This is a genomic window from Arenibacter lacus, assembly GCF_008711145.1.
GTDB lineage: Bacteria > Bacteroidota > Bacteroidia > Flavobacteriales > Flavobacteriaceae > Arenibacter > Arenibacter amylolyticus.
The window spans coordinates 1-57,671 of the sequence record NZ_VVIN01000002.1 but is presented as its reverse complement, the minus strand read 5'-3'; the positions used below and the strand labels follow the sequence as shown (position 1 = coordinate 57,671).

Below are 57,671 nucleotides of genomic sequence, written 5' to 3'. Positions count from 1 at the left end.
CCACTTCTGGTTAGGTCCCCCGCATAATACACCTGGTCCCCTACCTTAAACTTGGATACCTTATCACCGACTTCTTCTACCGTACCAACAGCATCCCAGCCAATAATCTTGGGAGTATCTAAGACCGTATCCTTGGCAGCACTCTGCCTAATCTTAAAGTCGACCGGGTTCACAGAGATAGCAGCTATTTTCACCAATAGATCGTGTCCTTTTGGCTTAGGCTTTTCTATTTCGAACTCTATAAAACTATTTGGATCGGATATGGGTAACGATTGTTTAAATCCTATTGCCTTCATTTATCAGTTGTTTAATTGTTAACCATTACAACTCCAAAAAAAAATGGAGCTGTTTAGGTAGTTGAGCTATTAAGTGTTTCGGGATACATTAAATTACTACAGTTATAGGAATTAGCAAAATGTTGGGTCCATTAAATCCATTGTTTTATTCCTTGAATTAAAAAACGTTTAAATCTTTACTTCCTTAAAGGCTGGCAATAACCTAATTACTAGATATTTAATCAATTAAATGGTTATGTAGGTGATTTACAGAAATGGGGAAAGCAGGCGTACGATTCGCTCCCATAAATGGACATACTTTGGCCGTTGCAACCAGTTAAGGGCATTTATCTCCATGGAATGTTTTAAATCTTCCATAAAAGCATCTTGCATTTTAGTTGCAAAATGATCGCTGTAAAGCATGGCGTTCACTTCAAAATTAAGGTCGAAGCTTCTATAATCCATATTTGCCGAACCCACAATTGCCAATTCCCCATCTATCACCATAGTTTTTGCATGGACAAATCCTTTGTTGTACTGGTATATCCGTACCCCATGTTGCAATAACTCGGTATAATAAGACCTAGCGGCTGTATTCACCATTTTGGAGTCCGAAATACCAGGGACCAATATTTTTACCACTACCCCACTTTTTGCAGCTATAATAAGTGCATCCATTAAACTCTCTCCAGGAATGAAATAGGGACTGGTAATTAATATTTGCTCTTTTGCAGCCCCAATTGCCTGAATTAAGGAGTAATAAATAACGGGCAAGGTAGAATCGGGCCCAGATGGTACAATTTGCACCAATTTTTGCGCAATCTCCCCCTCCTCTACTATGGGTGGGAAATATTTGTGCATAAATTCCAACTTGTTTTCACTGCAAAAATTCCAATCACACAGAAATACGTATTGTAAGTATAGTGTAGCATTGCCTTGAATCATCAAATGAGTATCTCGCCAATACAATCCCTTACCTTCTTTAGTGTCGTTTCTGTATTTATCACTGATATTGATCCCCCCTATGAAGGAGGTTTTACCATCTATTACTATGATTTTTCGGTGGTTGCGGTAGTTAAGGCGACTGGCCAAGGCGTACCATTTTATTTTATAGAAGGGGGCTGTCTCTACACCAGCATCGGTTAATCTTCTTAGAAACTGGGTCCCTAGGTTATGACTTCCAAAATCGTCGTACAAGAAACGGACTTCCACCCCCTCTTGTGCTTTTTTAATCAATACCTGTGCTATGGCATTCCCTGTTGCATCGTTCTCATAAATATAATATTCTATGTGAATGTGAGACTGGGCAGCCTCTAAAGCTTTAAGGAGTTGTGGAAATTTCTCCTCTCCATTAAATAAAAGCTTCACTGTATTGTTGCCGGTTAAAGGGCTGTAGCTAGACTTGCGGATAAATTCTACTAGGTTCCGATGCTTATCTGGGATGAGTCCAGAATTCAATATTCCGGAAGAATAGGTGAAAATCCTATTTTTTATCCCTGCACGCCATTTATCGTTCTGTACTATTTTTTTGGTATAGAGCTTTCTTTTCCGATAGTTGACCCCAAACCAGAAATAGAACAATATACCCACAATCGGAATGAGGCCAATGAATAGGATATACGCAAGTGCCTTTGCCCCACTTCGGGTGTCATACAGCACGCGGAGGACCACCAAAAATACTAAGAGTAGGTAGGCAAATTCCACGATTAATATCCAATTCATAAATAGCTTCTAATAGATTTATATAGTTTTGCACTATCGTCACCTGAAACGAACGGAGATCTGTGCATAATACATGGTTTGTATGAGGTCCATTACCCATATTTATCATTTATCTTTCCCTGCCATAGACAAATATTCTAAAGTGAAACCTTGTCTCCTGATAGAATAAATATAGGCATAACCCAACGATTAATAGAGGGTAGCAGCTATATTTAATCGATACCAGTGATTAGGGCAAAGTGTAAACTGCTTTTATCCTTTTTCAATAAATAAATTAAAAGCTTTGAAGTGGATAATGATGGTATTGGGTCATAATTTATTAAATTTATAGGGGTCTCTATAAAATGAAACCCGCTAGTGCTGCACTTCCCCCTCTAAAAGACCCAATTAGTATGAAGCCATATTATTCATATCTACCATTCTCAATACTGGTGAAAAAAGGGAGTTTCCTTTTCCTCTCTATTGTTTTATTGGTGGGCTGTAGAGCTTACAAGAATTCTTATGCGGTTAAAGGAGAGGAAGTGGAGCTGATACTTCTGAAAGCAGAAGATTCCTTGGTAACAGAGGAAAACCAAGGGTTAATGACTCCTATTTTTGGCTTACTTATACCCCAGGTTATTAAGTGGGGAGTTAGCGGTACAAAAACATTGATCCATAAGGAAGCGCAAAAATATACGGCTTCGTATGCCGAAAGTAGATCTGGGAATGACTTTTATATCCCTGGGAGTGGAGAGAATATTTTACTTCCAAAATACAGGGGTTTTGAATTGAGAAGATACGCAAGGATTTCCCACAAAGAGGAAAATACTACCACGTCTGAACTTGCCAGTAATTTTATTTTTCACTTCGATTTAAATCCCGAAAAAACTTTTATGTCCTTAAACCCAACAGAGGTTGCCGTGTATTTTGCGAAAGCCAAATTAAACCAAGGCGATGAAAATTTGGATGTATTGCTCACTGTACGTTTGGTTTCTACCTGGGTAGATGCCGGTCAATCATTCAATAAAAAAGAAATTGCCAGTTTTGAATATCGTTTCTCCAATATGGAGATAGGCAATCCATACGATGAAAACAGTCCTATGCTAGCAAAACACCAAAATAATTGGTTCCCCTTGCTCCCAGTGTCTGTAGACCGCCATAACAAGGTAAGGGATTACGGTTATTTTGACATCCATGTAACCGTTGTGGAGACCGATGATTTTGGAAAAAGACTGGAGAAGTATAGCACAACCATCTCTACCAATAGCGATTTAATTGAGGCGCTACTAAATAGATTGGTAGAGTGAGGTAGATCCTGACGACTACTGCTTTGAAACTTTCTTACTTCCTATAAATTACATTCATCTACAAAATACATGCGGATCTTCCCGTGATTTTTCACCTGGATTTCCCCTCGATAGTCACTTTTACAATCCGATTTTACAAAATCGTAGGTGTTTTGTGAAATATTGATTTTCCCCGGGACGGACATAGATTCCATTCTAGAGGCTACATTTACCGTATCTCCCCAAATATCATAAGAGAATTTTTTGGTCCCTACGATTCCTGCAACAACAGGTCCCGTATGAATCCCTATTCGGATATTAAACCTAGTTTCCGATTCTTGTTGGGCATTTTTGGCATTTATAACAAAATCGCGAATTTCAAAAGCAGCCTGTATCATTCTACAGGCGTGATCCTCGGAGGGAAAAGGGAGTCCGCCTGCACACATATAGGCATCCCCTACGGTTTTTATCTTCTCCAACCCATATTTTTCCATAATCTCATCGAACCTGGTAAAATAAAAATCTATACTTTCTACCAGTTTTTCGGGAGGTAAATTTTCGGCATAATGGGTAAACCCTACGAAATCTGTGAACAATACAGTAACGGATTCAAACTTTTTGGCTTCTACACTTCCATTTAGCTTTAATTCTGCGGCAGTTTCTTCGGGGAGTATATTGAGAAGTAGCTTTTCCGATCGGTCCCTCTCACGCTCTATGATCTGTTTTGTTTTTCTTATATATCTATAACGCCTATAGAGTCCGAAAGCCAAAAGCCCAATTAAAAATAAGGCGATGGCCGTCGCAATAACAATTACCTGTTGGGTTTTTTGACGCTGGTTTAAGAGGTCTACTTCTATTTGCTTTTGAGATACCTCATATTTGGTGCGCATATCGGCCATTTGTTGAACGGCTGTTATGTTCTTTACACTATCCCGGTAAACAATATGTTGTTTGTAATAATCAAAGGCCACACTAGGCATCCCTTTTTTGTCGTATAAATCTGAAAGTTGTAAATAGGCAGCACTTATTTGATCTTTTAGCTCGTATTGTTCAGCAAGTTTTAGGCTATTAAGGGCATAACCCAAGGCAGCATCCCAATCGTTTCGTTCCATGTAGATGTCAGACATATAGGTGAGATAAACACAAATAGGATAGTAATCGCCCAGGGTTTCCAAAAGGGTAATGGCCTCGGAGATTTTCTTTTCCGCAATGATAGGTTCTCCTAATTGGGCGTAGGCCAATCCAATATTCCCTAAGTTATATGCCAAGCCAGTTTTGTAATCCAAGGCTTTAAAAATAGCTCCAGATTCCTTAAAAAATATTAGGGCTGAATCTGGCTTAGCCATATTCACGTTGTATTCATCTCCTAGATTTTCCAAGGCTACGGCATAATTCAAGGAATCTTTCAGTTCCTTCATTATTTCAATGGCATTCTTGTAATTTAAAATGGTGTTGCTGTGATTCCCCATAATGGAATACACATTGGCAATGGCGATATACATCAAGCCCAGTTCTTGGATTAAATTTTCCTTCTTTGCAAGTTCTACCCCCTTGAAGTAACTGGCCAATCCCTCACTAAGATCTCCCTTTAGTCTAAGTGAATTTCCCTTTTCTTTATAAGCAGTAAATATATACCGCGTGCTATCAAGTTCTAAGGCTGTTTTTAGGAGTTCTTCACTATAGAGTAAGGACTTTTCAGGGATAGGGTGATATTTTGCCAAATCGGCTAAAATCTGTAGGCGATCATGAGGGCCATAGTTACCAGAAAGATAGATGGACTCAAGACTATCGGCAATAATTTGATTCTGGCCATAGCTAATGGAAGAACATGCTAGGCATAGGCTAAAGTAGAAAATCCTTAATTTAAGACAAAGCCATAGGTTCCCATAGACGGAGGAAGTACACCAACCAATAGGAGAATTAGACTTACACCCTAATTTTCGGATCAATTTCATAGGTATTACCCTCTAGACTAAATTGAATGATGTATTTATACGTGTTGCCCTTAGTGTTCTTTTTTACCTTCCCTTTCACCTTTTTTCTAGGGTGATCTTGCCCCCTTCTACCGTTAAGCTTTCTACTTCTAAATATATTTCTTCGGTGGGGATTGTCAACATCATCTTCTATGATTATTGCTTCTATATCTATAGCCTCTCCCTCTTTGGTAACACCTTCCCAAGCAATTTCATCCTCTTCATTTACAATAATAGTGAAGGTCTCAGGATCATCTTCATTTTCTGTTTCAGTTTCATCGCTTACTGTAAAGGAATAAGCTTTCTTGTTGTTGCCCTGGTCCAAATACTCCGGATCTACGTGCAGGGTTACAACATGTGTAATTTGTGCATAGGTAATACCTTGGAACATCAGCAATGCCATTACTAATAAAACGAAATAGTTCTTAGAGGTACACATAGTCGGACATATTTATAGATTATTCTCCTTAAAGTAGTATACAAATACTTTGGTAGGTCTAAAATTAGGACGAATCACCCCTTTTAATGTCCGGAAGGGAGTTATTAATTATCCAATGTAACAAATTGGCACAAAACAACTCATTAAGTCTATGAAAAAAATGAGGAAAGGAGAATCTGTAAAACAATTTAATGAAGGGTATTTAGTATCTTGTAGTAGTTCTTGCATAAAGGTGTTGGAGCAATACCCCCTTAATAGATATATAAGCTTTGATTTATGGACCAACCACAGCAACCACCAAAAGAATTACATACAGAAAAACTAATGCCACCCTATAGAAGAGGAAGCCATACGGAAGACTTAGTAGATCATTATTGGGGAAGTATCAATTATGTCTTTGGACTCATTAAAGCCTCGGAAATAAAGGCCGGACTCATTCTCTCTTTTTATGGTATTTTGTTTAATATTATTTATCTAAATCATGCTCACATTTTGTCTACAGCCAAGGAGTATACCTATATCTACCTATTAATGGCAGTATGGACCTGCCTTACCATAGCGTCTATTTATTTTAGTATTCGCTGTTTTATGCCCAAGATTGAGGGGAAATTTGATAAGAATATGTTTTTTTTCGAAGATGTAATTACCAAGTATGGTGGGATAAAAGAATTTTCAAAAACCTTTTATAAGGTTAGTTTGGATGAGGTGGAGCTTTTTGATCAATTGGGACAGCAAATTTATGTTAATTCTAAAATCGCCGATGCAAAATTTAAACTTGTAAATAGAGCTATTCGCTTCTTGGCTTTTAGCCTCCTGTTATTGTTTCTTTTACTAGTTTCCGGAATTTTTATTTCGGTTCTATCTGAATAAGGCTTCCCAAAAAGCCAATCCCCGATTAAAAGGCAAAAAAAAAAGCCTGTCACATTACGTGACAGGCTTTTATAAACATTCAAATATATCTTAGTCGATTACTTTTACGTTTACTGCGTTCAATCCTTTTTTACCTTCCTGAAGATCAAAAGAAACTTCATCGCCTTCGCGAATCTCGTCAATTAATCCAGAGATGTGTACAAAATGATCTTTTTCTACGCCTTCTTCAGTGATAAAACCAAAACCTTTAGTGTCATTGAAGAATTTTACTGTTCCTTTGTTCATTGTAATAATAATTAAATTGTAAATACTTTAAGTATGCAAATGTGGTGACAATAATTTAGAATTCAGTAATTTATTTGATTTATTTCATTTTTTTTTCAAATTTGCCCTATTTTTTAGAGCAGGAATCTCAGCCCTTATCCTTTTTTTTGCTACAAAATATCCTCTGTAAATCTTAGTAGCTACCCCACCTAAAGCCTTCTTTCCCTAAGACTCCCACTGTTTTTAACCTTTAGCCACCGTAGCTAAGATGAAACCTATGAACCCATAAAATAAAAATCCCATTTTTAGAGACCTGTTGTAAGGTAAAGGGTTATTTTTGCCCACTTAATTATCAAGAATCTCCAAAAAGGGATAGCAACCTGCATTAACGAGCAAGGTGCTAAAGGGATAAGCCAAATGGATTTGGAACCAATGTTACCCCTATTTCCATGGCCAACCCGCTTCTTTTTGAAATTCCATTAAACATATCAAATGGCATCCCTAAAACAACCCAGCCCCAATTTTTCAGCCTTAATTCCTCTATTGGTTTTTGTATTTACTTTCTTAGGCGCTGGGATCTACCTAAATGATTTTTACGCTTTACCTTCCCCCATAGCGGTTATTGCCGGAATTATAGTTGCCTTTTTAATTTTTAAACGGTCTATAAATTCTAAAATTGGGACGCTGCTGAAAGGATGTGGAGATGATAAGATACTGACCATGTGCCTTATTTATCTCTTGGCCGGGGCTTTTGCCGCTATCACCGAAGCTACAGGTAGTGTAGATGCCATTGTTAATTTTGGATTACATTATATAGACCTCCAATATATTTATTTTGGAATTTTCATTATAGCCTCCTTTTTATCCATATCCACTGGGACCTCCGTAGGCTCTATAGTCGCTTTGGCGCCAATAGTAGTAGGCTTTGCCGATGCTGGTAATGTTTCCCTCCCAATTATGTGCGGTGCCTTATTGGGGGGCGCCATGTTTGGAGATAACCTATCATTAATTTCCGATACCACTATTGCAGCTACCCAATCTCTTGGCTGTAAGATGAGTGATAAGTTTAAACAGAATATTAAAATTGCCCTACCGGCTGCACTTTTCACTATCCTAATCCTCATTATTCAAGGATTGGGGGTCCAGGACCAAGATGCCGAAGTGGTTTCCCAAAACTATTCCGCTATAAAAATTATGCCTTATTTATTGGTTATTGCCCTATCTGTTTTAGGGGTTAATGTTTTTGTAGTGCTGCTTTTAGGTGTTCTGTCCGGTGGCGCACTAGGAATCCTGTATGGGGATTTCACGCTACTGGAATCGACTAAGATTGCTTATGTTGGATTTACCAATATGACGGAAATATTCTTGTTGTCTCTTCTTTCAGGTGGTTTGGCTGCTTTGGTAGCAAAAAATGGGGGGATTGCCTATATTCTTGAAAAGATAAAGGGCCTAATAAAAGGTAAAGCTTCTGCACAGTATGGCATTGGAGCCTTGGTAGCAAGCGTTAATATGGCGATCGCAAACAATACGGTATCTATTATAATTGTAGGATCTATTGCCAAAAAAATAAACGATGACTACGGGTTAGACAATAAGAAAACTGCTTCTATCTTGGATATTTTCTCTTGTATATCACAAGGACTACTACCTTATGGTGCACAGGTATTGATGATTTTAAGCCTTTCGAAAGGAAGATTGGATTATTTAGAACTCATCTCTAACAGCTGGTACCTTTATATTCTTTTAATTTGGACGCTACTTTTTATCGGTATTAGGCCATTATTCGGCAAAAGACAAGCCCTTGTTAATTAGATACCTTCAATTGGGAGCTGTATTTTATAGTGATTTTATCCTTCGATAATATAAACTATTCTTTCGGACACCAATAGGCTCCCTTCGTCCCAAGCCTCTTGGATTTTAGTTGGATAATGCTTTATATAAGCGCTTCAGTCTATGGGAGGCTATGCCTGTATAATTATGAGAATAAAAAAAGCTAAAAAGACTGTGAGGTCATTATTATCTGAACGTTAAAAAACGATGCGACCATGAAAAACAACAGATTCCACTGGTCTAAAACAGAATTGAAAATTTATATTTTGCTGCTTTGTGCCAATGCAGACGCTAGGGTGTCGGCCGAAGAATTGGAATTTATAAAATCTAAAATTGACGGGGGAACCTTTGATCGCGTGTATGCCGAATTTTTAAATGATGATGAGGACAGTTGTATAGAGAAAATTGAAAATGGTATTGCTGTATTCGATTATTCCTATAAAGAACTAAGCCAAATTAAACAGGAGGTTATGACGGTGTTTAAAACGGATAAGAACTTTCTTTTAAGTGAAGATAGATTGCGTCAGCACCTTGATAATATATTATACTAACACGCACTATAAACACAAGGCGTATAATTTTATCTTATCCTTATTCATTATCTTTAAACAGCTAAAATTTCATCCAAAAATTTAAATACCCATCATACTTGTTTTGAAGAGATATAAGTTTAATCTCCCCCAACAGTTATTCCCCCAGTTTATTTTGCACAATCGCATACTAGTCCCCTTTTACCAAGGCTTCACACGGTACTAATTTCCTGTTAAAGTCGGATTAGAAAAATGAATGTTCATTCAGTTTTGCTACTTTCGCAATACCTTTGGTTTTATATCTCCAATATATGGATGGTAAACCACCTTAATCCAATATGTTATGGTAAAACTTAAAAAAAGTATTGATAAACGGAATGCTTTAATGGAAGCGACTATCAGTTTAGTAAACAACAATGGCTTTCATGCTGCCCCAATGTCCAAAATTGCAAAAATGGCCAATGTGTCCCCAGCTACTATTTACCTATACTTTGAAAACAAGCAAGATTTAGTAAACAAGGTATACTTGGAAGTAAAATCGCAATTTACTTCCTATGCCTTTGAAAACTATGATCCTAAATTACCGGTAGAAGCCGGATTTGAAATTATCTGGAGGCGGATTGCCGATTTCAAGCTAAAGGAAACAGAAGAAGCTTTGTTTTTAGCCCAATGTGACAATACCCCTATGATTTCGGAGGATAGTAGACAAAAAGGATTGGTGCATTTGCAGCCGCTATTAGATTTATGGGAGCGCGGACAAAAGGAAGATATTATTAAACCCATTTCCCCCTACCTACTCTACGCATATACTATAAACCCATTGTCTTTTCTTATGGTGATGCAAAACCGAGGTGCCTTTAAAATAGATGAGGTAGATTTGGAACAAGCGTACCGGGCAGCATGGAACAGTATATCGGTTCCAAATAGATTTAAATGAGTTAAGCTAAAAACTCCTTATTAAGTATAATAATCAGTATTCAATAATAATTGAATTAAAATAGAACATTATGACAAAAACAATACTATTAAACCAGCGCCCTGTGGGCACCCCCACTTTATCGGATTTTAAACTTATAAGCACAGAGGAAGAACTGCAACCCCAGGAGGGAGAAATGATTTTGGAAACCACTTATATATCCGTAGACCCCTATTTACGGGGTAGAATGAGCGATGCCAAATCGTATATCCCTCCTTTTGAATTGGGGAAACCTATCACTTCTGGCGTGGTTGCCAAAGTAGTGGATTCCAAAAACGATCAGTTTAAAGAAGGGGAATTTGTATCTGGGATGTTAGAATGGAAAACGAGTCAAATTTCCACAGGAGAGGGCTTATTAAAAATAGACGGAAATAAGGCTCCCCTTAGTGCTTATTTGGGCATATTGGGTATGACGGGACTTACCGCCTATCTCGGCCTTACACAAATTGGAAAACCAAAAGCGGGAGAAACCTTAGTGGTTTCGGGAGCTGCAGGGGCCGTTGGAAGCGTTGTGGGACAGATTGGAAAAATATTAGGTCTCAAAGTAGTGGGTATAGCAGGTACGGATGAGAAGGTAGCAATGCTGGAATCCGATTTTGGATTTGATGTCGCTATAAATTACAACAGTACCGAAGATATGACTGCCGCGCTGAAAAAAGCCTGTCCCAATGGAATTGATATTTATTTTGACAATGTAGGCGGACCCATATCCGATGCAGTACTCTTTAACATTAACCGATTTGCACGAATGATTATTTGCGGTGCTATTTCCGTATATAATAATACCGAACTACCGAAAAGTATAAGTGTACAGCCCTTCCTAATTAAAAATAGTGCCTTAATGCAAGGGTTTATCGTCTCTAATTACGCTGACAAATTCCCTGAAGCAATAGAACAATTAGCAACATGGCTAGCAGAGGGTAAGTTATCCTATACGGAAACTATTGTAGAGGGATTTGAAAGTACGCCCCAAGCATTTCTAGACCTTTTTAAAGGAAAGAACAAAGGGAAAATGATTGTTAAAGCATAATGATTTTAATAATCGATAAATGAATTACTAATCTAAAAAATTAAGAAGATGAACATATTATTTGTATTAACATCCCATGATAAATTGGGCGACACTGGCAAGAAAACGGGTTTTTGGATCGAGGAATTTGCCAATCCCTACTATACCTTATTGGATAAGGGCGCAACCATAACCTTGGCTACCCCCAAAGGTGGCCCTGCCCCTATTGATCCCAGCAGTGACACTCCAGATGCGCGTACGGAGGATACGGAGCGTTTCAAGAAGGATCCGGAGGCGCAGGAAAAAATTAAAAACACCTATAAATTAGCCGATATAAAAGCGAGTGATTATGACGCCGTTTTTTATCCAGGTGGTCACGGTCCCTTATGGGATTTGGCAACGGATAGTACGTCTGTTCAACTTATTGAAAGTTTTAATAATCAAAAGAAACCTATTGCTTTTGTCTGTCACGCACCAGCCGCACTAAAAGAGGTTACTAGCAGTGAAGGCAGTCCTTTGGTAAAAGGAAAAAAAGTAACGGGATTTACCAATTCTGAGGAAGCTGCGGTTCAACTTAAGGATGTGGTTCCATTTTTGGTAGAGGATATGCTAAAGGAAAAGGGAGGTATCTATTCCAAAGCGGGAGATTGGGAGGCTTATGCGCTTCAAGATGGAAATTTAATTACAGGGCAAAATCCCGCTTCCTCCAAATTAGTGGCAGAAAAGCTACTAGAGGCCTTAAGTAAATAGGTTATTACAATTATATTACGCTATAATGGGTAATTAGCAGGTTTAGCCTCTATTTCACTTGGGAAAAATAGAGGCTAAACCACTACTTATAGTCAAACTCTTCCTTTTTTAACTACCTGAGTAAATTCTGGAACGTAACTCTACAATGCTTATATTAATAAGATCAATTCTTATGGTTTTATGTTTTGATTGACCTTAAACAAGTTAGTGGGATCGTATTTTTGCTTCATTTTTACCAGTCGATCATAGTTGTGTCGGTAGCTAGTTTTTACCCGATCTTGTCCCTCATTCATCATAAAATTTGAATAGGCTCCTCCTGCCGAATACGGATGAAGGGCTTTCCAATAATTTTTACACCAATCTGTGATGAGCTCCCTATTTTCTGGATTAGGGTCTACCCCCACAATAACACCCGCATAGCTAGCATCCCTATAGGCCCAGGCAGTATCCTCTGGCCCAACTCTACTGGCAGCACCTAGTATTGGGTATAAATGCATCTGGGATAAAACGGTCGGAATTTTAGAACCATATTCCAAATGAGCCTCCCGTATTTCCTGCCCTAATTCATTAAAAAAGTCGGCCCTCCAATACCATTCCAGGCCTGGAGGAAGCATGTTATCAAATAAAGTTTGAATAGAAGGATACGGCATTTCTCCAACATGTTGAAATATGGGGTTAAGATCCAAAACCTCTTTAAAGAGCGCGTCAAATTTATCGGGATCCCCAGTATAACACCACACAATTCCACAAAACTGTTTATTGTGTAGGAATTCTGGAAAAGGAGGTCCAGGTATAACCATCGTAGCTATAAATCCATTTAGATCATCCGGAGCACTCCTGATAAATTTATCGTACCACGCCATAATTTCCGCTACCTGTTCTATTGGCCATAGGGTTGGCCCACCAATTACAGTTTTAATGGGATGAGCCTGAAATTTAAAGGAGGTTACCACCCCAAAGTTTCCTCCACCCCCACGGATGGCCCAGAATAAATCTGAGTGTTGATCTTTGTTTGTCGTTACAAAACTACCATCCGCCAAGACCATATCGGCCTCCACTAAATTATCAATGGTAAGTCCAAATTTCTTGGAAAGATGACCTACTCCTCCACCAAGTGTTAGGCCCCCAACGCCAGTGGTAGATATTATTCCTGAGGGAATAGCCAATCCAAAGGCATGGATAGCATGGTCTACCTCGCCCCATAGGTTGCCCCCGCCTACCCGTACCGTATTATTGGAGGTATCCACGCGGACATTTTTGAGACCCGATAAATCTATAACCAGGCCATCATCACATATTCCCAAACCACCTCCATTGTGTCCCCCAGATCTCACGGCAATCAATAAGTTGTTTTCTCGCCCAAAGTTAACGGAGGCTATTACATCGGCTACATCAACACATTTTACTATCATTCCAGGACTTTTATCTATCATCCCGTTATATACCTTTCTGCTACGATGATAATCTTCGTGAGACGGCATAATTACCTCCCCCTTTATTTGCTCCGTAAAGGAGGCTACAATACCCGTATCCATATCTACAACCATTTCCATAATTCAATAATTTAACTGTTCGTTTTTATTATTCTTTTTCTATTAGCATTATTGATGAATTAATGCTTAGTGACCTTTGGAAAAGCATCCAAGGGTTCTTCAAATGCAATAAAAAGCACACATGGATCTTTCCCGAGACATTTTGCGGTATGTAGTTTATTGGCAGGTCCATATGCATAGGTGCCAACTTTCATTATTTTCTCCTTCTCGCCTTCATAGGTAACTTGTAATTCACCTGAAACAAGAATCATTCGCTCTGCAGAACTGTGATAATGTGTGGGAATGTCATAGTTTGGCGGGACTTTGAAGAAAATATCCACATTCTTTTTAGAAGGGTCCCCATGTAATACAGCTATGGTGCAACCTTCTGGCATAAAATCTGGACAGGGTCCCCACTGCAGCTCCTTGTCCTCATGGGTTCTTAACTGCGAGGATTCTTCCCCCATTTTCATTTCATCCTGTCCGTAAACTTCACATCCAATTAAAAAGATGGATAGCAGCAAGACTGTTTTAATTTTTAAAAAATTGATCTTGTAATTCATGACTTGGAATTTAGAGGTTAATACAATAATTAACTAGTTGATTCCCTCCAACTCTACAGTCTTCCAAAAGTATAGATTGGAGGAATTGTGCAACCATTTTATCATTCCCGCTCATAATATTCTACGAGGTGTGGGAAGTGTCGAATCAGTAAAACAAGGGCGGTTGGTTTTTTATTTTATACGAGGGGGAGTATTACATCGTAGCAGTTTTATAACAGCACCACTACAAGTTTCTTTAAAAAGAACACTAGCTGTTTTTGGGTGATAAACACTGCTTTAATGTAAAAATATTGATAATATAAGGCAGGAGCAGCTAATTTTGGTTCAAAAAACAACAAAATGTAAGCAACCTAATATTATGGGTGTCAACAACTAAACGGTGTAATTTTGAATGTAGCTGGAAGGAAGGATGCCAAACCTATCCATAAAACATTTTGAAAAATAGGCTGGACTATTAAAGCCAGTGGTAAAGGCGGTCTCCGAAATATTCTTATTGTTTTTTCTTAACAGCTCCAGTGCCCTTTCCAAGCGGTACTCCTTTATAAAGCTATTGGGCGACTTTCCGCATAGGGCTTGCATTTTCCTATATAATTGGGACTTACTGTATCCTAAGTTCTTACTGAAATTATTGGAACTGAAGCTTGCATTATGCCATTCCTTCTCAGTATAATCCATAATGCGATCCACTAATTTTTCCTCTCCTGTTGTGAGCGTCTTTATATACTTATGGGTTAGTTTTACATTTAAGTTTTCACTTTCGTATAACTCCCCTACCTCCGGAGATAGCACAACTTTATCATGAATAAGAGCGCTAAATCGCTCTGCTAGTTTAATAGTGTCCTCAAAAATACTTTCTTTCTCAGTAACAGGTACTCCCGCATGCAGTCCGATGCTCAATTGGGCATCTTTACCTCCATTAGAGGCCAGTGGCGTAAGCTGAGTGTAAATTCCCTGGGCACAATGCACGGCTTTGCTGACGGAAGAAAAGGAGGCTAGAAAATAATCTGATTTTTGTTTAACTATACGCCCTTTTAATTTAGCTATGGAGGTTAAAATGGACGTAATGTTTGATTGTATCTTTTGTTGAAATTGTTTAGAATGTGCGGAATTGAATTTAACCACGCGTAATCGTATCACCATTATGGTTCTAAAAGCGGGGTCGTTGATGATATTTAACGTGGTGTTTTGAGATTTCTTAGGATCTTCAATCCGCCCCAAAAAAGATTCTACAATGCTTCCGTCCACTTCAATAATTCTATGGGGAACATCACCGTGTGCATGGTTATGCATGTCTTGGATGGCCTTTTTATTGGGTGCTTTTATCAAACAAAAGGCGGTACGTCTTTTCTCATCGCACCAATAGGTCATTCCCTTGCAATTATAAAGGTGTTCGATTTTTAAATCTTCCCTATGCATTTTTGCCACGTGTTCTGCGGTAATGGATTCGGGAATGTCATGACGATCCATGTAAATTGACATAGGCATATTTTTATACAAGTTAGTGATTTTAATTAAATTATAAGACTAATTAGGTGTTTTTGAGTTCCTAAAATCGGATATTCTATTTAAAACAAAAAAATCCCTTTTTAAAAGGGATTCTAGAGAGCCTAACTTGTTTAAATTAGGTTAATTGCTTATGATTATTCTTTAATTTTAAAAATGCCTCCTGAAGCTTTTTAGTGATTTCCCCCACGTTTTCTCCGTGGTAATAAAAATGGTCGTCCAGTTGCCTTATAGATGCTATCTGGGTGGTAGTCCCTGTTAAGAATGCTTCGTCCATTTTCAATAGTTCCTTTTGAGGAACTCCTTCTTCCTGTACTTCCAGACCTAATTGCTGGCAAAGCTCCAGGACTAATTGCCTAGTAATACCATTCAAGATAAATCTATCGGCCGGATGGGTGTAAACCACCCCCTCCTTTACAAAAAAGACATTACAGTGGGAAGCTTCTGTTACCACCCCATTTCTGATAAGTATATTTTCAAAACAGCCTTGTTGCATCGCATGTTCATTGGCCATCACATTGCCTAATAAAGAAGTCATCTTTATATCGCATCTGCCCCATCTAACATCCTCAGAAGTCACTACGGAAGCCTTCATCGTATTAATTTCTGGCAAGATCCTTGGTGTGGCATACATCATTACGGTAGGAGTTATAGCCTTAGGGTAATTATGCTGCCTGGGAGCAACTCCCCTACTCACATGCATGTACAACAAGCAGTCTTTATCCGCTAAATCTGATGCCCTAAGCAAGCGGTTAATTTCCGCTACTAGGTTGCTGGTATCAAAGTCGATTTTTATGGTGCGCAGATTCTCAGCCAAACGCTTAAGATGGGCATCTCTATAAAAAAACTGTCCATTAATCTTTACCATCACCTCATAAATTCCATCCCCGAATAAAAATCCCCTATCAAAAATGGAAATTTTGGCAGATTGGGAATCTAGAATGTCCCCATTTAGGTAAACTTTTTTAGGATATGAATTATTCATAGGATACATACATTTAGGCTGGCACTAAATTAGCGCGATTAATCTATTAATGCCATAAATATATTATAATAAAGCTCTTGTTGGGTACCCTAGATTTATTTAAAAAGTAGGGGGTAGCAATACTGTCTTACATTCCAAAGAAATGAAACGTTATTTTATGGAACTCCCTACAACAGGTATCTGGCAGTATCTCACTTTTAAAGTATAAAAAAGGGACCTTATTCAGGTCCCTTTTACGCACTATGTAAGATTTAAATACCCTCCGTTCCATAGAGACGGAGAGCTGAAAATTATAGGTTTTTTTTCATCCAGCACCTCATGGGCTTGTCCTGAGGTAATAGAAGAACCTATTTTAAAGTAATTATTGTACGCCCCTTGCTTTTAGCATAGGTGTAATTTTAGGCGCTCCACCTCTCCAATCCTCGTACATTTTTTCCAATGGTAAGGTGTTTCCTCTAGAAAGGATCATATCCCTAAATCGCTGTCCATTTTCACGTGTAAGTCCGCCATTGTTCTCAAACCAATCAAAAGCGTCGTGGTGCAGCATTTCCGTCCATAGGTAAGAATAATAACCAGCAGCATAACCACTAGAGAAAATATGAGCGAAATAGGTAGACCTATAACGTGGTGGTACTGCTTTTACCACATCGAGTTTTGTTTTACTCAAGGCCTCTTTTTCAAAGGCATTGGCATCCTCAATTGTGGTATCTGCTGATATGGTGTGCCATTGCATATCCAAATTGGAAGCAGCTAAATTTTCAGTTAGGCTATATCCTTGATTAAAGGTGCCAGATTTTTTAATCTTGTCTATCAACGCTTGCGGAATAGTCTCTCCAGTTTGGTAATGAAGGGCATAATTCTTCAATATTTCTGGATATAAGGCCCAATTCTCATTAAACTGAGACGGGAACTCAACAAAATCCCTAGATACTGATGTCCCAGAAAGTGAAGGATACTGCTGATCTGCAAAAAAGCCGTGAAGGGCATGTCCAAATTCATGGAACATGGTGCTCACTTCATCATAGGTCAAAAGTGCTGGTTCTCCCGCAGCTGGTTTTGGGTAATTACACACGTTGTAGATTACCGGCTTTTTGTTGTACAATTTGGATTGGGTAACAAAATTACTCATCCAAGCCCCTCCCCGCTTACTAGGACGAGAAAAGAAATCTGCATAGAAAAGGCCTAGTGGATCCCCATTCTCTTCAAACAATTCGTAAACCATCACATCTTCATGATAGGTTGGAATATCTGTCCTTTCCTTGAAGGTAATACCGTATAATTTTTCGGCCGCATAGAAAACGCCTTTTTCCAAAACGGTCTTCAACTCAAAATAGGGCTTGATCTGATTTTCGTCCAAGTCATATTTTGCAATCCTCACCATTTCTGCATAGTGGTTCCAATCCCAAGCTTCTAAGGTGAAATCGCCCCCTTTTTGCTTCACCATTTGTTGTATCTCCGCAGCTTCAGCCTTTGCTTTGGCGGTTGCAGCAGGAACCAGACCATTAAAGAATTCCATCACATTTTCAGAATTTTTGGCCATGGTATTCTGCAAGCTCCATTCGGCATAGTTAGCGAAACCAAGCAAAGCCCCTTTTTTAGCGCGTAATTCGGCTATTTCAATAATAAGCGCTTTCGTATCATAGTCTGAACCATCGGCCCTATGCCAAGCAGCAGAAAAAAGCTTTTCCCTACTTTCCCTGTTTTCCATGGCTTGCAATAAGGGCTGCTGAGTAGTGTTTTGAAGAGGAACCTTCCATCCTTCCCCGTCTTCATTTTCTAAACCCTTTAGTTGCGCCTCCGAAAGACCTGCTAAATCGGATTTATCGGTAAAAATCACCGCGCCTGCATTATTGGCCTCTAATAAGGTTTTATTGAATTTTGTGGTTAAAGTGGCCAATCTGGAGTTATAAGATCTTAGGGTTTCTTTTTTATCGGCAGGCAGATTCGCACCGGCAATTTCAAAATCTTCAAAGTAGTTTTCCAATAACTTTAACGACTCTGCATCCAATTTCAAACTTTCCCTGGTTTCGTAAAGGGACTTTACTCTTTGGAAGAGTTTATCGTTTAGGTAAATTGCATCACGTAATTCTGCAAATTTAGGGGCCATCTCTACTTGAACCGCCTGGATGGTGTCATTGGTATGGGCACTTGTGAGGGCGTAGAATACATTTCGCACCCTATTTAAAGTAGCATCACTCTTTTCCAATGCCAATATAGTATTGTCAAAAGTTGCTGCTTCCGGGTTGTTAGCAATTTTTTCCAAGGCCTCCTTTTGCTCTGCTATCCCTTGTAATAATGCAGGCTTAAAGTGGCTGTTTTTAATTTGTGTAAAATCGGGGGCGTAATAAGGTAGGTTAGATTCTACCAACAACGGATTCTCAGAAGGATCTGAGAGCGTCCCCTTGCTTTTGTCTTTAGAGTTGTTACACGCAGTAAACAAGACGGTTAACATTAAAATTGTAGATGCTTTTTTCATTTACTCTTCGTTTTAAATCGTAATTACCAAAGATAGTCAAAATGCAATGATTGGTCATAGTAATATCGAGGATACCAATTTTTAAGGAATCAAAGATCTGCAGTGACTATTACCCTTTCATACTGAACTAAAAATGGATTAGGGAAATCTACTACTATTACAAGATGGTGTACCGCTACAGTGGGAATATTTTTGAATAGCGTTTAGGAAAGGATTATTTATATTTACCCAGACTATATAAAGATTTACCGATCCATTAAAACATAGCTGTATTATTGGCTTGGTAGCTTAATAGTTCAATAAAATAAAAGAATTCCTATCTTTTCTTCTGTCAATGATAAACGGTTAAAATAGGGAATGTAATAGTATATGGAACTAATTGGAACAGCTAAGTTTTATTACTTAAAGCCACTACTTATCACGCTTATATACTTCCTATCTAATGGTGTAAATGCGCAGTTGGTGAACATAGAATCCAAAAGGATGCAAAGTGATTCTGTCCGGTTTGCATTAAAGAGCGATTTATTGTTTAATTATACCGATAATAACGGGGATTATTTATTTCAGATAGGCTCTAACTTAACCACTCAATTTAAAACAAAAGACCTACAAAAAATATTTTTCTTTATTGGAAATTATAAGCTTATTAGAAGTAACGAAAAGGATTTTCAAAACTCCTGGTTCTTTCACCTGCGGTACAATCAGAAACTAACCTCCTTGTTTCGTGTTGAAGCTTTTATCCAAAACCAGAACAATACTAAGCTTACCATAACTTCTAGAAACCTCGTTGGCGCTGGAATCCGATTAAAATTGATTTCTTCAGAAATGACTCGGGTATATTTTGGCAATGCATATATGTATGAAATAGAGAAAATAGCAGATACGGGGCAGCAGTTTTACAACCACCGAAACAGTAGCTACCTTTCTGCAACGCATTCCTTTAAAGAAACTTCTTTAAATCTAACGGAAACCATATACTTTCAGCCATTGTACAACGACTTTGGAAACCATCGAATCCTATTACAGATGAAAGCAGAATTACCCTTGTCCAAAGTTATAAGCCTTTCTGCACTCTATAATTATTTTTACAGTAGTTTTTCTGCGGTAAACGATATTGACCGGTCCTCCAATTTAAGTTTAGGAATTACATTTACCTACTAAATAAGATGTGAATGTTCCCCGTAACAACCAGACAGGGGTGCCAATGTTATGGGGGGTGTTGTCCTATGCCTCCTTGGCCTGCCTTGAGGTTATTGATTTTTAAACTTCCGAAAACGGTTGAGGATAAATCCGGTAAAGATTTAATCTTTAAGGGATTCCATGTCTATAACAAACCGATACTTTACATCGGAATTAATAACTCGTTCATAGGCGGTATTAATATCCTGCATTTTAATAAGCTCAATATCCGATACAATCTGGTGCTCTCCACAAAAATCGAGCATCTCTTGGGTTTCTTTAATTCCACCTATCAAGGATCCCGCTATGCGCTTTCTTCCCATTATAATACCTCCACCGTGAAAAGGTTTTAAGGGCTCTACCGCCCCCACCAATACCATGGTAGCGTCAATTTTTAAGAGGGATATATATGGATCCATCTCATGACCTACCGGGATAGTATTTAAAATAAAGTCGAAACTATTTCTATGAGCATCCATTTCTTCTTGGTCTTTAGATATCAGTACCTTGTGGGCTCCCAGAGCTTTGGCATCCTTGGCTTTATTTGGGGAGGTGGTAATCATAACCACTTCGGCTCCAAGTGCATTTGCAAATTTCACCCCCATATGCCCTAAACCACCCAAACCAACGACTCCCACTTTATCACCTTTTCCCACCTTCCAATGACGGAGGGGAGACCATGTGGTAATACCGGCACACAAAAGGGGCGCGGCCGCGGCGGGGTCAATTTGTTCGGGGATCCGCAACACAAATTGCTCGTCTACCACCACCGATGTGGAGTATCCCCCATAGGTCTGTTGTCCCTTAAGGTGTTTATCTTTACTATTATAAGTAAACGTAGGGCCATTTTCACAGAATTGTTCCAAATGATCCTGACAAGGCGGACAGTGGTGACAAGAATCTACCAAACACCCCACACCAACCAAGTCGCCCTGCTTAAAATTTTTCACATCACTCCCCACTTCTACGATACGTCCAATTATTTCATGTCCCGGCACCACAGGGTAGGTGGTGTTTTTCCACTCATTTCGGGCCGTATGAATATCACTATGGCAAACTCCACAATGGGTAATGTCTATTTTAATATCCTTGTTGCCAACATCCCTTCGCTTAATAGATAGCGGTTTTAAATCTTCAGCGGCAGCGTTGGTTCCATAAGCTTTTATTGTTCCCATCTTCTCTTTTTTTTAGTATAAACCAAGGATTGTGAAAGAGCCTTTTCTACCGTCCTCCCTTATCCTTAATTAGGCCTACTTAAGGTACAAATTATTCGCATAATAACTTATAGGAGAATCAATTAAAAATGACGATTTAAAGATTTACTGCCAATACGAAATTCCCGAAACTACCAGTGTATCTAGTCTATTCCTCCAGATCGTAACGAAGTAGCCTAAGGGCATTTAAAACCACCACAAGGGTAGAACCTTCATGGATTGCTACGGCAACACCAATATTGGCGAATCCGAAAATAGTAGCGGGCACCAATAAAGCGACAACCCCCATACTCATCCATAGATTTTGTTTAATTATTTGTCTAGACTTTCTCCCTAGTCCAATTACAAAGGGAAGGCTTTCTATTTTATCGGACATAAGGGCTACATCTGCTGTTTCTAGGGCCACATCACTACCAGCAGCTCCCATTGCAATCCCCACGGTACTAATAGCCATAGCAGGCGCATCATTTACCCCATCCCCTACCATGGCAACCTTTTTGTTAAGCTTTTTTAGCTCTTCAATGGCTTTAACCTTATCTTCTGGTAGTAAATTGCCTTTGGCGTCGGTTAATCCAATTTGCTTGGCTATGGAAGCGGCTACCCGTTGATGATCTCCAGTCAGCATTATCATTTGCTTAATGCCTATCCTTTTCAAACGTTCTAAAGTTGAGGCTGCAGTTTTTCTGGGGACATCCATTACACTAATTAGACCAATTAAGGTATTCTGGTAACCCACCAGCATCACCGTATTTCCATTTTGCAGCAGCTCATCCATTTGTCCGTGCGTTTTTGCATCTACTGTTATCTGGGCATCCTCCATCATTGGTACATTTCCAATAGAAACCTGACTCCCATTGTATTGAGCTGTTACCCCTTTCCCTTGAATCGCTTGTAGATTGGAGGATTTGTGTTTATTTTCAATCCTGTACTCCCCTTTTATATCCTTGGCGATGGCCCTGGCTAGGGGGTGGTTGCTTAAACTCTCTACATCTAACACCAGTTCTAAAAACTGCTCCTTATTGAAACCGTTTAGAGGTAGTAGATTGGTTACCCTTGGTTTTCCTTCCGTAAGTGTTCCTGTTTTATCAAAGGCAATTATTTTAAGGGTACCCATATCCTCCAAGGCGCGACCACCTTTGATAAGGACTCCTTTTTTAGCCCCTCTGGCAATAGCGCTCAATACAGCACTGGGAGTAGAAATGGCCAATGCACAAGGACTGGAGGCTACCAATACGCTAATGGCCCTGTATAAACTTTCCCTAACCGTTTCATCTATAACCAAATGGGCAAAACACAAGGTGGTTACTAAACTAATGACTGCGGGCACAAACCATTTTTCAAACTTTTTGGTTTGCAGCTGAGTGGGCGACTTCTTAGTTTCTACCTCGCTCACCATTTTAATTAATCTAGAAATGGTGGTGTCCTTACTTAGTTTTAATACCCGTACCTCTATCAGGTTATCCCCATTTAGAGTCCCCGTAAAAACTACATGGGAGGCCTCTATTTTGTCAAAATCGGGTAATTTTCTTTCTGGATCGATAGCAGTTTTGTCTACAGGAATACTTTCTCCGGTAATGGAAGATTGATCTATACTACTACTCCCCTTTACTATAACACCATCTGCCGATATTTGACTATTGGGCTTTACAACTATAATATCGTCTATTTTTAAGTCTTCTACAGCTATTTCCACTGTAGTATTTCCTTTTCTTACTAAAGCGGTTTTTGGAGATAGCTCTCCCAACGCTTCTATAGATTTTGTTGCTTTGTTTAATGCGTGGTGCTCCAAAGCATGCCCCAAACTAAAAAGGAATAGTAGTAATGCCCCTTCGGCCCAACTGTCAATATAAGCAGCTCCCAAGGCGGCAGCTATCATTAGAAAATCAATCTCGAACTCCCCTTTCCTTATTTTAACTACCGCTCCTAGTAAGGTATAGTAACCTCCAAAAAGATAGGCAATTATGTAGCTGCTGAGGGAGGTCCATTCTGGAAGTTGGGTTAGTTTGGATAGAATAATTCCTAAAAAGAAAAATACACCGCTTAAAATAGCAAAATACAATTCAGTTTTTTCTCCAAAAACTCCTCCATGGTGATGTTCGTTGCAGGCGGGGCTTTTAATAATTTGCACTTTTTTCGTTTCCATTTATTAAAATAATTCTACCCCAAAAATACCACTTATGTACGTGCAATGGCAGTGCATTTAATGATTACAATTATCGCAAATACCTTTAACCAACATATTTATGTCTTCAGGGACAAATCCGTCCGGAAGGTGAATGGTTGGAATTCTATGCTCAGTTAAGCAAATGGTTTGGTTGCATTCCGTGCAATGAAAATGTAAATGAAGATCTGCATGTTTTCCTTCATCCCTATCGTGATTACAAAGTGCGTATTTTGGAATACCCGTGCCATCATCTATTTGGTGGACCATACATTTTTCCTCAAATGTTTTAAGGGTGCGGTAGAGGGTGGTTCTATCCGATTTTTCAAAATTATCTTCCACAGCAGAGAGACTCACGGCCGACGTTTGACCGCTCATAAATTGATGGACCAAAATTCGCATAGCCGTTGGCCGAATACCAAATTCTTTTAATTGTCTTTCAGATTCTTTCATACCTTAATATACTGCAAACTTTCAGTTTCCTATAGCAATATATTAAATTGGATAGGTATTGCTTACAGGAAACATTTTTCACAATATTAGGTAGAAAATCTCACTAAGCATAAGGTTTCAGCATTCCCTGAGGGAATAGCAGTACTAATAGGAATAAACACTTTACAAGGGTCATAATAATGGGGTTGATATACCTGTTTTCCATCCCTTAAAAACTCCTTCATCACTACAATGTAGGCTGATTTTAATTAAGCATATCAGCGTAGCTTAATGCCTTACGCTCCCTATTTGGATGGAAAGTCCGCATGCGCCATTATCTCTTCTATTTGAAGCGTATGTCTTTCCGTATGTCCAGACATAAAGAGTATAAGCTGATAGGCATCTATAGTACCAAAGGGAAATTCGGCATATCGGTTTCGAAGGTCTTCTTGCGTTTTCTTAATGAATTTTATGTTATCCTTCCTTTTACTCTTAAATGCTTTTAGCGCTGCTTCATGAGTTCCGTACTTTCCGGACGGTTCAAAGGGCTTTTGGGTCTTAATCTTATTGCTTCTATCAGTGATTATGCCTAACACTGCGTCATCTGATAAATTAACTTCCGAACGTCTGTTTGAATTTGAAGGTTCCTTTAATAGGTTTTCCAACATTTCAAATATGATGCTTTCAGAAAGTGCAATATGTTCCGTGTTTTCAGCTATAGACCAGGAGTTCGGATTCATTTTAAAATTTAATTGCGCCTCACTAAGTCCTCTTACCGTCTTAGTTAAATGCTGAGAGCTCTTGTTCATTTCCTTAATTGCACGGGTCCGTTCTGCCTTTGTTAATGGGGAATCCGCAAGATTAAATCCAACTAACAGCAAGGCAAAAATTGGGATGATAATTTTTTTCATGGTACATAGATTTTAGTTCAAAAAACAAGATATATAATAATCAGGGAGGGAGTGAAAAAAAATGGGAGGGGATGACTTCGTCTGTTCTCCCTTTTACTAAATAGCCTGCTCTTTTAATTACTTGGAGCATTCATGGTGAATTCCAGTTTGCTGAACATGAAAATCATCATGGGGATACAAGTAAATTTACCAAACTTCCTGGTATTGTGCAAGTAAGTCCCTCATTATGACAGGATAAAGAGTATCTAATTATCCCATGATTTTATGTCTACCTTAATAGATAACGTTACTCCCATGTACATCTTCCTTGTACTACCCTTGGTTTCCTTGCGTCTTTAATTTAGCTTTGTCTTTCATTTTATTTCAAAATCCCGATTCTAAACTTCCGATGGTGGTAGATTCCCATGTTCACTTTAAAATACACAAACCTTTTGGCGTCCTTAGTCAGTTTACCTCCAATGACTCCAAGGAGGCCAGAAAAAAGCGATTTCTTGGGGAGTTTTATCCCTTCCCTCCTCTAATTATGCCCATTGGAAGATTAGACGAAAAATCTGAGGGACTCCTTCTCCTTACTACCGATGGGAAACTAAGTGACCAGGTTAATCGTATGGGGGTAGAAAAAGAATACTATGTACAATTAGATGGTGAAATCACTACCAATGCATTGGAAGCGCTACAAAATGGGGTGGAAATTGGGTTTCATGGAAAAAGATATACTACCAAACCAGCAGAAATCTCCTTATTAAATGAGCCTCCTAATCTAGTTGAACCAAACTCCAAACTTAGAATTGGCCGGCACCGGCCCACTTCCTGGATAAGTATAATCCTTACCGAAGGAAAGTTTAGACAGGTGCGTAAGATGACGGCAGCAGTGGGTTTTCCCACAGTGAGGTTAGTAAGGGTGCGAATTGGAAATATTGGATTGTGGGATCTAGAACCTGGCGAAGTGGCTCCCCTAGCAGCAATTACTAACTTAATTTAAATGATGCTCCTATTTAAGAGAGCCCCCGCCTTAGTACCATATCCAAAACAAGCAACTAATGATCCCTTTTATCCCTTGTGAAGGGGACAAATCGTACCGGAGCCAGAATCTCCTTCTTAAGTTTATTAGCTTTTTTAGTGATTTTTATTAAATAAGTTCCGTCCCTATCATCCACAGGTATCACCATACGCCCACCTACTTTTAATTGGGAAATTAAAGGTTCGGGAATTTCTTCGGCACCGGCCGTAACCATTATCCCGTCAAAGGGGCCATTTTCTGGCCATCCGTGATAGCCGTCTCCCCATTTAACGGTAACGTTGTTGTACCCCAAGGAATCTAACCGCTCTTTAGCCGATTGAGCTAGGTCTTGAATAATCTCTATGGTATATACCGAATTTACAATTTCGCCCAATACCGCCGCTTGGTAGCCAGACCCGGTGCCAACCTCCAGTACCTTGTCTGTTGAACCCAACGCTAGTGCTTCGGTCATTAATGCTACAATATACGGTTGGGAAATGGTCTGCTCATTGCCTATGGGAAGGGCATAATCGCTATACGCCTGCTTTGCAATCTTTTTAGGCACAAATTTATGCCTAGGCACTTGTTTCATTGCCTCTAAGGTGGAAGGGTCTTTGATACCCCTCGCTATAAGTTGTCTTTCTACCATGATTTTTCTTTCTAAAGCCCTGTCTTCTTGTGCCACAGAATTAGTTAGCATACAAAAAATGGAGCTCACTACTAAAAGATACGAAATACGCATTTTATATAAAGTTTAGGAAAGTGGCTGTTATACCCTATAAGATACAATATAATTTTCAATAGAAGAAAATGGACCCTATTTAAAGTAACCTCCAAAATTTAATCATAGTACAATGAAGCGTCATCCCCTACTGAAGGGATAGCTTGAAAACACCAAGGATCCGCAAATCTACATAACACACAAAAACACCGACCCCCTATTTAATAGGATTCAACAACCAAAGGTGTTAATTAAATCATAAAAAGGTACCTTTTTATACATAGTACTGTAACAAAAATATTCATCCTTCGTCTTAATCGTGTAAACCATCAAAAAACATACAACATGGAAACGGTATACCCACATTTAAGAAGACCTAAAATATATTTTAAAAGCAAACTTGGTTGGGTTACTGACAGGTGGTACGACCAAAGAAATGGAACCAAAAGAATAAATATTCACATAAACATATAGTAATCATGAGAGCATCCAGTTCAAAAACAGCAACCGAGTCTAAAACCTTTAACTACTTTTCTTCCTTTAGGGATTGTAAAAGAGTGCAATGGGCACAATACAGAAATTTTAATCGTTAAGTAAAATCACTATCCACCTAAAAAAATATAATAATCATGAGAGCATCCAGTTCAAAAACAGCAACCGAGTCTAAAACCTTTAACTACTTTTCCTCCTTTAGGGACTGTAAAAGAGTGCAATGGGCACAATACAGAAATTTTAATCGTTAAGTAAAATCACTATCCACCTAAAAACATCAAAAATCATGAGAGCATCCAGTTCAAAAACAGCAACCGAGTCTAAAACCTTTAACTACTTCTCCTCCTTTAGGGACTGTAAAAGAGTACAATGGGCACAATACAGAAATTTTAATCGTTAATTTTTATGAGTATTTATGTAGTAAAAAGAAATCCTTCAATAAAAAAGGATTGATCCAATTAGGGGCCAATCCTTTTTAAAATTTAAAATAACCTGCATTTACTGAGGTTCTTGCATACTTAACTCTTTAATAGGTGTAAGGGTTATTTTTCGAAATTCGACTTCTGCTCCCTCCGCCTGTACCGCTATCTGTCCACTACTGGCCGTAGCATTATACCCGTGATTTACTAAATCACCATTTAGCCAGACCTTTATTTCATTGTTAAGACACTCTATGGTCATATAGTTCCACTCTCCTAAGGCATTTTCCGAGCCCTCAGTTAAGTTTTTTATCCTTCGCAATTTTCCTTCGGTGATGCCCCAATCTGCCTTAGGTCCCCTTCTTTCCTCCATATTGTCTGTAGTAATATCTTCAACAATGCACCAGAAATCGCCCGCATTTTCATGCATCATTTGCACCTCAATAGATTTAGGGAACATACCATAAAGGGCCCTTGGGGTTGAGGCAAAGACCAATACTCCACAATTTCCTGGTTTCCCCGGAAATCGATATTCTACATTCAACCTAAAATCGGCATACTGCTTGTCCGTAATTAAGTGACCACGAGGTTCACCAAGACTTACCAGTTGTTGATTACGTACTATAAACGGTGTTATCGCCTTTGGATTATTATCCATATCGGGTACGTCTATATGCCAACCAGACAGGTCTTTACCATTAAAAAGTTCAATGGATTTTTGGGCATGGCATACCACTACCGCTAATAAAAAGGAACAAACAAGGGAAGTACGTCTCATATTTTATCTTTAAGAAAATCTTTTAAATTTAATAAATCCATTGCAAAAACCAAGTCATTCCATAAAAGCTAGTGATAAACAGAACCTCCTGGCACCACCTCTATCTTTTTAAAGATATGCTATTAGTAATTACCTCAAATTTGAAAAAACATAGTATAGTTCTGTGGCAATTTGGGTACTTCGTTCCAAATATTTTTCCTCTTGCAGTGAAGTATCGTCAAACAATTTTGGATCTTCATAGGTCAATGAAATCCGATTCTCTGCACCTGTAATTACTGGACAGGCTTCGTTGGCTTCAGAACAGGTCATGACTGCTGTAAATTGGCTAATGGGATTAAAACTATGATCGAAAGCTTTGGAGAACCCTATTATTGGCAGCTGGTTAGGCGCATATTTAATAGCATATATGGGATTAGTACCTTCCGACAATTTATTGATGACAAAGCCGGTGTTCTCCAAGGTGCTTATTACCATGGGAAAAACGGCAGTGGCCTCTGTCCCCCCAGAGTAACATTGGATTTTATTGTATTGGAAGTGGTAGGCCATCACTTGTGCCCAAACCTGTGATAAGTGACTCCTTCTTGAATTGTGGGTGCAGATAAAGTTTAGATTAATGATTTCCGCATGGGGCATTTGAGACTTTAAATGATCTATTAAAGATTGTAGTCTCATTTTTCTATCTTCTGGGATGGACTTTAGGTCCACGCATTCCAAAAATGCTTTAATTTTATTAAATACCATATAGAATTTTATTAGCAACAACCCGATCCAGGAGCACAGGCATTCTGCTGATTGGCACCCAATTCCTCTAACTTAATCTTCTGTTTGGTCTCTGGGACTCCACAATTGTCCTTTGCCAAACAATCTGTTTGCCTATTGGTAAGTATAAAGTGGCTGCCGTTAAATTCTAACCCATACTTCCCTATGGTATCTCCTTGATATTCCACCTCAATCTCATGGTTTTTTAAATTCAAGGTTTTTTCCGATAGCGCGATGATCTGACTCAATTTTTCTGGATGAATTCGATGATCGTAATCATTTGCTTCCCAGAGCTGAAAATTAATAACCTCTTCTTCCCTCACGGTACCCCCGCAATCTATAAAGTGTTTGTGCACTTTTCCAACCTCTGTTACGTGAAAATGGCTGGGTACAAATTGGCCGTTGGGCAGTTGGAAAGCAATAGTATCCAAAGACTGTAAATGCGATTTTATTTCTCTCAGTGTCATAATAATATTTTTTAGTTTTTTAATTTGAATTAAATAAGTCAACCATTACTAACAACAGGTATCGTTAACTGGATTTTGTTTTAGAAAGTCTTGGAACATTACTTTTATCTCCTCCCATTTATCTTGATCTATGCAATAACATATACGGGTTCCTTCTATGGTTCCCTTTATAAGTCCCAGATTTCTCAATTCCTTAAGATGCTGGGAAATGGTAGGCTGGGCTAAGCCAATTTCCTCTACCAAATCACCACAAATACAAGATTCCATTTTAAACATATGCTGTAGAATTGCAATTCTTGCAGGATGTCCAAAAGCCTTGGCTACCAATGCGATGGCATTCTGATGGTCGGTAAATTTCTCTGATTTGGTAAGTCCCATTCCTTTGTATCTCTTTATTGCAATATTACGATAAACGAAAAAAAACCAGCTTATTTCCTGTGTTAAATTTTTCACTATTTACTGATTATTAAAGATTATAATAATTTAACCGTCCTATATTAAAGATGTTTGTACATGGAAACTGAAGTAAAATACGGGGAAGTTTACTGAAAACTTGATACTTAGGAAAGCATTAGCCATTCGGTGAAAATTGAGTATTTTGCACCCACTAAAAATAGAAACAAACGTGAAGGTCTGTATTGCTGAAAAACCTAGTGTAGCTAGAGAGATTGCCCAAGTTTTAGGTGCCAACACCAAACATGATGGGTATTTTGAAGGCAACGGCTATGCGGTAACCTATACCTTTGGACACCTATGTACTTTATTGGAACCCAAGGATTATAAGCCACATTGGAAAAGTTGGGATCTTAATAATTTACCGATGCTCCCAGACAAGTTTAAGACCAAGGTAGCAGATAACCCAGGAATTCAAAAACAATTTAATATTGTAAAGGAGCTTTTTAAAAAGGCAGAGTTGGTAATCAACTGCGGGGATGCTGGGCAAGAGGGAGAGCTCATCCAACGATGGGTTATCAATCAGGCCAATTATACGGGGGAGGTAAAACGACTGTGGATCTCTTCCCTAACTACCGAAGCCATAAAAGAAGGATTCTCCCAACTAAAACCCTCGGAAGATTATGACCAGCTTTACTATGCCGGATTCTCCCGAGCCATTGGGGATTGGTTGTTGGGGATGAATGCAACCCGACTCTATACTGTGAAACATGGGGGATACAAACAAATGCTATCGGTGGGCAGGGTACAGACCCCTACCCTAGCCATGGTAGTAAACAGGTATAAGGAGATTGAAGATTTTAAACCCCAACCCTATTGGGAACTACAAACCTTATACCGGGAAACTACATTTAGTTATGAGGAAGGCCGGTTTCTAAAGAAAGAGGAAGGGGAAGCCGTAGCGGCCAAGGTAAAGGAGCACGATTTTGAGATTGTGTCCATCAAGAAAAAAAAGGGAAAGGAATATGCTCCAAAATTATTCGACCTTACTGGATTACAGGTGTATTGTAATACTAAATTTGGTTTTTCGGCCGATGAAACCCTAAAAATCGTTCAAAAACTATACGAGCAAAAAGCAGTAACCTATCCAAGGGTAGATACCACCTTTCTTCCCAATGATATGTATCCCAAAATAGAGGGGATTCTACGCAATCTAAGCATGTATGAAGAATTATGTACTCCTCTATTAGGTAAGAAGATAAAAAAATCTCCCAAGGTATTTAATGATAAAAAGGTTACAGACCACCATGCCATTATTCCGACTGGGGTGGAAATTAACATGAATCCTGCCCAAAAACAGGTATATGATATTATTGTAAGGCGATTTATTGCTGCATTTTATACGGATTGCGAAGTTTCCAATACCACGGTCATAGGAAAAGTGACCACCATTAATTTTAAGGCTACGGGAAAAGAAATCCTAAAAAAGGGATGGAGAATTGTTTTTGAAACACCCGATGGCAAGGGGAAAAGGGAAGCGGGAGTCTTACCCAGTTTTGTGAAGGGGGAAAAAGGACCCCACGAACCTTCCTTTATGGAGAAAGAGACCAAGCCACCCAAACAATTTACTGAAGCCACTTTATTACGGGCTATGGAAACCGCGGGGAAACAAGTGGATGATGAAGAAATGCGCGAATTAATGAAGGAAAATGGGATTGGCCGGCCCTCTACCAGGGCAAGTATTATTGAGACCCTTTTTAAGCGCAAGTATATAAAACGAAATAAAAAACAGGTATTACCTACCACTACAGGGATTCAACTTATAGATACCATACAGAACGAACTACTTAAATCGGCCGAACTAACAGGTCTATGGGAGAAGCAATTAAAAGATATAGAGAAAGGTGAGTTTAGTGCTGCTGTTTTTATTAAGAATATGAAACGCATGGTAGATCAATTGGTCTACGAAGTGCGGAGTGAAACCAAGCGCGCCAATATCTCCCATACCACTGCTGTTCCAAAATCCGACCAAAAAAAATCGGTAAAAAAGAAAAAAGAGGTACAAGGAACTAGCTGCCCCAAATGTAAGGAGGGCAAACTTCTAAAGGGGAAGTCGGCCTACGGCTGCAGCGCCTATAAATCTGGTTGTGATTTTTTGTTGCCGTTTGCTATTCACGGAAAGACCATCTCCGAAAATCAATTCCTAAGGCTATTAACAAAGGGATGTACCGTAAATCTCAAAGGGTTTAAACACAATAACGAGCAGGAAGTTGAAGGTTTGCTTCGTTTTGATGAAGCGTTTAAGTTGTGTTTAGAACCCAAGGTAGCGCCTAGTCCGAAAAAGGAAGTCCCCCTTTGCCCCAAATGCAAGTCGGGAGAAATTGTAAAAGGGAAATCGGCATACGGCTGTAGTAATTTCCGTGAGGGATGTGATTTTAGATTTTCTTTTGAAGATTTAAAGATCAAGGCCAATGGAAAACAGCTGACCAAAGATTTAGTTCTTAAAATTCTAAAGGAGTCCCAATAATAGTTGGAACTAGGACCATAATAGAAAAGCCCGACTAATTATCTAGTCGGGCTTTTCTATGGTAAGGTAAAATAACCTCTATACTATTTCAACCAATTCTAATTCAAAGGTCAGGTCTTGACCAGCAAGTATGTGGTTAGCGTCTAGTACTACGGTGTTTTCTTTGACATCCGTAATGCGCAAGTGATTTTTGGTCCCGTCTTCACCTTCGGCCATCAGGGCCATCCCAATTTCTGGTTCAATTTCTGGGGGAAGTTGATTGAGCCCAACTTCGTGAAACAATTCATTAATAATATCCCCATAAGCCTCTTCCTTAGGAACACTGATGGTTTTCTTTTCCTTCTCCTTCATATTTAGCAATCCCTTCTCAAATCCCGGAATCAACATTCCTTTTCCTAGGGTGATTTCCAAGGGGTCTCCTTGTAAAGAACTATCGAAAACCTGTCCATTTTTTAATTTGCCGGTGTAATGAACCTTCACCGTGTCGTCTTCTTTTACTCTACTCATAAAATTTAAATCTCCTAATTTTTACGGTTATCATGTGTAACAAAACTATGGGATTTTACATTTTTAAAAGAATAATGGGTAAAAAATTCTAGATAGTTTGCAGAAGCTTAACAATTTACTCCTAATCACTGGCAGAATTTACACTGAGTTTAATAAATAGATTAAACATTAATCCTAATTAAGGTTATGCGTACGATCTAATTTTCGTATCCAATCCATACTATATTTGACGCAGCTAACAACTTATTCTACAATTGCCTGATATACTAGGTTTCTCAATTTGGCGTGATCATCCACCCCATTAGTAGGGATAAGTTGTTTAAAGTACACCACAACCAATTCCTCCACGGGATCTACCCAATAAGTGGATCCATACGCACCGCCCCATTCAAAAGTTCCTACGGAACCCGGTTCTCCACGCATTCCAATATCCTTAGTAATGGAAAACCCAAGGCCAAATCCGGTTCCACTTCTACCAGAATAGGGAATATCTCTAGATACCACGTGATCCGAAATCATTAATTCTACAGTCTTAGGGGATAAGATTTGTTTGCCATTATAGGCTCCGTCGTTGAGCATCATCTGCAAGAATTTAGCATAATCCAAGGAGGTTGAGAGGAGCCCTGCTCCACCAGAAAAACTTTTCCGTGGCCCTTTTACATAATGCCCCTGCCCCACCCCCAGCCCAGGGTTTGGTGCTCGTTCTAAAGCTTTACCACTATGTGCCATATAGGAGGTAGCCAATTTATCTTCCTTGTTTTCAGGTAGGTAAAAATAGGTGTCCGCCATTCCTAAAGGGTCTAAAATACGGTCTTTAAGAAATTGATCTAGGGACTGTCCAGAAACCTTTTCAACAATCACCCCTAGAATATCAGTGCTATATCCATATACAAACCGTTCTCCCGGTTGGGCATCCATGGGTAATTTGGCCATGCGGGCAACCGTTGCTGAAATGGGTTCGTCCCTGTCGGCAAAATACCAGTTTTGGATTTCTGCAGCTTTCCATTGCTCTTTCGCTAAACCATGTCCGTATCCAATCCCCGCAGTATGTGTAAGCAGATCTCTAATAGTAATTTCTCTTTTGGCGGGTACAAGCTCATACCCTCCATTATCGGTTTTCTGTGCCACGGTAGTCGATTTCCATTCAGGTAAATAATTACCAATAGGATCGGCAATTAAAAGTTTTCCCTCCTCCTGAAGAATCATAATGGCCACACTAACGATTGCCTTGGTTTGGGATGCAATTCTAAAAATAGCATCCGTTTTCATTTCCCTATCAGCCTCTATATCGGCATGTCCAAAGGCCTTATGATAAACAATCTTGCCTTTCCTGGCGACCAAGGTAACATTCCCTGCCATTTTCCCATCTTTTACATACTGCTCCATCACCGTGGAAAGTAGGTTTAACCTCTGGGTAGACATCCCTACTTCTTCTGGGAGGGAAGAAGCAAGATTTTGGGTCTGTCCAAAAGACACCCATAGCAGGAATATTAATAATACATTTAAGTTGAATAATTTCTTCATAATGTCTCAATATTTAGCGGTTATTTCAGGTAATCATAAAGTGAGACAAAAGATAAAAGTTATTTGGGAGTATGCACAATAGAAGCCCTAAGAATGTGAAAAATAACCCTTTGCCCCACCAATTCGTTATAAAAGGTATAAGGCAGTTTTCTGAAAGTAAGAAGTGTAGAATACAGTATAAAAAGATGCTGTCATTTAATGAGTTAAAATTCAACGGTAGATTCAACTCAAAGCGTAATAATAAGCCTCTTTATGTTTATTTAAAAAATGTAAAACCTCTATTTAGAGAGCGAGAGAGAGAGAGAGAGAGAGCAGGTATTGCAGAAAGGAAGGCTGGCTAGTTGGCTAAATACTAGAATGACAAACCGTTTAATTTAGTAACCTTCCCAAAAAAAAATCGGAATAACACTAAAACTACATTTTGATGTAATTTATATGCTATTCCGATGGTACTAATATGTTGAAGTATAAATTTCGAAAATTAAATCTTCTTTACTCGGACCGCGTTCATTCCCTTCATCCCTTTTTCTAATTCGAAGGATACCTTGTCGTTTTCCGTTATTTCGTCAATAATACCGCTAATATGGGTAAAGTACTTTTCGTTATTTTCAGAATCGATAATAAATCCGAATCCTTTAGAGTGATCAAAAAAGGACACTTTCCCGTTTCTTACCGGATCAAATTCCTCATCTCCCTCTTCCTTCTTTGGAATCCCTATTTCTATGGTAGAAGCATCAATCTCTACCTTTTCAGATGGATCTGGTGGCGTATCAGTTAAATTGCCATCATGGTCTACATAGGCAAATTGAATTCCTGGATTTTCTTTAGCCTCCGCCTTTCTGGCCAATTTCCTCTTTTGCTTTTCTTCTCTCTTCTTTAAACGCTTTTTTTCTTTTTCGCTTTTATTATACGTTTGTTGCGATTTTGCCATTCCTTGATTTAATTGTTAATATAATATTCCATGAGGGTAGTCGTCTAAAAAACACCAATCGATATTTCGCTTTTCCCATGGCCCTTGTAAAGACCATTCCAAGTAATAATTAGGTTTTATAAACCTACCTCTACTCATGTGACTTTTACAAAGATAAGCTATGTATTTCAATTTATGAAGTTGAATAAATGTATTTTTACTTTATCCAAAATTTCTAAACTAAATTTACTCTAAATTTTCAGCAAAATTGAAATTACCATTCATTTTTATCAAAAATATTCATCGTATGAAGCTCCTCTTATTTTAATAAGTAAATAAGTTTTATATGCCCTCTCCCATGTGCTTTTTACACTTTTCCCGAGAAGCAATTTCACCAAATTAACATCCTAACATATTGATTGTCATCTAAAATTCTTAACTTCTAGCATTAATAACTAAAAACCACCAAGTATGAAAAAGCACTATTTAGTTTTGATTGCATTTGTTATGGGGGCAATTGGCCTAACCAATGCCCAGGTCACTGGAACGGTTACCGAAGAGGGTGGAGGGCCGCTACCAGGTGCATCCATTGTAATTGTTGGTACCACCATAGGTGCAACCACCGATTTTGATGGTAATTTCACCATAGAAGCTGCTATTGGAGACCTTCTTAAGGTTTCTTATATAGGCTATGAAACTAAGGAGGTTAGGGTTAGCCAGTCCGTAATGAATATTACATTAACCTCTGGGGTAGCTCTATCTGAGGTAATTATTGTAGGATCTAGGAATCCCAATAGGACGGCTACAGAAAGTACGGTCCCAGTAGACGTAATCTCTATGAAAGAGCTGAATAATGTGGCACCCCAGGTAAATTTAAATCAGATATTAAATTATGTTGCCCCTTCATTCACCTCCAATACACAAACCATATCCGATGGTACAGACCATATAGACCCTGCCTCCCTAAGAGGCTTGGGCCCGGATCAAGTTTTAGTGCTTATCAATGGCAAAAGAAGACACACCTCTTCCTTAATTAACGTGAACGGTACTTTTGGTCGTGGAAGTGTTGGTACGGATTTAAATGCTATCCCTGCAGCGGCCATTCAGCGTATAGAGGTATTGCGCGATGGAGCAGCAGCACAATATGGTTCTGATGCAATTGCTGGGGTTATCAATATCATCCTGAATAAAAATGTGAACGAACTTACCACCACTGTAACTACTGGGGCTAATTTCACCAAAGAGGCTAATGACCAAACTGGAGGGGTAGATGGCGAAACTACCAATGTGGCCGCCAGCTATGGAATACCATTGGGAGATAATGGTGGTTTTATAACCCTTTCTGGAGATTTTGACGTGCGAAAAGAGTACAGCAGGATGAAAGAATGGGAAGGAGAAATCTTTAACCTGTATAATACGGTAGAACGGGTGGCCAATGCCGATGGCTATGATATTACTAAGTTATTGGACGACGATGTAAACGATGTAATTCAGTATGCAGATCAGGCAGGTATCAATAGAAACGGTGCCACCACCAAAGAAGAATTGAGAACTGTATTGAGTGCCGATGCAACCACTGCCGAACTAGCTGCCAGAGGTTTGCAAAGAAGTGATTTTAATATGAGAGTTGGTCAATCCTCGTTACGAGGGGGCCGTTTATTTGCAAACTTCTCCATGCCTTTAGATAACAATGGTACTGAATTGTACTCATTTGCAGGAATTAGCGCTAGAACCGGAAATTCTGCCGGATTTTACAGGCTGCCCAATCAGAGTAGAACCTTTACCCCTGCCTATATTAACGGGTTTTTACCAGAGATAAACTCACATATTAAAGACCAATCGTTTTCCCTAGGAATAAAAGGAATGATTGGGGACTGGAATGTGGACTTAAGCAACACCTATGGTAAAAATGCCTTTTTATACACCATTGGGAATACCTTTAATGCCTCGCTGCAGAATGCTTCCCCTACCCTGTTTGATGCTGGTGGATTCTCATTCGCACAAAACACCTCCAATTTAGACATCACCCAATTTTTTGACGATGTCATGTCTGGCCTCAATATCGCCTTTGGAGCGGAATACAGGGTAGAAAATTACGACATTATAGCTGGGGAGGAAGCTTCTTACTCGCAATATACCGCCGATGGTCAACGAATTACCCTAGCTTCCCAACAGCCTTCAAAAGATTTCTTTGGAAATTCCAGACCAGGTGGATCCCAGGTATTCCCCGGATTTGCTCCTCAAAACGAATTATCTAGGGAGCGCAGTAGTGTTGCTGGGTATTTTGATGTGGAGGCCGACTTCTCCGAGGCATTTCTTGCTAGTTTTGCGACCCGATATGAGAATTACAGCGATTTTGGCTCCACGATTAATTTTAAATTGGCCGGGAGATATAAAGCTACCGATAACCTAAATATTCGAGGTGCATTAAATACGGGATTCAGAGCCCCCTCCTTACACCAAATTAACTTTAACTCCACCTCCACTATTTTTGACAATGAGGGTAATCCTCAGGAAGTGGGAACCTTTGCCAATGACAGTAGGGCGGCTAAGCTTTTGGGAATTCCTCAGCTAAAGGAGGAAACGTCCCAAAGTATAAGTCTTGGACTAACCGCTAAATTCCCGGATGCCAAGATTACGGTAACCGTAGACGGCTACTTTGTATCTATAGATGACCGCGTGGTTTATACAGGGCAGTTTGCCCCTACGGCCGATGTGGGTACAGGGAGCGGTGGCGTTCCTGCAACCTATTCCGGTGCACAACTGGAATTGTTCAACTTATTGCGACAAGCAAATGCCACTGCAGCTTCTTTCTTTGCCAACGCAATTGATACGGAATCTAAAGGATTGGATATAGTGGTAACCCATGATACCAATTTGGGCGCCAATTGGAAGTTGAAATCCGACCTTGCAGGTACCTTTTCAAAAACTAAACAAGTAGGGCCAATCAATGCTTCCAAAATTTTGAGTGATGCGGGCTTGGTAGGCACCTATTTCCCTGAGGATAGTAGGGTGTATTTAGAGGAAGCGGTTCCCCGAACCAAGTTTAACCTCTCCAACAGCCTTACCTCCGATAAGTTTGTAATCTTCCTAAGGAATGTGTATTTCGGGGAGGTAACGGAAGCAACCACCACGGTGGCCAATCAGCAAGTATTTAGTGAAAAGTTAGTAACTGATCTTTCTGTAGGCTACAAGGCCACAGAATCTATCACCCTAACACTTGGTGCCAATAACCTATTTGATGTATACCCGGACAGGGCCAAAGAAGAGTTTGGCAATAGGAGTGACGGCCGATTTGATTGGTCTAGAAGAGCACAACAATTTGGAATAGGCGGTAGATTCCTATTTGCCAGATTGAATTTTACTCTTAATTAGTTTAAATCAACTCCATAAAAGAAGAGGCCACTTAAATAAGTGGCCTCTTCTCTTTAAATCCTATACTATATTGCAATACGTACTAATACGTATTATAGATTGATTATCCTATGCTAACAAGTTCTAACTCAAAAGTTAAATCTTGACCAGCCAATGGGTGATTAGCATCAATGATGATGTGATCTTCATGCACTTCAGCTACCCTTAATTGGTTTTCCACACCGTCTGGACTAGTAGCTACTAGGCCCATACCTACCTCAGGTTTTACGTCTGCAGGTAATTCCTCTTTCTTTACAGGGTGGAACATATCTTTTCTAACTTCACCATACGCTTCTTCTTTGGGGATAGTGATGGTTTTCTTCTCGTTGGGGGCCATATCTATCAACCCCTTTTCAAATCCTGGGATAAGACTTCCTTGACCCAAGGTGACATTAATGGGTTCCCTTTCCAAAGAACTATCAAAAACTGTCCCGTCGCTCAACTTACCAGTGTAATGTACCTTTACCGTATCGTTCGCTTTTACTTTACTCATAACCAAAAATTGTAATAATAATTCAATTAATAATATGCAAACTTATAGGTTCTTAAATGCCTTGGGCAAAGCTGCGGGGGGAAATATCTAAGAATTTAGAAACCAATACCATTCTAAGATAATTGCTATGGATTTGTTAATTTTTCACCCAAATAGCAATGTATTACATATCGCTTGTTTTTGGAAAAAATTGAAAATCAGTACCTTTTCTCCTATCTACTCATATTCAAGGGATTTGGAATTTAGAATAATCCTAAAAAGATAAACAGCTTTAAATGCGAGTTTTTTATGGATGGCTGATGCAATATCAAGAGAGTTTGCCTAAGAATATTAATTTTTAGAGGAAAACCGACTAAACAGCACTAATTTCTTCTTGGTATTAATAAAATAGACTCCGGTTAATAAAACAAGGGCCGCAATGGCCGACTGTGTAGTTATTTGCTCCTCCAAATACAACCACCCCAAAAGCAGGGCAATGATAGGATTTACATAGGTGGAGGTGGCCACTTTTTCTGGGGAAACGATCTTTAGCAGGTAATTAAAAGCCGTAAAGGCCAGAATACTGCCAAATAGTATTAAGAATCCCAAGGAATATAGCACAGTACTACTCCATTGGGAAGGTAGACTCCATGGCTCACCAATAACTAGACTTCCAATCATTAAAATTATCCCTCCAGAGAACATCTGAAAGCCTGTATTCACAAAGTAATTGGTAGGGAGGTCTGCTCTGGCTACAAATAGACTGGAAAAAGCCCAACTTAACATACACATAAATATCATGGCCATTCCCACTAAGGTATTCTCGTTACTTACTATCTGATTTTGGCTTACAAGAAGGAAAATACCCAATATCCCTAAAGCCACCCCCAAGAGGGACATGGGCATAATTTTTTTACCCTGTAAAATACGCATCAATAACAAGACTACTAAGGGTTGGGCTGCAATCTCCAAGGCTGCCAATCCACTATCTACATATTGCAAGGACCACACTACAAAACCATTACCTACCGATAAAAATAGGAATCCCGCTATAATACAGTTTTTCAACTGCTTTCTAGTTATGGTCAGTGGAATTCCCAATATCTTACATAGCAGAAATATCAGGAGGCCAGCTACGGTAAATCGCACCGAGGCCAGCATAAAAGGGGGTAATTCCTGTACCGCGATTTTATTGAATAAATAGGTGGAACCCCAAATTACATAGATGGCAAAGAATGCCAATATAACCATAAAGGGGTGCTTGGTTTTAGTCATTACAATAATAGATGCTGTTTAAAAGAAGCAGCAAAGGTAACCATAAGAACCTATAACCAAGTCCTTATTCTAAGCTTAGTTTTGGACAATATTACCAACTGCCACCACCGCCACCGCCAAATCCCCCACCGGAAGAACCGCCACCGGAAGAACCCCCTCCCGAACTGGAAGGAATGCTTACCATATTGGATTGCGCCTGAGACATAGAACTGGAAAAGGATTTGGAGAATCCGTGCATACTCATTCCACTTTGGCCAATATACCAATTTGGGGGAGGTAAATTTAAAGCATCAAATTTTTTGGCCCATCTAGAAAACATACCGAATGCCAATGCGTACCCCATGGTGCTTTCAAAATAATGGGGATCCTCTTCCAACAACATCTTTAACTTGTTTTCTTCAGCTACTTTTACAAACCGCTTAAACCCTTTTAATTCGGATAGAAGCCTATTTCCCTTGTCATTTTTCTTAATCATATACTTATTAAGATAAATCAGCACCAAACAAGTGATTATCATAGCCGCCGCTCCCATAAAACCCCATACAAACAATCCAATCGCAGTGAGTGCTAGGGCCAATAATATTAATACCACATAAAGTATGCCCTGCACCTTTTTGGACTCTCCCTCATAAAATGGTTGGGCCTTTTCGTTGAGTAACTCCTTTGCACTGTTCATTTTTGTATAAAAGCTGTTTTTAAGGCTACTTATCAATACTTCATCCTTTTCTTCCTTGGTGGTTGTATCAGTGAACAATCCGTTAAATATTTCTCGTTCATACACAGTGGCATCCGCTGGCAAGGGCTTTAATTTTATTATTTTGGTATCCTTGGATCCAAAAATGCCTTTTTTGGAAATCTCTTCTATCCTAATTAGTCCTTTCATACCCCAATAAGGGAACAGCGCAATTAAATCTGAATAATCTTCCCTATCGTTAATAAGAAATCCTGCCATGGCCGGATCTATATTATCGGGAGGGTAATAGGTAGTTGTAGCAATTACCCGCTCATCTCTGCCAAAGATGCGCCACACCCAAAAAAAGGCTACTATCATCATACCTACTGGAAAGACATAGCCGTAATTGGTCCAAAATGGCCACCACGGCTTATATTCGGCAATGGCTCCAACGGGCATTTTAATCAATACGGTAACGCTTTGTCCAGGATAAGAAATAGATCCCAATTTGCTGCTACCAGAAAATTGGCTATTTGTAAAATAGGTCTGAAAATCAGTACTCACCCCAGTAGTTCCTGTTTTCCCAGAATATAAGAAGGTGTTTTCCTTACTTAAATACACATCTTGGGGAACGTTAATAGTAAAACTGATCTGATTGAAATTGGCGTCCCATCCATCGGGCTTAATATTCCAATAAAATTGAATATTTGCTTCGTCAAAAATGAATGCATTGTATACCCTGTACCTAATTTCGTAATGCTGTGGCCCCAAGAGCGTAATGTCTTTATCCCCTATCTTGATATCTAGATTCTCTTGATATTTCTGCATAAAATTGAAGGGAATATCAAACTTGTGATTAGGAACTTCTATATCTTTAATTTGTATTCTTCTTTTGGAAATGGCCCCAGTGGAATCTTGTACTTCATATAAGGTTTGGATGGTTCTGTAGATCCCGTGCTTGGGCTCCTCAAAATTTACATCGTAATTTTCTACCACGTCAAAATATCCCTCTTTATGGATGGTGATATCTACCTTAAAATTATTTACGGTAAAGCCCTGAGCATGGCCAAAAGACCAACACAAGAACGCTAAGAGTAGTACAATCCTATAGACCATTATTGAAAGCTTACTTTTACATTACCTCTAGCTTCTTCTTCTACCTCGTAATAATCATATTTCTGGTAATTAAACATACCGGCCACTAAAACGCCCGGAAAACTCTCGCCATACGTATTGTTCTCTCGGACGGTACCGTTATAATACCTTCTGGCACGTTCTAAATTCTCCTCTATATGATTTAACTTTTCTTGTAAATCCAAAAAATTGGTATTTGCCTTTAGATCTGGATAGGCTTCCACTAAAGCAAAAATTCCGCCTAAACTGCGTTTCAATTGTTGTTCGGCCTTTATTTGGGTATTGATGTCTCCCGCAGGCACTGCTAGTGCCTCATTACGCGCTTGGATAACGGCATCAAAGGTAGACTTCTCATGGGAGGCATAGCCTTTAACCGTTTCTACTAAATTGGGAATTAAATCGTAACGACGTTTCAAAGCAACATCTATATTGCTCCATGCATCCTTCACTAAATTTCTAAATCGGACAAACTTATTGTAAACATGAACCAAGAAAAAGGCTAATAGGACAATAAAAATCAATAAAATAATAATGGTAGTCATAGGTTGGTTTTTTTTTACGTATGTAGCTAATTTACCCAAATTTTTGAATACTTGGCCATTCAACCTAATTTTTATAAATAGATGATTTACAAGTTTCTTGGAATGACCTAGAATTTGAAACTAATGGATTAGTAGTCTATAATGATATAAAGAGATATGCTATTTTGTAGGCATTGCAATCCATTTTCAATACTGATATTAAAGCCATTACTTATCAACCGGCGAGGGGATTAATTATTCTAGTTGTAGTTTTGTCCTGTTAAATTTTATGAAGTATGAAAACAGTAGTACATAAAGCGTCTAGCAGAGGCCATGCCAACCATGGCTGGTTAAATTCTTACCACACGTTTAGTTTTGCCAACTATTATGACCAAGATCGAATGAATTTTGGAATGCTAAGGGTGTTAAATGATGACAAGGTAGCGGCCGGACAAGGCTTTGGTGAGCACCCTCACAAAAACATGGAAATCATCTCCATTCCTCTTAAAGGAGATTTGGAACATAAGGACAGTATGGGCAATACCACCCTTATAAGAGAGGGCGATATTCAGGTATTGAGTGCAGGGACAGGAGTATACCACAGCGAATACAACGCTAGCCAAACTGAGGAGGTACAGTTTTTACAGATATGGGTACTTCCCCATTCCCCCAACGTAACTCCCAGGTACGATCAAATTAAGATTAGTGACCTGGCCGTTGAGAATGAATTCTATCAGATTTTATCTCCAAACCCAAAAGATCAAGGGGTTTGAATACATCAAGATGCCTGGTTTAGTATGGGAAATTTTGAGAAGGATAAAAGCACTACCTATACTTTAAACAAAAGAGATAACGGAGTATATTTATTTGTATTGGAGGGGGCAATATTAGTGGAGGACTTACCATTGGAAAGAAGGGACGGACTTGGTATTATGGAGGTGGAAAAAATTAATATTACCGCAACAGCCCCCAGTAAGGTCCTTTTAATGGAGGTGCCAATGTCTAATTAGGATATCCTGTCTAATTTTAGATACTAAGGAAGTGCAGGGGGGGATACCCGCTGTATAGTAGCACTTTATGGGGCACAAAAAAATTGGTTCATCAACTCCCTAAAATCGGGTTCATAAGGCACCGGACAATAACCACCGATAATATTTAGACCACCCAGAGAACGGAAGGCACGCTAATTGGTAGGATTGAATTTATGGACATCCCTTATCCCCGGAAGTTCTCCCCTATAATTAGGTGGGGCTATTGGCTGGTCCTTGACTCCTATTTATTAAAATAAGGTTGAGTTTTTCACGCCTAAAACCAATAAAAAACCCTCACCGTTATGGCGAGGGTTTATATTAAATGAGGATGAGCCCCATTATTATATTACTTACAATTTCTAAAATTAGTCTTCGGGAGGGTACCCGTGAATGTCTTCATAAATAGTGTCGAAATTCTGACGTATGTACGAATGCAATTTTTTGCGGTAATCGTCCTTCAGCCACTTAAGGAAGTTAAAGGTACTTTTACTAATACATTTGGCATACCGTTGTATTCTATCCTCTATATCGGGTCCTAACATTTTGGCCAGGCCAAGGGCGTCATAAACGTCCTCACTATTTTCTACGCATATTCTGGCATGTTGCTCTATGGAACGCTCCAATACTACTTTGGACGATTCTCCATTCTTTACCGAGTTTACATAGGTTTCCTTAATATCGAAATAAACGTCCTCTGTATTAGCAAACTCTGCGCGCAATGCCTCTGGCATTTCCCATTTAAAAGTACTTTCCAGCTCTTCATCACTAATAATCCTATCCCAATAGAAGTTTGGTGCGGTAAAGATAGCTTGCCAGTCCAAATCTGCTCCCCAAGGTCCAAAACGGTGGTAATTGTTTCCTAAATCTATTACCGAGAAGGTAGATTTATTTTGCAATATCCTAGAACCCCTACCTATCATTTGATAATACAGGGTAAGCGATTTGGTTGCCCTGTTCAATATAATGGTATCTATCGTAGGTTCATCAAAACCTGTGGTCAATATACTTACCGAGGTTAAAATGGCATCAGGCGTGTTTTTAAACCACTTTAAAATTTGTTTTCGTTGTTTTTTGGTAGCTGTATTATCCAAATGGGCAATAGGTAATCCTGCCGCCCTAAAGGTTTCATATACGTGTAACGAGGTATTAATACCGTTGTTAAAAATCAATGTTTTCTTTCCTTTGGAATGCTTTTCATACGCCTCCAAAAGTTTCCCCAGCATCTGACTGTTGTTGTACAGATCCTCGGATGATTTTACGGTATAGTCCCCATTAGAACCAACTTCCAAAGAAGTTAGTCCCATATTGTATGAATAGAACTCTGCCTTGGCCAAGAACTCGTTATCTATCAAGGATTGAATACTTTCCCCAACAATCAACTCATCATAGTTATTCTTCATTGGCAAGTTCTTATTGGAACTCAAGGGGGTTGCCGTTACCCCTAAAATAAAGGAGCTCTCAAAGAACTTAAATAGTTTGGTGAAGGAATTATAGTGCGCCTCATCAATAATTACAAGACCTACATCGGAAATATCCAATTTATCGTCCTGAAGCCTATTATTTAAGGTTTCCACCATGGCCACAAAACAGCTATACTGATCTTGGTCGTCCAAATTAGCCTTACTGTCTACCACCTTATTGGTAACCCCAAAACTATCCAACATATTGGAGGTTTGCCTGCAAAGTTCCAGACGGTGGGTCATAATTAACACCTTCTTTTGATGGTGCTTAAGGTATTGCCTAACAATTTCAGAGAAAATAACGGTCTTTCCACCGCCGGTTGGTAACTGATATAAAAGATGATAATCATCAGGAGCAGTTTCAAATTTATCAAAAATCTTATCTATCGCCCCTTTTTGGTAACTGTATAATTCCTTATCTGTTTTTTTATCAACAATAGCATCTGCAATCGAAATCTCCGACATAATTTCCTTTTCTTAATTATAGCGTTGCAAAACTACGCACTTTAAGGGGTGTTTAACGAATGATTTCTCAAAAAAATAAGCGCTATTATCTTAAAATTAAATTAAATTCAGGTTTTTATATTTAGTTCCTAGTCAGTTTTCTCAAGGTTGCCCATTGCTTTAACATTTCCCTAGCGTCCGTTGCTGGGTACCCCAAAACAGTTTTCCCGGAAGATACATCATTCATTACACCAGATCCGGCACCTACTACTGCACCTGCGTTTATAGTGGTATGGTCTTTTATTGAAGCACTGCCTCCTATAATTACCCCATCCCCCAAAGTTACAGAGCCTGCAAGGCCACTATTCCCGGCCATGATACAAGATCTACCCAAAATACAGTTGTGGGCAATCTGCACCAAATTATCTATTTTACATCCGTCTCCAATGATAGTTGCACTAAACTTCCCTCTATCTACACAGGAGTTAGCTCCAATTTCTACGTAATTTCCAAAAATCACATTTCCAATTTGTGGTACTTTAACCAATCCCCTACCGTCTTCACTAGGTCTATAGCCAAAACCATCTGCACCAATACTCACGTTGTTGTGAAAAATACAATGGGCACCAATTACACTACGTTCCCTGACTACCGTTCCAGACCAAATTACCGTATGGTCTCCGATGGTAGAATCGTCAAAGACAGAAACGTTGGGGTACAAAATCACCCCATCTCCCAAGCTTACGTTTTTACCTATATAACATCCTGCACCAACCTTACATCCATTACCAAGAACAGCAGTGGGGTGAACCGATGCCATAGGATGAATTTCATCTTCCAACAAAGGGCCCTCAGGCTCCAAGGACTCCAATAATTTAGCCATTGCCAAGTCCGGATTTCCCACCCTGATAAAAGCTCTATTTTCTCCGGGGAATATAGATATGTTTTCACCTACAATGGCTGCGCTAGCCTGCGAACTTTCCCAGATTCGGGCATATTTGGCGGTACTTATAAAAGTGATTTGTTAACTTTGGGCACGTTCTAATTGTTCTGCGCCAGTTATGGGTTTGTCATAGCTTCCCTGAAGCTCTCCTCCTAATAATTGGCAAATTTCTTCTACTCTAAGTGTTTTCATTATATATTTTGGTTGAAATAATATTAGGGCTGTAAGTAAATAGGAATTTTTTAATATAGGCCTATAGTTGATAATATAATAAACAATTAGGGATGAGTTTACTTGAAATACCCTCCTAGAAATCACAATATCAACATATAGAACGGCTCGTTTTATTTATCCCGTTACTTAAATAAGTTGCATGGAAGGAGTAGCCGAAAATCGACATTTTCCACTCGCTTGCATTAAGATATGCAGTCTTTTAATCAGGGATGCTGACTCTTAACGGTTTTTAGGTAAAGTTGCTCTACCTTTTGTCGCGCCCAAGGTGTTCTTCTCAAAAAGGTAAGACTAGACTTAATGGAAGGGTCGTGATTAAAACATCTAATATTTATCTTGGTTCCCAAGGCTTCCCATCCGTAGTGATCTACGAGGGATTCTAGGATCACCGCTAATGTTTTTCCATGCAATGGATCGTTACTACTCATGGGGTTGTTATTTTATGACTATTTTACCTAAAGGGAAGCACAGACTACCTTCTGTTTTTGTTTCTTTTGGCCGCGTTCTTATCCCCCCTAGTCAGAGGTTTTTTATATTTTCTAGCTATAGTTCGTTTGTAGGATCCTCCCAAATTAACCTTTTGATTCTTTTCCAATTTCTCATGAAAGGCACCCCCACCTTCTTGGTCGTTGGCAGCTCTGTTGGCCTTGGCAAGTTCCATATCTATAGGACGTTCTTCAGGAGCCAATTTTTCGGAAATTTCTACTTCCTTAGGGAACTCTAGTACGGGAATTGAAAAATCCATTAAAGCTTCTATACTGGATTTAAAATCCTCTTCCATCTCTGTAAACAATAAGATGGATTTCCCTTTTTGCTTGGCCCTTCCGGTTCTTCCAATTCGGTGAATGTAATTTTCAGGAAACTTTGGGGTGTCAAAGTTAATGACGTGACTCACTCTATATAGGTCTATTCCCCTAGCCATAATGTCCGTAGAGATTAAAATCCTATTCTGCCCTTCATCAAACCGATCAATGGAACGCAACCTATAATTCTGGGTCTTATTAGAGTGTATCACATCAATTTCAGCACCAAACACCTCATTCATTGCTTCATATAATCGGTCGGCACTTCTTTTGCTTGAAATAAAAATCAAAACCTTGTTATATAGCGTCTTGTCCTTTAATAAATAACACAATAAGTTTATTTTGGTGTAAAAATTTTCAACGGCATAGGAAGTCTGATCAATATTGGCCAAGGGAGTACCGCTAATGGCGATGGATACCTTAACCGGACTGATAAAGAAGTCCTCTATAAGCTTGGCTACATCCTCTGTCATGGTAGCCGAGAACATAATATTTTGCCTTTTTGAGGGAAGCAATTCCAAAATATTGGTAATCTGAAATCGGAAGCCAAGGTCTAACATAACATCTACCTCGTCTATCACCAGCTTTTTCACATCTCGCAACTTAACCGTCCGGTCTAAACAAAGATCGTACAACCGTCCGGGAGTGGCCACTAAAATATCGCAACCCTGGGCTACCGCTTGTCGCTGTGTATTTATATTGGCTCCTCCATAAATTCCACATACCCTACTACTCGTATAGGTGGCAAAAGAGTTTATATTCTCTACCACTTGAACTACCAGCTCTCTTGTGGGCACTAAAATTAAAACACGGGGATTTATTTGCTTGGAGAATTTTAATTCTTGTAGGATTGGGAGGATATAGGCCAAGGTCTTACCAGTCCCTGTCTGGGCTATTCCTACCATGTCTTTTCCGGATCGGATTACCGAAAATGATTGTTCTTGAATGGGGGTTGGGGAATCAAATCCCAAATCCTCAATTCCGTACAATATTTGTTTTGATAGATTTAAATCCTGAAAAGTGGTCATTTCTTATATTTTGGCCAAAGGTAAAACTAAATTTAACCACATTATTCCTATAATACCAATAATCCTGCAAAAACCCACCTTCCACCCTATATCCACCAACTAATTAGCAGCTAGTTTGCAGTTTTATTCCCTAAAACTATAAAACTCCCAAGTAAGCATGTCTTTAAACCCAAGTACTTATCTAGTAGTAAAGCCTCTAGAGCAATAATAAAGGTTAATTGGTAAGGAAAATTATATGTAGGTGAAAAAATGTTGGTAAATTGTAGCTATAACCTTTAATCCAGCATCTTATGTGCCAAAAATTTAAATGCAGCATTGTTCCCCCCTATATCTTGGAACAATTAGCCAAGCGGGGCAGCAGCAGTTGCAAGAAGACCCTTTTGGAAACTCAACGGATTGCCCTAAGCAGAAACCTGGCCATTAACAACCTTCTTCAACGAATAGATTTGGAAGGCGCTGGAGAGCGGTTTGTTTACGATTGTTTAAATGAATATCGGCAACAGGTGAAAATTTCGCGAAGTGAGGGAGAAGCCCCAGTAGCGGATAAAACAACTAACTACGCCTATGATTATTCTGGTTATGTAAGGGATTATTTTAAGGAAGCCTTTATGTTAAATTCTATAGATGGAAAAGGCATGGCCATTCGGTCCAATGTACATTATGGTAAGGATTATAACAATGCATTTTGGGATGGAGATGAAATTACTTACGGTGATGGCGATGGGGTACAATTCTCCAATTTTGCAGCTGGTATAGATGTGGTTGCCCATGAACTCACCCATGGTATAACCCAATTTTTAGGGAATTTGGAATACAAGGGACAGTCTGGCGCCCTGAACGAGCATTTTTCCGATGTTTTTGCAACTATTATAAAACAACGTTTTTATGCACAAGACATCACCGAGGCAGATTGGCTTATTGGGGATACAGTGGTAGGCAGGGATTTTCCCGGAAAAGCAATACGATCCATGAAAGCTCCTGGCACAGCCAACCAATTTGATAGTCAGCCTAATCATATGGATAACTATTATACAGGAGCTTCCGATAATTATGGGGTGCATATTAACTCTGGAATCCCAAACAAGGCGTTTTATTTAAGCTGTATGGCCATAGGCATTGATGACTGTTCCCTAATATGGTTTAGTACCTTACGTAAACTTTGGCGTACTGCCAATTTTCAAGATATGTTGGGGGTAATTACGGAGGTTGCAAATCAATTAATGAAAGAGGAAAAGGTGTGCAACACTGCCTCTACCGCCATTATGGAAAGCTTTTCCGCGGTGGGTATAATTCCCCTTACAGTATGAAATACAAAATGACTATAGAAGGTGGCTTTGTCGGTATCCCAAAGACTTACCAGGGGGAACATAGGATGGATAATAAGGAAAAATCCCAATTGATTCACCACCTACAAAAGACATCTCCCAAAAGAAACACCAACGCCAGAGATGCACTTACTTACCATCTAGAACTAACGGACCAGGATAGGGTATATAATTTTGAGTTTGATGAGTTTAATATTCCTAAAGAAGTTCGTATGTTTATCAATTCGATTATTAAAAAATAAACTGCACGGTATATAAAGACCTTTCTAACCCTGTTCCCAAGGGAGCAAATGTTGTTAGGTAGCATTGTTGTGTGAGGATTTTCTTAAGAATCGACTTTTTTCGAATGCCTATTGATCCCTAATTTCAACCGGTATTTTTTTATTAGTAACTCAAAATCAATTAATACCTTAAAAATGAAGAGAATTAAATTATTTATTACGGTGGTTGGCCTTGCCATAGGTCAACTTACTTTCGCTCAAGTAGACAAGGAAATTATCCAACAGATGGTAAAGGAGGCCAATGAAAACTCGCAATTGGAGTTGTTGGCGCATGAAATGCTAGATGTTATTGGTCCTCGATTGGTAGGAACACCACAGATGCAGCAGGCTGGAGATTGGGCAGTAGAAAAATACAAGGAATGGGGAATTCCCGCCGAAAATGAACAGTGGGGAGAATGGCGTGGATGGGACCGTGGTATAACCCATATAGATATGGTTCACCCTAGAATACAAAGCTTAAACGGAACCCAGTTAGCCTGGAGTCCAAGCACGGGTAAGAGAGGAGTTACTGGCGAATTAATAACCTTACCCATGGTGGAAAATGCTGCACAATTTGAAGCTTGGCTACCCAATGTAAAAGGAAAGCTAGTAATGATTAATATGAAGGAACTTACCGGGCGCCCAGATTATAACTGGGAGGAATTTGCAACGGAAGAGTCTTTTGAAAAAATGAAGGAAAAGCGCCAACTACAAAGAGAAGAGTGGGCAGAAAACATGAGGCGTATTGGTCATAACAGACGTACCCTACCTACGGTTTTGGAAGAAGCAGGTGCCATAGGAATTGTTACCTCCTACTGGTCTAGGGGATTTGGGGCCAATAAGATTTTTAGCGCTAGCACCAAAAAAATTCCCACGGTAGATATTTCCTTGGAAGATTATACCATGCTATACCGCTTGGTAGAACACGGTAGTAAACCTCAATTAAAAATTGTTGCTCAATCCAAAGACTTAGGAATGATGCCCAGTTTTAATACCATTGCTACTATTAAAGGAACTGAAAAGCCTGAAGAGTACGTAATTCTATCGGCACATTTCGATTCTTGGGATGGTGGTACTGGTGCAACGGATAATGGTACGGGTGTTTTAGTAATGATGGAAGCTGCCAGAATCCTAAAGAAATATTATCCCAATCCTAAGAGAACCATCCTTGTAGGCCTATGGGGCAGCGAAGAGCAAGGTTTAAACGGGTCTAGAGCATTTGTAGAGGACCATCCTGAGATTGTCAATAATATTCAGGCCGTTTTTAACCAGGACAACGGTACGGGAAGAGTAGTGAATATTAACGGAGCGGGATTTTTACATTCCTATGATTTCATATCTAACTGGTTATCTGCCGTACCCGAAGAAATCACTGGACATATTGAGACTAATTTCCCAGGAAGTCCTGCCACAGGTGGTTCGGATAATGCATCGTTTATTGCAGCAGGTGCACCTGCCTTTAACTTAACCGCTTTAAACTGGGCATATTGGAATTATACTTGGCATACCAATTTGGATACCTATGATAAAATTGTTTTTGACGATGTTAGGAACAACGTAATTCTAACAGCAATTTTGACCTATATGGCAAGTGAGGATCCCAATACCACCTCTAAGGAAAAAATTGTACTTCCAACAGATTTTAAGACTGGAATACAGAGATCTTGGCCAACACCACGTGCCCCTAACAGAAAGGGAGGATTGTAAAAGCATAGAAGTCTTTTTTTCTTGGGTTTGATGAAAATAAGTACTATATTAATGTTTGAGAATTAGAGATTAATAAATTAAGTGAAACTAATTATTAAACTAGATATATATGAATATCAATTTTGAGTATGTTGATGTAAAAGCCAGTGCTCGCTTAGAGGAGATGGTAACAAAAAGACTAGAGAAATTAGAAGACAAATATGATTTTATAGTTCGTGCCGATGTGTTCTTCAAAAAAGAAAATTCCGCCTCAAATAAGGGGTTTATTTGTAGTGTTAAACTAAGTGCCCCAGGACCGTTATTGTTTGCAGAATCCAACAACGAAAAGTTTGAGATGTCTATTGCTGAATCCATTGATGACTTGGAAAGGCAATTGCAAAAAAGGAAGGGAAAAATGAAAACACATTAGTATAAAGAACTTTCCTAAGAACACCCCGAAAACCAAAAATGAGTTTTCGGGGTGTTTTTTTCATCTAATTGCTACAAATAAAAACCAATAGATACTCTCGTATCCAGTCTCCTCCCCAACAGATTTCGTCAGAAGAAAGACTAATAGCGTCACTCTTAATTTTAAAAATGATTATTCTTTGTCCGATATTTTTTGAGTCAGAATCCTAAGGGCATCTTTAACAGTTTCCATCCGGGCCATATCCTCATTTTCAAAAGTAATCCCATAAGCATCTTCTACATCAAGGACAATATCTACCAAATTGGCCGAATTAATATTTAGTTCTGTTATAAAATTACTGTTTTCCTTAATTTCTGAGGTAGCTACATCTTCGGGTAAATAATCCTCGATAATTTTTTTCAGCCTTTCATAATGGGTTTTATTGTTCATGGTTGGTCTGGTTTATATGCTTTAAAGATAATGCAGGCATTAACGTCCCCAAAACCAAAACTGGCTTTTGCAATAATATGGGGATTATACGAAAAGGTTTGTAAGGGGATTTTGGATGCATCCACAATTTCTAAAATTGCTGGATTTAGGTCACTACAATTTATATTGCCAAACACCAGCTTTTCCTTGAACTGCAATATACTAGCAACGGCTTCCACACTTCCCGAAGCCGCCAGGCAATGACCCACTAGCCCCTTAGTAGTATTGATAAAGGGGAAATCCTTCCCACTTCGCCCCAAGGCCTTACTCCAATTGCTAATTTCTTCTACGTCCTTAGCGGTTGCTGTAAGATGTCCATTTATTACATCTACCTCGTTTTTGCCAATATCAGCATCTTCCAAAGCGGTTAAAATACAGCGTTGTACTGCCTCACTATTGGGAGCGGTCATACTTCCACCTCCCCTTTGTCCGCCACTATTTACGACACCGCCCAGGAGTTCGGCATATATTTTTGCCCCCCTAGCCAGAGCGTCCTCCAAGGACTCTAGGACCAATGCCCCTGCCCCGCTCCCAGGTACAAAGCCAGCTGCAGAGGCACTCATTGGTCTACTGCCCCGTTCCGGATTATCGTTGTAACGCACTGGAAGGATGCGCATAGCATCAAATCCTCCCCAAATATAAGGACCGCTATCACTACAACTACCCACTAACATCCTTTTGGCTTTTCCTGCCCTAATCCGTTCCATGCCCAAAATAATAGCCTCCGTTCCAGTGGCGCAGGCAGAGGAATTTGTGGTTACCTGGTTCCCTAACCCCAGTACCCCTCCTAATTGGGCGCTTATACCGCTGGCCATGGTCTGCATTACCGAGGTACTTCCCAATCTGCGGGTTTGTTTATTGTCTATAAGATGTATGGCCTCCCTAAACTTATTGGTCCCCAGTATCCCAGTGCCAAATACAATTCCGCTATCCCAGTCTGGATGGTCTTTGGCGGTGGACTTTAGCCCTGCATCTGCCCAAGCATCCATCCCAGCGATTACCCCATAAACCAACCCGCTGCTATTTAACCCTTTGCGTTGTAGGGGTGTAAAGTAAGCATTCATATGTTCCTCTTTAATTGCTGGCTTGCCGGCAATTTGGCATCCAAAGCCCAAATCTGCCAATTCTTGGTGGAAGGTAATACCACTCTTCCCCAAAGCAAGGCTGTTTGTGAAATTGGTGAGTCCAATTCCATTGGGCGCGCAAACCCCTAATCCCGAAACTACTACCCTAGTCTTCATTGCATATTATTTTTAAACATTCCGGACAAAGTTCCACTACAGACTAGATCGCCTTCGGAATTATACATTTTTACGGAGCATTTTAATTTCTGGAATCGGAAGTATAATTTTTGAGAGCTCACTATTACCTTTTCCAAAGGGTATACTGGCAAGAAAAATTTCATTTCGCTACCACTCATGGCTATTTGTGGGTGGGTTAAATTATAATTTTCCTCGTCTAGCAAATAGATCCCCAATGCTACCAATCCTATTTGGGCGCAACACTCTGTTAATATTACCCCTGGGGTTACCGGATTCCCGCTAAAATGTCCTTTATAGAAATATTCGTTTTCCTTAAAGGTGTAGCTTCCCTTAACAGATTGTTCATTAATCTCCATAATTGAATCGACAAATAAAAAGGGAGCTTCGTATGGGAGTTTCATTAAAATATGATGTACATCCATAGGCACAATTGAATCGTTAATTTCATATCCGGTTAGTCTGTTTTGTTCAGAATATTGGACTTAAGGGTAATTAAAAGTACCTCTCTCCTCCAGTATTAGGGATTATTAATTGAGTAATCTACCACTCTAATAGTATCCGTTGCGCAGAGAATCCAGGACCAAAACTCAACATAAGCCCTTGTTCTCCCTTGGATATATTTTTATCCATAAATCGCTCTAAAACGTAGAGGACTGTTGCGCTACTCATATTGCCGTATAAGCGTAGCGTCTCCCTAGTATCGTCCAAGTTTTTCCCCATTTCCCCAAATAACTGTTCTACTGTTTCCACTATTTTCTTCCCTCCAGGATGAAAAATTAAATGATCTATCGCTTCAATATTAGTTCCAAATTTGGCAAGGAAAGGATGGATTATAGCTGGAAAATGGGTCGCGATGGTTCCGGGAACCCCAGGGTCCAAAATCATCTTTAAACCATGATTGCTTAAGTGGAACCCCATCAGTTGGGTAGTATCCTTAAAATGGTACATCCCCTCCCCTATAATTTTGGGTCCCACAGCATCCTCATCGGAGGATAACAATACACAGGCTGCTCCATCCCCAAAAATGGCAGCACTAACCATATTTGCCATGGAATAATCCGAAAGTTGGAAAGTGGCGGTGGGACTCTCCACAGCTACCACGGCGGCCCTTTTACCAGGATTCGCTTTCAAAAAGTTATTGGCATAGATTAATCCAGAAATGCCAGCAGCGCAACCCATTTCCGTTACTGGCAACCGCACCACATCTTTTCTGAGTGATAGTGAATTAATTAAATAAGCATCTAGGGAAGGAATCATAATCCCGGTGCAACTAACCGTTATGATGTAATCCAAGCTTTGAGCCTCCCAGTTACTTTTTTCAAGCGCATTTGAAAGTACCCTACTCCCTAGTTTTTTTACCTCGCGCACATAAATATCATTCTTTTTCTCGAAGGAGGTGGCAGTAAAGACGTCCTCTGGACTCATTATACTATACCGTTTATCTACGGCTGCTCCCTCAAATATTTTTATTACTTTTCGTCTATACCGGTCCGGCTGACCGCTCAACCAATTTTCAACAAGAGGTAATATTTCCTTCGTAGCCCTACTAAAAGCAGGGGTTTCCTTGGTGACGGTTACTATTCTTGTGTGAATCATGGATCGGTTATTCTCTTTTTAATCGGATTACCCAAAGATACCTGAAGGCCCATTTCCAACTTAAATTATGCTGTGCCGTTGGGAGCTGTCTGGCATATTTCCGTAATTCAGATCTGGTAAAAGCGCTTTTTATGGAAACTAGTCCATCGTGCTTTGCAACCTCGGTTGTCATGAAAATTACACTATACAACCTAAACAGCTGATAAGCGATTCTGCTTCTTTGTAAATCGTTTATCACCACCCCAACCCGGGCCAACCCCAAAGTCTTCTTAAGAAATATTGGAATCTCTTGGTTATTAAAATGGTGCATGGTAAGGGTGCACAAAACAATATCTGCTTGCATCTCCTCCTCTTTCATTAACAGCACATTCTGATTTATATAGGAGATGTTGGGATAATCCAACGAATTTCTTTTTGCAATTTCCAACGACTTTTCATTGAGATCTACTCCTATCAGGACTAAGCCTATCCCCGTATCCTTATAAAATCTAGCCACTTCCCTTAGCATTTGTCCATCTCCGCAGCCGATATCCATAATGCTATACGCGCTTTTTGGATATTCCCTAATCAATTTCCGTATAGCGTTAAGGGTTATAGCAGTCCCATGTAACAGCTTGTTCACCCTATTGATGTCTAGCAATACTTTTTCTAAAGAGGCCACATCTAAAGTCTGATCGTCCATTAGTTCCCTTCCTGTAAATCGATGGGTGAAATTCATACCGTATCTATTTGTTTTCCATGGGTGGCTTGGACCAACTTACTAACAATATAAGGAGAATAGTTCAAAAACTGCATGGTCCTTTGGAAAATTGCGGGACTCAGTAAAAGGGACTGTAATTGTCTTCCCATCCATAATCGTTTCCCGAAGGTGGCTTGCCATTGGGTAGTATAATCTTTTTCCAAGTCCTGCCTTTTATAATTGGAATCCGTAAAGTAGCGATGAATCAATTGCGAGGCCATTTTTGCACTATGTACCGCCATTGCCATCCCGTTTCCACAAAAGGGATGAATTAGTCCCGCAGTGTCACCACATAGTATAATATGGTTGGTTATGGCGCTCTTTTTACCAAATGCAATTTGTCCTATGGTCATAGGTTTATCAAATATCATTTGAGACCTTTCAAAAAAATCTTTTAAATACGGGTTTTTGCAAAGTACATTCTGCTGAAAGCTCTCCAAATCTTTTTCCCTCTTAAAACTGTCGTACGAAACCAAATAACAGAAATTAATTGCTCCGGTTTCTGTCTTTGATAGCCCACCATAACCTCCTCTAAAATTATGAACGGCTACTAAATTACTGGGAAAGGAAGTTGATTTATAATGAGCTTTAACCCCTAGCCAAGGCGATTTCCCTTTAATAAAGCTGCGCTGCAGATTTTTATCTAGCCCATCCCGTTTTCCATAAGCCCCCACCACAAACTTAGCAGAGTATTGCGCTCCCTTGGAGTCCATAACCGTAAATTTGGAATTTGAATATTCAATGGAGGTTATAGTTCTTTGGAGGACGGGTACACCTGTTGATACCGCTTGAGAGTACAGGGCGTGATCTAAATGAACCCTACTAATTCCCAATCCACCTAAGGGCAACTTTGTGGTAATAGACCTTCCATTTTCAGTACTCAATAGCATCCGGTCAATATTATTAAGCTTGGGTAAGCAGACGCCCAAGCTTTCCAAATAGGGAACCACCTCCTTGGAGAGATATTCCCCACAAACCTTATGATGGGGGTATTTCTGCCTTTCAAAAACAGCCACATGAACCTTTTTTAATTGCAAATGCAGGGCAGCGGTTAATCCGGCCAGGCCCCCACCCACTACAATAACATCATAATTCCCCATCTGAAAAAGATACAGAATTA

Annotated in this window: 50 protein-coding genes, 2 pseudogenes and 1 riboswitch (1 of these 53 running past the window's edge); of the genes and pseudogenes, 16 read left to right on the top strand and 36 right to left on the bottom strand. The window is 39.4% G+C overall.

What is annotated here, in order from left to right:
* Positions 1–296: the beginning of a zinc-binding alcohol dehydrogenase family protein gene (locus F1E73_RS01300; protein WP_150450901.1), read on the bottom strand. 718 nt of this gene lie to the left of the window's left edge; 296 of the gene's 1,014 nt are visible here — the first part of the coding sequence; the start codon lies at positions 294–296; its stop codon lies beyond the left edge, outside the window.
* Between the two features lie 246 nt (positions 297–542).
* Entirely contained in the window at positions 543–1,997 is a 1,455-nt protein-coding gene (gene cls / locus F1E73_RS01295; RefSeq protein ID WP_150450900.1) for a cardiolipin synthase, read from the bottom strand.
* 392 nt (positions 1,998–2,389) lie between these two features.
* On the opposite strand from cls, the gene F1E73_RS01290 reads away from it, so the two are divergent.
* Positions 2,390–3,283, top strand: a complete 894-nt coding sequence (locus F1E73_RS01290; RefSeq protein WP_150450899.1) for a hypothetical protein — start codon at positions 2,390–2,392, stop codon at positions 3,281–3,283.
* Between the two features lie 41 nt (positions 3,284–3,324).
* Here the strand turns inward: F1E73_RS01290 and F1E73_RS01285 are convergent, their stop codons facing one another.
* Together F1E73_RS01285 and F1E73_RS01280 are read right to left on the bottom strand one after the other, a co-directional pair.
* Positions 3,325–5,217 (bottom strand): adenylate/guanylate cyclase domain-containing protein, encoded by a 1,893-nt coding sequence (locus tag F1E73_RS01285; protein ID WP_150450898.1) that lies wholly within the window; start codon positions 5,215–5,217, stop codon positions 3,325–3,327.
* Positions 5,189–5,674, bottom strand: a complete 486-nt coding sequence (locus F1E73_RS01280) for a hypothetical protein (RefSeq protein WP_086476743.1) — start codon at positions 5,672–5,674, stop codon at positions 5,189–5,191. Before F1E73_RS01280 ends, F1E73_RS01285 begins: the two co-directional genes overlap by 29 nt.
* A 276-nt stretch (positions 5,675–5,950) precedes the next feature.
* Here F1E73_RS01280 and F1E73_RS01275 point away from each other — a divergent pair, with 276 nt between their 5' ends.
* Entirely contained in the window at positions 5,951–6,544 is a 594-nt protein-coding gene (locus F1E73_RS01275; RefSeq protein ID WP_223883329.1) for a Pycsar system effector family protein, read from the top strand.
* Positions 6,545–6,634: 90 nt separating this feature from the next.
* Here the strand turns inward: F1E73_RS01275 and F1E73_RS01270 are convergent, their stop codons facing one another.
* Positions 6,635–6,829: a cold-shock protein gene (locus F1E73_RS01270; protein ID WP_086476741.1), complete on the bottom strand. Its 195-nt coding sequence runs from the start codon at positions 6,827–6,829 to the stop codon at positions 6,635–6,637.
* 323 nt (positions 6,830–7,152) lie between these two features.
* Positions 7,153–7,251, top strand: a riboswitch (SAM-I-IV-variant riboswitch).
* Between the two features lie 49 nt (positions 7,252–7,300).
* Here F1E73_RS01270 and F1E73_RS01265 point away from each other — a divergent pair.
* From F1E73_RS01265 to F1E73_RS01245, 5 genes are all read left to right on the top strand, one after another.
* On the top strand, positions 7,301–8,620 hold the full coding sequence (locus tag F1E73_RS01265) for a Na+/H+ antiporter NhaC family protein (RefSeq protein WP_086476740.1): 1,320 nt from the start codon (positions 7,301–7,303) through the stop codon (positions 8,618–8,620).
* A gap of 233 nt (positions 8,621–8,853) precedes the next feature.
* Positions 8,854–9,189 carry a hypothetical protein gene (locus tag F1E73_RS01260; RefSeq protein WP_086476739.1) on the top strand — a complete coding sequence of 112 codons (336 nt, stop codon included), beginning with the start codon at positions 8,854–8,856 and terminating at the stop codon, positions 9,187–9,189.
* A gap of 322 nt (positions 9,190–9,511) precedes the next feature.
* On the top strand, positions 9,512–10,105 hold the full coding sequence (locus tag F1E73_RS01255; protein WP_150450897.1) for a TetR/AcrR family transcriptional regulator: 594 nt from the start codon (positions 9,512–9,514) through the stop codon (positions 10,103–10,105).
* Positions 10,106–10,175: 70 nt separating this feature from the next.
* On the top strand, positions 10,176–11,174 hold the full coding sequence (locus F1E73_RS01250) for an NADP-dependent oxidoreductase (RefSeq protein WP_086476737.1): 999 nt from the start codon (positions 10,176–10,178) through the stop codon (positions 11,172–11,174).
* Positions 11,175–11,222: 48 nt separating this feature from the next.
* A complete protein-coding gene (locus tag F1E73_RS01245; protein WP_150450896.1) occupies positions 11,223–11,903 on the top strand; it encodes a type 1 glutamine amidotransferase domain-containing protein in 681 nt (226 codons plus the stop codon).
* 170 nt (positions 11,904–12,073) lie between these two features.
* Here F1E73_RS01245 and F1E73_RS01240 read toward each other — a convergent pair whose 3' ends face one another.
* From F1E73_RS01240 to F1E73_RS01220, 5 genes are all read right to left on the bottom strand, one after another.
* Positions 12,074–13,456, bottom strand: a complete 1,383-nt coding sequence (locus tag F1E73_RS01240) for an FAD-binding oxidoreductase (RefSeq protein WP_150450895.1) — start codon at positions 13,454–13,456, stop codon at positions 12,074–12,076.
* 59 nt (positions 13,457–13,515) lie between these two features.
* A complete protein-coding gene (locus F1E73_RS01235; protein ID WP_223883328.1) occupies positions 13,516–13,998 on the bottom strand; it encodes a cupin domain-containing protein in 483 nt (160 codons plus the stop codon).
* Positions 13,999–14,370: 372 nt separating this feature from the next.
* Complete coding sequence (locus F1E73_RS01230; RefSeq protein ID WP_150450894.1) at positions 14,371–15,477, bottom strand: nickel-binding protein; 1,107 nt, start codon at positions 15,475–15,477, stop codon at positions 14,371–14,373.
* A 142-nt stretch (positions 15,478–15,619) separates the two neighbouring features.
* Complete coding sequence (locus tag F1E73_RS01225) at positions 15,620–16,486, bottom strand: aminotransferase class IV (RefSeq protein ID WP_223883327.1); 867 nt, start codon at positions 16,484–16,486, stop codon at positions 15,620–15,622.
* A gap of 361 nt (positions 16,487–16,847) precedes the next feature.
* Complete coding sequence (locus F1E73_RS01220; protein WP_086476733.1) at positions 16,848–18,962, bottom strand: M3 family metallopeptidase; 2,115 nt, start codon at positions 18,960–18,962, stop codon at positions 16,848–16,850.
* 369 nt (positions 18,963–19,331) lie between these two features.
* Here F1E73_RS01220 and F1E73_RS01215 point away from each other — a divergent pair, with 369 nt between their 5' ends.
* Positions 19,332–20,123 carry a DUF481 domain-containing protein gene (locus F1E73_RS01215; RefSeq protein ID WP_086476732.1) on the top strand — a complete coding sequence of 264 codons (792 nt, stop codon included), beginning with the start codon at positions 19,332–19,334 and terminating at the stop codon, positions 20,121–20,123.
* A 140-nt stretch (positions 20,124–20,263) separates the two neighbouring features.
* Here the strand turns inward: F1E73_RS01215 and F1E73_RS01210 are convergent, their stop codons facing one another.
* The 4 genes from F1E73_RS01210 to F1E73_RS01195 form a co-directional block, all read right to left on the bottom strand.
* Complete coding sequence (locus F1E73_RS01210) at positions 20,264–21,316, bottom strand: NAD(P)-dependent alcohol dehydrogenase (protein ID WP_086476731.1); 1,053 nt, start codon at positions 21,314–21,316, stop codon at positions 20,264–20,266.
* Positions 21,317–21,503: 187 nt separating this feature from the next.
* Positions 21,504–23,498 carry a heavy metal translocating P-type ATPase gene (locus F1E73_RS01205; protein ID WP_086476730.1) on the bottom strand — a complete coding sequence of 665 codons (1,995 nt, stop codon included), beginning with the start codon at positions 23,496–23,498 and terminating at the stop codon, positions 21,504–21,506.
* Between the two features lie 57 nt (positions 23,499–23,555).
* A complete protein-coding gene (locus F1E73_RS01200; RefSeq protein WP_086476729.1) occupies positions 23,556–23,969 on the bottom strand; it encodes a Fur family transcriptional regulator in 414 nt (137 codons plus the stop codon).
* Between the two features lie 284 nt (positions 23,970–24,253).
* Positions 24,254–24,859 carry a DinB family protein gene (locus tag F1E73_RS01195; RefSeq protein WP_086476728.1) on the bottom strand — a complete coding sequence of 202 codons (606 nt, stop codon included), beginning with the start codon at positions 24,857–24,859 and terminating at the stop codon, positions 24,254–24,256.
* A 388-nt stretch (positions 24,860–25,247) separates the two neighbouring features.
* Here F1E73_RS01195 and F1E73_RS01190 point away from each other — a divergent pair, with 388 nt between their 5' ends.
* Complete coding sequence (locus F1E73_RS01190) at positions 25,248–25,841, top strand: pseudouridine synthase (RefSeq protein WP_150450965.1); 594 nt, start codon at positions 25,248–25,250, stop codon at positions 25,839–25,841.
* A 55-nt stretch (positions 25,842–25,896) separates the two neighbouring features.
* Here F1E73_RS01190 and F1E73_RS01185 read toward each other — a convergent pair whose 3' ends face one another.
* From F1E73_RS01185 to F1E73_RS01165, 5 genes are all read right to left on the bottom strand, one after another.
* A complete protein-coding gene (locus F1E73_RS01185; RefSeq protein ID WP_150450892.1) occupies positions 25,897–26,601 on the bottom strand; it encodes a protein-L-isoaspartate(D-aspartate) O-methyltransferase in 705 nt (234 codons plus the stop codon).
* A 969-nt stretch (positions 26,602–27,570) separates the two neighbouring features.
* On the bottom strand, positions 27,571–28,269 hold the full coding sequence (locus F1E73_RS01180; protein WP_150450891.1) for a 3-keto-disaccharide hydrolase: 699 nt from the start codon (positions 28,267–28,269) through the stop codon (positions 27,571–27,573).
* A gap of 129 nt (positions 28,270–28,398) precedes the next feature.
* Entirely contained in the window at positions 28,399–29,010 is a 612-nt protein-coding gene (locus tag F1E73_RS01175; RefSeq protein ID WP_150450890.1) for a low molecular weight phosphatase family protein, read from the bottom strand.
* Positions 29,011–29,021: 11 nt separating this feature from the next.
* Positions 29,022–29,495, bottom strand: a complete 474-nt coding sequence (locus tag F1E73_RS01170; protein WP_086476724.1) for a DUF6428 family protein — start codon at positions 29,493–29,495, stop codon at positions 29,022–29,024.
* Between the two features lie 48 nt (positions 29,496–29,543).
* Positions 29,544–29,873: an ArsR/SmtB family transcription factor gene (locus F1E73_RS01165; protein WP_086476854.1), complete on the bottom strand. Its 330-nt coding sequence runs from the start codon at positions 29,871–29,873 to the stop codon at positions 29,544–29,546.
* A 247-nt stretch (positions 29,874–30,120) separates the two neighbouring features.
* Here F1E73_RS01165 and F1E73_RS01160 point away from each other — a divergent pair, with 247 nt between their 5' ends.
* Positions 30,121–32,415, top strand: a complete 2,295-nt coding sequence (locus F1E73_RS01160; RefSeq protein WP_150450889.1) for a type IA DNA topoisomerase — start codon at positions 30,121–30,123, stop codon at positions 32,413–32,415.
* A gap of 78 nt (positions 32,416–32,493) precedes the next feature.
* Here the strand turns inward: F1E73_RS01160 and F1E73_RS01155 are convergent, their stop codons facing one another.
* The 3 genes from F1E73_RS01155 to F1E73_RS01145 form a co-directional block, all read right to left on the bottom strand.
* Entirely contained in the window at positions 32,494–32,922 is a 429-nt protein-coding gene (locus tag F1E73_RS01155) for an FKBP-type peptidyl-prolyl cis-trans isomerase (protein ID WP_150450888.1), read from the bottom strand.
* 243 nt (positions 32,923–33,165) lie between these two features.
* The gene (locus tag F1E73_RS01150) at positions 33,166–34,446 is read right to left on the bottom strand and encodes a serine hydrolase domain-containing protein (RefSeq protein WP_086476721.1); all 1,281 of its coding nucleotides are present in this window, start codon (positions 34,444–34,446) and stop codon (positions 33,166–33,168) included.
* Between the two features lie 481 nt (positions 34,447–34,927).
* Positions 34,928–35,377 carry a cold-shock protein gene (locus F1E73_RS01145; protein WP_150450887.1) on the bottom strand — a complete coding sequence of 150 codons (450 nt, stop codon included), beginning with the start codon at positions 35,375–35,377 and terminating at the stop codon, positions 34,928–34,930.
* A gap of 450 nt (positions 35,378–35,827) precedes the next feature.
* On the opposite strand from F1E73_RS01145, the gene F1E73_RS01140 reads away from it, so the two are divergent.
* Positions 35,828–38,731 (top strand): TonB-dependent receptor, encoded by a 2,904-nt coding sequence (locus F1E73_RS01140; RefSeq protein ID WP_150450886.1) that lies wholly within the window; start codon positions 35,828–35,830, stop codon positions 38,729–38,731.
* 103 nt (positions 38,732–38,834) lie between these two features.
* Here F1E73_RS01140 and F1E73_RS01135 read toward each other — a convergent pair whose 3' ends face one another.
* The 4 genes from F1E73_RS01135 to F1E73_RS01120 all read right to left on the bottom strand — a co-directional run bounded on the left by F1E73_RS01135 (position 38,835) and on the right by F1E73_RS01120 (position 42,866).
* Entirely contained in the window at positions 38,835–39,263 is a 429-nt protein-coding gene (locus tag F1E73_RS01135) for an FKBP-type peptidyl-prolyl cis-trans isomerase (protein ID WP_086476717.1), read from the bottom strand.
* Positions 39,264–39,593: 330 nt separating this feature from the next.
* Positions 39,594–40,517: an EamA family transporter gene (locus F1E73_RS01130; RefSeq protein WP_086476716.1), complete on the bottom strand. Its 924-nt coding sequence runs from the start codon at positions 40,515–40,517 to the stop codon at positions 39,594–39,596.
* Positions 40,518–40,608: 91 nt separating this feature from the next.
* Positions 40,609–42,306, bottom strand: a complete 1,698-nt coding sequence (locus F1E73_RS01125) for a DUF2207 domain-containing protein (RefSeq protein ID WP_086476715.1) — start codon at positions 42,304–42,306, stop codon at positions 40,609–40,611.
* Complete coding sequence (locus tag F1E73_RS01120; RefSeq protein WP_086476853.1) at positions 42,306–42,866, bottom strand: LemA family protein; 561 nt, start codon at positions 42,864–42,866, stop codon at positions 42,306–42,308. Before F1E73_RS01120 ends, F1E73_RS01125 begins: the two co-directional genes overlap by 1 nt.
* Positions 42,867–43,141: 275 nt before the next feature.
* Here F1E73_RS01120 and F1E73_RS01115 point away from each other — a divergent pair.
* Positions 43,142–43,855 (top strand): annotated as a pseudogene (locus tag F1E73_RS01115) (pirin family protein).
* A gap of 386 nt (positions 43,856–44,241) precedes the next feature.
* Here F1E73_RS01115 and F1E73_RS01110 read toward each other — a convergent pair.
* The 4 genes and pseudogenes from F1E73_RS01110 to F1E73_RS01095 all read right to left on the bottom strand — a co-directional run bounded on the left by F1E73_RS01110 (position 44,242) and on the right by F1E73_RS01095 (position 48,785).
* Positions 44,242–45,801, bottom strand: coding sequence for a DEAD/DEAH box helicase (locus F1E73_RS01110; protein WP_150450885.1), 1,560 nt, complete (start codon positions 45,799–45,801; stop codon positions 44,242–44,244).
* Positions 45,802–45,922: 121 nt separating this feature from the next.
* Positions 45,923–46,915: pseudogene (gene lpxD, locus F1E73_RS01105) on the bottom strand (UDP-3-O-(3-hydroxymyristoyl)glucosamine N-acyltransferase).
* A 245-nt stretch (positions 46,916–47,160) separates the two neighbouring features.
* Entirely contained in the window at positions 47,161–47,382 is a 222-nt protein-coding gene (locus F1E73_RS01100) for a VF530 family protein (protein ID WP_086476712.1), read from the bottom strand.
* 44 nt (positions 47,383–47,426) lie between these two features.
* On the bottom strand, positions 47,427–48,785 hold the full coding sequence (locus F1E73_RS01095; protein WP_150450884.1) for a DEAD/DEAH box helicase: 1,359 nt from the start codon (positions 48,783–48,785) through the stop codon (positions 47,427–47,429).
* A gap of 290 nt (positions 48,786–49,075) precedes the next feature.
* Between F1E73_RS01095 and F1E73_RS01090 the strand changes: the two genes are divergently transcribed.
* From F1E73_RS01090 to hpf, 4 genes are all read left to right on the top strand, one after another.
* Entirely contained in the window at positions 49,076–50,092 is a 1,017-nt protein-coding gene (locus tag F1E73_RS01090) for a M4 family metallopeptidase (RefSeq protein WP_086476710.1), read from the top strand.
* Positions 50,089–50,352, top strand: a complete 264-nt coding sequence (locus F1E73_RS01085; RefSeq protein WP_150450883.1) for a hypothetical protein — start codon at positions 50,089–50,091, stop codon at positions 50,350–50,352. Before F1E73_RS01090 ends, F1E73_RS01085 begins: the two co-directional genes overlap by 4 nt.
* 174 nt (positions 50,353–50,526) lie before the next feature.
* Positions 50,527–52,077 carry a M20/M25/M40 family metallo-hydrolase gene (locus F1E73_RS01080; RefSeq protein ID WP_086476708.1) on the top strand — a complete coding sequence of 517 codons (1,551 nt, stop codon included), beginning with the start codon at positions 50,527–50,529 and terminating at the stop codon, positions 52,075–52,077.
* A 109-nt stretch (positions 52,078–52,186) separates the two neighbouring features.
* Positions 52,187–52,486 (top strand): ribosome hibernation-promoting factor, HPF/YfiA family, encoded by a 300-nt coding sequence (gene hpf / locus F1E73_RS01075; RefSeq protein ID WP_086476707.1) that lies wholly within the window; start codon positions 52,187–52,189, stop codon positions 52,484–52,486.
* 171 nt (positions 52,487–52,657) lie between these two features.
* On the opposite strand, the gene F1E73_RS01070 is transcribed toward hpf, so the two are convergent.
* The 6 genes from F1E73_RS01070 to F1E73_RS01045 all read right to left on the bottom strand — a co-directional run.
* On the bottom strand, positions 52,658–52,915 hold the full coding sequence (locus tag F1E73_RS01070) for an acyl carrier protein (protein ID WP_086476706.1): 258 nt from the start codon (positions 52,913–52,915) through the stop codon (positions 52,658–52,660).
* Positions 52,912–54,195: a beta-ketoacyl-[acyl-carrier-protein] synthase family protein gene (locus tag F1E73_RS01065; protein ID WP_086476705.1), complete on the bottom strand. Its 1,284-nt coding sequence runs from the start codon at positions 54,193–54,195 to the stop codon at positions 52,912–52,914. Before F1E73_RS01065 ends, F1E73_RS01070 begins: the two co-directional genes overlap by 4 nt.
* Positions 54,192–54,617: a 3-hydroxyacyl-ACP dehydratase FabZ family protein gene (locus F1E73_RS01060; RefSeq protein WP_223883326.1), complete on the bottom strand. Its 426-nt coding sequence runs from the start codon at positions 54,615–54,617 to the stop codon at positions 54,192–54,194. The genes F1E73_RS01065 and F1E73_RS01060 overlap by 4 nt, the downstream gene beginning before the upstream one ends.
* Positions 54,618–54,756: 139 nt before the next feature.
* Positions 54,757–55,812, bottom strand: coding sequence for a type III polyketide synthase (locus F1E73_RS01055; protein ID WP_150450881.1), 1,056 nt, complete (start codon positions 55,810–55,812; stop codon positions 54,757–54,759).
* Between the two features lie 7 nt (positions 55,813–55,819).
* Positions 55,820–56,530: a methyltransferase domain-containing protein gene (locus tag F1E73_RS01050; RefSeq protein WP_150450880.1), complete on the bottom strand. Its 711-nt coding sequence runs from the start codon at positions 56,528–56,530 to the stop codon at positions 55,820–55,822.
* A partial coding sequence (locus F1E73_RS01045) for an NAD(P)/FAD-dependent oxidoreductase (RefSeq protein ID WP_317132939.1) occupies positions 56,527–57,671 on the bottom strand: 1,145 nt, incomplete at its 5' end. The genes F1E73_RS01045 and F1E73_RS01050, both read right to left, overlap by 4 nt.

Excerpts from the sequence above, each read along its gene's own strand:
- cls (WP_150450900.1), bottom strand. The coding sequence starts at position 1,997 with ATGAATTGGATATTAATCGTGGAATTTGCCTACCTACTCTTAGTATTT.
- F1E73_RS01290 (WP_150450899.1), top strand. The coding sequence starts at position 2,390 with ATGAAGCCATATTATTCATATCTACCATTCTCAATACTGGTGAAAAAA.
- F1E73_RS01285 (WP_150450898.1), bottom strand. The coding sequence starts at position 5,217 with ATGAAATTGATCCGAAAATTAGGGTGTAAGTCTAATTCTCCTATTGGT.
- F1E73_RS01280 (WP_086476743.1), bottom strand. The coding sequence starts at position 5,674 with ATGTGTACCTCTAAGAACTATTTCGTTTTATTAGTAATGGCATTGCTG.
- F1E73_RS01275 (WP_223883329.1), top strand. The coding sequence starts at position 5,951 with ATGGACCAACCACAGCAACCACCAAAAGAATTACATACAGAAAAACTA.
- F1E73_RS01270 (WP_086476741.1), bottom strand. The coding sequence starts at position 6,829 with ATGAACAAAGGAACAGTAAAATTCTTCAATGACACTAAAGGTTTTGGT.
- F1E73_RS01265 (WP_086476740.1), top strand. The coding sequence starts at position 7,301 with ATGGCATCCCTAAAACAACCCAGCCCCAATTTTTCAGCCTTAATTCCT.
- F1E73_RS01260 (WP_086476739.1), top strand. The coding sequence starts at position 8,854 with ATGAAAAACAACAGATTCCACTGGTCTAAAACAGAATTGAAAATTTAT.
- F1E73_RS01255 (WP_150450897.1), top strand. The coding sequence starts at position 9,512 with ATGGTAAAACTTAAAAAAAGTATTGATAAACGGAATGCTTTAATGGAA.
- F1E73_RS01250 (WP_086476737.1), top strand. The coding sequence starts at position 10,176 with ATGACAAAAACAATACTATTAAACCAGCGCCCTGTGGGCACCCCCACT.
- F1E73_RS01245 (WP_150450896.1), top strand. The coding sequence starts at position 11,223 with ATGAACATATTATTTGTATTAACATCCCATGATAAATTGGGCGACACT.
- F1E73_RS01240 (WP_150450895.1), bottom strand. The coding sequence starts at position 13,456 with ATGGAAATGGTTGTAGATATGGATACGGGTATTGTAGCCTCCTTTACG.
- F1E73_RS01235 (WP_223883328.1), bottom strand. The coding sequence starts at position 13,998 with ATGAATTACAAGATCAATTTTTTAAAAATTAAAACAGTCTTGCTGCTA.
- F1E73_RS01230 (WP_150450894.1), bottom strand. The coding sequence starts at position 15,477 with ATGTCAATTTACATGGATCGTCATGACATTCCCGAATCCATTACCGCA.
- F1E73_RS01225 (WP_223883327.1), bottom strand. The coding sequence starts at position 16,486 with ATGAATAATTCATATCCTAAAAAAGTTTACCTAAATGGGGACATTCTA.
- F1E73_RS01220 (WP_086476733.1), bottom strand. The coding sequence starts at position 18,962 with ATGAAAAAAGCATCTACAATTTTAATGTTAACCGTCTTGTTTACTGCG.
- F1E73_RS01215 (WP_086476732.1), top strand. The coding sequence starts at position 19,332 with ATGGAACTAATTGGAACAGCTAAGTTTTATTACTTAAAGCCACTACTT.
- F1E73_RS01210 (WP_086476731.1), bottom strand. The coding sequence starts at position 21,316 with ATGGGAACAATAAAAGCTTATGGAACCAACGCTGCCGCTGAAGATTTA.
- F1E73_RS01205 (WP_086476730.1), bottom strand. The coding sequence starts at position 23,498 with ATGGAAACGAAAAAAGTGCAAATTATTAAAAGCCCCGCCTGCAACGAA.
- F1E73_RS01200 (WP_086476729.1), bottom strand. The coding sequence starts at position 23,969 with ATGAAAGAATCTGAAAGACAATTAAAAGAATTTGGTATTCGGCCAACG.
- F1E73_RS01195 (WP_086476728.1), bottom strand. The coding sequence starts at position 24,859 with ATGAAAAAAATTATCATCCCAATTTTTGCCTTGCTGTTAGTTGGATTT.
- F1E73_RS01190 (WP_150450965.1), top strand. The coding sequence starts at position 25,248 with ATGGTGGTAGATTCCCATGTTCACTTTAAAATACACAAACCTTTTGGC.
- F1E73_RS01185 (WP_150450892.1), bottom strand. The coding sequence starts at position 26,601 with ATGCGTATTTCGTATCTTTTAGTAGTGAGCTCCATTTTTTGTATGCTA.
- F1E73_RS01180 (WP_150450891.1), bottom strand. The coding sequence starts at position 28,269 with ATGAGACGTACTTCCCTTGTTTGTTCCTTTTTATTAGCGGTAGTGGTA.
- F1E73_RS01175 (WP_150450890.1), bottom strand. The coding sequence starts at position 29,010 with ATGGTATTTAATAAAATTAAAGCATTTTTGGAATGCGTGGACCTAAAG.
- F1E73_RS01170 (WP_086476724.1), bottom strand. The coding sequence starts at position 29,495 with ATGACACTGAGAGAAATAAAATCGCATTTACAGTCTTTGGATACTATT.
- F1E73_RS01165 (WP_086476854.1), bottom strand. The coding sequence starts at position 29,873 with ATGGGACTTACCAAATCAGAGAAATTTACCGACCATCAGAATGCCATC.
- F1E73_RS01155 (WP_150450888.1), bottom strand. The coding sequence starts at position 32,922 with ATGAGTAGAGTAAAAGAAGACGACACGGTGAAGGTTCATTACACCGGC.
- F1E73_RS01150 (WP_086476721.1), bottom strand. The coding sequence starts at position 34,446 with ATGAAGAAATTATTCAACTTAAATGTATTATTAATATTCCTGCTATGG.
- F1E73_RS01145 (WP_150450887.1), bottom strand. The coding sequence starts at position 35,377 with ATGGCAAAATCGCAACAAACGTATAATAAAAGCGAAAAAGAAAAAAAG.
- F1E73_RS01140 (WP_150450886.1), top strand. The coding sequence starts at position 35,828 with ATGAAAAAGCACTATTTAGTTTTGATTGCATTTGTTATGGGGGCAATT.
- F1E73_RS01135 (WP_086476717.1), bottom strand. The coding sequence starts at position 39,263 with ATGAGTAAAGTAAAAGCGAACGATACGGTAAAGGTACATTACACTGGT.
- F1E73_RS01130 (WP_086476716.1), bottom strand. The coding sequence starts at position 40,517 with ATGACTAAAACCAAGCACCCCTTTATGGTTATATTGGCATTCTTTGCC.
- F1E73_RS01125 (WP_086476715.1), bottom strand. The coding sequence starts at position 42,306 with ATGGTCTATAGGATTGTACTACTCTTAGCGTTCTTGTGTTGGTCTTTT.
- F1E73_RS01120 (WP_086476853.1), bottom strand. The coding sequence starts at position 42,866 with ATGACTACCATTATTATTTTATTGATTTTTATTGTCCTATTAGCCTTT.
- F1E73_RS01110 (WP_150450885.1), bottom strand. The coding sequence starts at position 45,801 with ATGTCGGAGATTTCGATTGCAGATGCTATTGTTGATAAAAAAACAGAT.
- F1E73_RS01100 (WP_086476712.1), bottom strand. The coding sequence starts at position 47,382 with ATGAGTAGTAACGATCCATTGCATGGAAAAACATTAGCGGTGATCCTA.
- F1E73_RS01095 (WP_150450884.1), bottom strand. The coding sequence starts at position 48,785 with ATGACCACTTTTCAGGATTTAAATCTATCAAAACAAATATTGTACGGA.
- F1E73_RS01090 (WP_086476710.1), top strand. The coding sequence starts at position 49,076 with ATGTGCCAAAAATTTAAATGCAGCATTGTTCCCCCCTATATCTTGGAA.
- F1E73_RS01085 (WP_150450883.1), top strand. The coding sequence starts at position 50,089 with ATGAAATACAAAATGACTATAGAAGGTGGCTTTGTCGGTATCCCAAAG.
- F1E73_RS01080 (WP_086476708.1), top strand. The coding sequence starts at position 50,527 with ATGAAGAGAATTAAATTATTTATTACGGTGGTTGGCCTTGCCATAGGT.
- hpf (WP_086476707.1), top strand. The coding sequence starts at position 52,187 with ATGAATATCAATTTTGAGTATGTTGATGTAAAAGCCAGTGCTCGCTTA.
- F1E73_RS01070 (WP_086476706.1), bottom strand. The coding sequence starts at position 52,915 with ATGAACAATAAAACCCATTATGAAAGGCTGAAAAAAATTATCGAGGAT.
- F1E73_RS01065 (WP_086476705.1), bottom strand. The coding sequence starts at position 54,195 with ATGAAGACTAGGGTAGTAGTTTCGGGATTAGGGGTTTGCGCGCCCAAT.
- F1E73_RS01060 (WP_223883326.1), bottom strand. The coding sequence starts at position 54,617 with ATGAAACTCCCATACGAAGCTCCCTTTTTATTTGTCGATTCAATTATG.
- F1E73_RS01055 (WP_150450881.1), bottom strand. The coding sequence starts at position 55,812 with ATGATTCACACAAGAATAGTAACCGTCACCAAGGAAACCCCTGCTTTT.
- F1E73_RS01050 (WP_150450880.1), bottom strand. The coding sequence starts at position 56,530 with ATGAATTTCACCCATCGATTTACAGGAAGGGAACTAATGGACGATCAG.